The organism is Pedobacter sp. SYSU D00535, assembly GCF_017355855.1.
Taxonomy (GTDB): domain Bacteria; phylum Bacteroidota; class Bacteroidia; order Sphingobacteriales; family Sphingobacteriaceae; genus Desertivirga.
The window spans coordinates 115,344-173,014 of sequence record NZ_JAFEWD010000005.1 but is presented as its reverse complement, the minus strand read 5'-3'; the positions used below and the strand labels follow the sequence as shown (position 1 = coordinate 173,014).

At 44.8% G+C, this 57,671-nt stretch carries 37 protein-coding genes (2 of these 37 cut by a window edge); 13 read left to right on the top strand and 24 right to left on the bottom strand.

The annotated features are described in order from the left end of the window. From J4N23_RS12890 to leuS, 4 genes are all read right to left on the bottom strand, one after another. A protein-coding gene (locus J4N23_RS12890) for a TraB/GumN family protein (RefSeq protein WP_207427858.1) crosses the window boundary here: on the bottom strand, nucleotides 1-214 show its beginning. The gene continues 680 nt to the left of window position 1, outside the view; 214 of the gene's 894 nt are visible here — the first part of the coding sequence; the start codon lies at nucleotides 212-214; the stop codon falls past the left edge of the window. A 16-nt stretch (nucleotides 215-230) separates the two neighbouring features. Then, complete coding sequence (locus J4N23_RS12885) at nucleotides 231-1,157, bottom strand: cobalamin-binding protein (protein ID WP_207427857.1); 927 nt, start codon at nucleotides 1,155-1,157, stop codon at nucleotides 231-233. Nucleotides 1,158-1,271: 114 nt separating this feature from the next. Then, nucleotides 1,272-3,713, bottom strand: a complete 2,442-nt coding sequence (locus J4N23_RS12880; RefSeq protein WP_242689222.1) for an outer membrane beta-barrel family protein — start codon at nucleotides 3,711-3,713, stop codon at nucleotides 1,272-1,274. 188 nt (nucleotides 3,714-3,901) lie between these two features. Beyond that, a complete protein-coding gene (gene leuS, locus J4N23_RS12875) occupies nucleotides 3,902-6,697 on the bottom strand; it encodes a leucine--tRNA ligase (protein WP_207427855.1) in 2,796 nt (931 codons plus the stop codon). Nucleotides 6,698-6,902: 205 nt separating this feature from the next. On the opposite strand from leuS, the gene J4N23_RS12870 reads away from it, so the two are divergent. From J4N23_RS12870 to J4N23_RS12840, 7 genes are all read left to right on the top strand, one after another. Further along, entirely contained in the window at nucleotides 6,903-7,583 is a 681-nt protein-coding gene (locus tag J4N23_RS12870; protein WP_207427854.1) for a hypothetical protein, read from the top strand. Nucleotides 7,584-7,891: 308 nt separating this feature from the next. After that, nucleotides 7,892-8,770, top strand: a complete 879-nt coding sequence (locus J4N23_RS12865; RefSeq protein ID WP_207427853.1) for an ABC transporter permease — start codon at nucleotides 7,892-7,894, stop codon at nucleotides 8,768-8,770. Then, a complete protein-coding gene (locus tag J4N23_RS12860) occupies nucleotides 8,770-9,000 on the top strand; it encodes a DUF3098 domain-containing protein (protein WP_207427851.1) in 231 nt (76 codons plus the stop codon). Before J4N23_RS12865 ends, J4N23_RS12860 begins: the two co-directional genes overlap by 1 nt. A 6-nt stretch (nucleotides 9,001-9,006) precedes the next feature. After that, a complete protein-coding gene (locus J4N23_RS12855) occupies nucleotides 9,007-9,804 on the top strand; it encodes an undecaprenyl-diphosphate phosphatase (RefSeq protein ID WP_207427850.1) in 798 nt (265 codons plus the stop codon). Between the two features lie 38 nt (nucleotides 9,805-9,842). Continuing rightward, nucleotides 9,843-10,559, top strand: coding sequence for a tRNA pseudouridine(55) synthase TruB (gene truB, locus J4N23_RS12850; protein WP_242689221.1), 717 nt, complete (start codon nucleotides 9,843-9,845; stop codon nucleotides 10,557-10,559). A 26-nt stretch (nucleotides 10,560-10,585) separates the two neighbouring features. Continuing rightward, nucleotides 10,586-11,536, top strand: coding sequence for a bifunctional riboflavin kinase/FAD synthetase (locus tag J4N23_RS12845; RefSeq protein WP_207427849.1), 951 nt, complete (start codon nucleotides 10,586-10,588; stop codon nucleotides 11,534-11,536). Nucleotides 11,537-11,567: 31 nt separating this feature from the next. After that, nucleotides 11,568-12,659, top strand: a complete 1,092-nt coding sequence (locus J4N23_RS12840; protein ID WP_207427848.1) for a DUF2157 domain-containing protein — start codon at nucleotides 11,568-11,570, stop codon at nucleotides 12,657-12,659. Nucleotides 12,660-12,695: 36 nt separating this feature from the next. Here the strand turns inward: J4N23_RS12840 and J4N23_RS12835 are convergent, their stop codons facing one another. From J4N23_RS12835 to uvrA, 4 genes are all read right to left on the bottom strand, one after another. Further along, nucleotides 12,696-13,112 carry an OsmC family protein gene (locus J4N23_RS12835; protein WP_207427847.1) on the bottom strand — a complete coding sequence of 139 codons (417 nt, stop codon included), beginning with the start codon at nucleotides 13,110-13,112 and terminating at the stop codon, nucleotides 12,696-12,698. Next, entirely contained in the window at nucleotides 13,112-14,281 is a 1,170-nt protein-coding gene (locus J4N23_RS12830) for a PLP-dependent aspartate aminotransferase family protein (RefSeq protein WP_207427846.1), read from the bottom strand. The genes J4N23_RS12835 and J4N23_RS12830 overlap by 1 nt, the downstream gene beginning before the upstream one ends. A 70-nt stretch (nucleotides 14,282-14,351) precedes the next feature. Next, nucleotides 14,352-15,293 (bottom strand): sulfite exporter TauE/SafE family protein, encoded by a 942-nt coding sequence (locus tag J4N23_RS12825; protein WP_207427844.1) that lies wholly within the window; start codon nucleotides 15,291-15,293, stop codon nucleotides 14,352-14,354. A gap of 69 nt (nucleotides 15,294-15,362) precedes the next feature. Continuing rightward, the gene (gene uvrA, locus J4N23_RS12820) at nucleotides 15,363-18,161 is read right to left on the bottom strand and encodes an excinuclease ABC subunit UvrA (protein WP_207427842.1); all 2,799 of its coding nucleotides are present in this window, start codon (nucleotides 18,159-18,161) and stop codon (nucleotides 15,363-15,365) included. Nucleotides 18,162-18,433: 272 nt separating this feature from the next. On the opposite strand from uvrA, the gene J4N23_RS12815 reads away from it, so the two are divergent. The 5 genes from J4N23_RS12815 (at nucleotide 18,434) to recA (ending at nucleotide 22,344) form a co-directional block, all read left to right on the top strand. Beyond that, nucleotides 18,434-19,030 carry an RNA polymerase sigma factor gene (locus J4N23_RS12815; RefSeq protein WP_207427840.1) on the top strand — a complete coding sequence of 199 codons (597 nt, stop codon included), beginning with the start codon at nucleotides 18,434-18,436 and terminating at the stop codon, nucleotides 19,028-19,030. Nucleotides 19,031-19,112: 82 nt separating this feature from the next. Further along, entirely contained in the window at nucleotides 19,113-19,307 is a 195-nt protein-coding gene (locus J4N23_RS12810) for a hypothetical protein (RefSeq protein WP_207427839.1), read from the top strand. Nucleotides 19,308-19,525: 218 nt separating this feature from the next. Next, a complete protein-coding gene (locus J4N23_RS12805) occupies nucleotides 19,526-20,407 on the top strand; it encodes a hypothetical protein (RefSeq protein ID WP_207427838.1) in 882 nt (293 codons plus the stop codon). Between the two features lie 82 nt (nucleotides 20,408-20,489). Beyond that, entirely contained in the window at nucleotides 20,490-21,245 is a 756-nt protein-coding gene (gene nth, locus J4N23_RS12800; protein ID WP_207427837.1) for an endonuclease III, read from the top strand. 91 nt (nucleotides 21,246-21,336) lie between these two features. Further along, nucleotides 21,337-22,344, top strand: a complete 1,008-nt coding sequence (recA, locus tag J4N23_RS12795) for a recombinase RecA (RefSeq protein ID WP_207427836.1) — start codon at nucleotides 21,337-21,339, stop codon at nucleotides 22,342-22,344. Nucleotides 22,345-22,407: 63 nt separating this feature from the next. Here the strand turns inward: recA and J4N23_RS12790 are convergent, their stop codons facing one another. The 16 genes from J4N23_RS12790 to J4N23_RS12720 all read right to left on the bottom strand — a co-directional run bounded on the left by J4N23_RS12790 (nucleotide 22,408) and on the right by J4N23_RS12720 (nucleotide 55,072). After that, on the bottom strand, nucleotides 22,408-22,881 hold the full coding sequence (locus J4N23_RS12790; protein WP_207427835.1) for a hypothetical protein: 474 nt from the start codon (nucleotides 22,879-22,881) through the stop codon (nucleotides 22,408-22,410). Nucleotides 22,882-22,994: 113 nt separating this feature from the next. Continuing rightward, nucleotides 22,995-27,254, bottom strand: coding sequence for a hybrid sensor histidine kinase/response regulator (locus J4N23_RS12785; protein ID WP_207427834.1), 4,260 nt, complete (start codon nucleotides 27,252-27,254; stop codon nucleotides 22,995-22,997). Between the two features lie 251 nt (nucleotides 27,255-27,505). Then, the gene (locus J4N23_RS12780; RefSeq protein WP_207427832.1) at nucleotides 27,506-29,446 is read right to left on the bottom strand and encodes a sialate O-acetylesterase; all 1,941 of its coding nucleotides are present in this window, start codon (nucleotides 29,444-29,446) and stop codon (nucleotides 27,506-27,508) included. A gap of 61 nt (nucleotides 29,447-29,507) precedes the next feature. After that, nucleotides 29,508-31,034 (bottom strand): hypothetical protein, encoded by a 1,527-nt coding sequence (locus tag J4N23_RS12775; protein ID WP_207427830.1) that lies wholly within the window; start codon nucleotides 31,032-31,034, stop codon nucleotides 29,508-29,510. Between the two features lie 230 nt (nucleotides 31,035-31,264). After that, nucleotides 31,265-32,908, bottom strand: a complete 1,644-nt coding sequence (locus J4N23_RS12770; protein WP_207427828.1) for an endo-1,4-beta-xylanase — start codon at nucleotides 32,906-32,908, stop codon at nucleotides 31,265-31,267. 13 nt (nucleotides 32,909-32,921) lie between these two features. Continuing rightward, entirely contained in the window at nucleotides 32,922-33,893 is a 972-nt protein-coding gene (locus J4N23_RS12765; RefSeq protein ID WP_207427826.1) for a DUF5627 domain-containing protein, read from the bottom strand. A 29-nt stretch (nucleotides 33,894-33,922) separates the two neighbouring features. Beyond that, complete coding sequence (locus tag J4N23_RS12760; protein WP_207427824.1) at nucleotides 33,923-35,683, bottom strand: RagB/SusD family nutrient uptake outer membrane protein; 1,761 nt, start codon at nucleotides 35,681-35,683, stop codon at nucleotides 33,923-33,925. Between the two features lie 10 nt (nucleotides 35,684-35,693). Continuing rightward, a complete protein-coding gene (locus tag J4N23_RS12755; RefSeq protein ID WP_207427823.1) occupies nucleotides 35,694-38,546 on the bottom strand; it encodes a SusC/RagA family TonB-linked outer membrane protein in 2,853 nt (950 codons plus the stop codon). A 24-nt stretch (nucleotides 38,547-38,570) separates the two neighbouring features. Continuing rightward, the gene (locus J4N23_RS12750; RefSeq protein WP_242689220.1) at nucleotides 38,571-40,475 is read right to left on the bottom strand and encodes a RagB/SusD family nutrient uptake outer membrane protein; all 1,905 of its coding nucleotides are present in this window, start codon (nucleotides 40,473-40,475) and stop codon (nucleotides 38,571-38,573) included. A gap of 10 nt (nucleotides 40,476-40,485) precedes the next feature. After that, entirely contained in the window at nucleotides 40,486-43,656 is a 3,171-nt protein-coding gene (locus tag J4N23_RS12745) for a TonB-dependent receptor (RefSeq protein WP_207427822.1), read from the bottom strand. 236 nt (nucleotides 43,657-43,892) lie between these two features. Next, nucleotides 43,893-44,018, bottom strand: coding sequence for a hypothetical protein (locus J4N23_RS21110; protein ID WP_255534823.1), 126 nt, complete (start codon nucleotides 44,016-44,018; stop codon nucleotides 43,893-43,895). A 419-nt stretch (nucleotides 44,019-44,437) separates the two neighbouring features. Then, on the bottom strand, nucleotides 44,438-45,814 hold the full coding sequence (locus J4N23_RS12740; protein ID WP_207427821.1) for a glycoside hydrolase family 43 protein: 1,377 nt from the start codon (nucleotides 45,812-45,814) through the stop codon (nucleotides 44,438-44,440). Between the two features lie 188 nt (nucleotides 45,815-46,002). Beyond that, the gene (locus J4N23_RS12735) at nucleotides 46,003-47,634 is read right to left on the bottom strand and encodes a glycoside hydrolase 43 family protein (RefSeq protein ID WP_207427820.1); all 1,632 of its coding nucleotides are present in this window, start codon (nucleotides 47,632-47,634) and stop codon (nucleotides 46,003-46,005) included. Between the two features lie 71 nt (nucleotides 47,635-47,705). Then, on the bottom strand, nucleotides 47,706-48,998 hold the full coding sequence (locus J4N23_RS12730) for a glycosyl hydrolase family 8 (protein ID WP_242689219.1): 1,293 nt from the start codon (nucleotides 48,996-48,998) through the stop codon (nucleotides 47,706-47,708). 52 nt (nucleotides 48,999-49,050) lie between these two features. Next, complete coding sequence (locus J4N23_RS12725; RefSeq protein ID WP_207427818.1) at nucleotides 49,051-50,388, bottom strand: family 43 glycosylhydrolase; 1,338 nt, start codon at nucleotides 50,386-50,388, stop codon at nucleotides 49,051-49,053. A 478-nt stretch (nucleotides 50,389-50,866) separates the two neighbouring features. Next, nucleotides 50,867-55,072 carry a hybrid sensor histidine kinase/response regulator transcription factor gene (locus J4N23_RS12720; RefSeq protein WP_255534822.1) on the bottom strand — a complete coding sequence of 1,402 codons (4,206 nt, stop codon included), beginning with the start codon at nucleotides 55,070-55,072 and terminating at the stop codon, nucleotides 50,867-50,869. Between the two features lie 2,316 nt (nucleotides 55,073-57,388). Here J4N23_RS12720 and J4N23_RS12715 point away from each other — a divergent pair. Next, nucleotides 57,389-57,671: the 5' portion of a hypothetical protein gene (locus J4N23_RS12715; RefSeq protein ID WP_207427816.1), read on the top strand. The gene runs 89 nt beyond the window's last position; only the first 283 of its 372 coding nucleotides appear in the window; its start codon is at nucleotides 57,389-57,391; its stop codon lies off the right edge, out of view.

Genomic DNA, 57,671 nt, shown 5'->3' with positions numbered 1-57,671 from the left:
AGCGATCGAAAGCCTGCATCAGCGCAGGTAAGGAATCCGTAAAGTCTTTTCCAACTAAATGGTAGGTCCCAAACAAATAAGAAGGCGCTTTTAATCCCTTTCCGCTTACTTCCCAAAGCAGGGCATTTCCGGAAGCGGCTGGCTTACTCGTTGTCTGGGCCTGTATGCCTAACGTTGTTAGGAATGCAACGACAATGGCAATGGCTTTTTTCATGATCTTCTATTTTAACTTAGAGTGAGAACTTCAGCCAACTGTTACCTTCGTACCCAAAAATAAATTGTTTGGGCTGTATAATTTCCGCCAGCATTTCAACTGTATCTACGATCCTTGGTCCGGAGCGGTTGAAGTAGTGGTTACCATCTGCAATATAAAAGCGATTATTTTTAACTGCTTCCAGATCCTGCCATCCGGGAATTTCAAATAAAAGGTTTACTTCCTGCAAGGTCCGTTCAACAGAAAAACCACAGGCAGCGACAATAATAACCTCCGGGTTTGCAGCAAGGAGCTCCTCCGGTTTAATGTAGGGCGAATGCTTTCCATTCTGGGCCAATACTGGAATTCCCCCTGCTATCTCCACTAATTCAGGTGTCCAATTTCCAGCAATCATCAGTGGATTAAGCCACTCAATACACGCCACTTTCGGCCTGGCCTCCACAAACTTCAATTTATGTTGTATCAGCGTGATCCGTTCCTGCAAATCCTCCAACAGCGCTTCCCCCTTCTCCGGAACACCTAAGGCTTTGGAAATCAACGCAATTTCATTGAAAATATCCTGAAGCGTATTTGGATTTAGAGAGATGACGTTTGCCTCCTTATCGAGCAGGTTTCGCAAAGCACTTTCTACATCAGACAGACTTACAGCACAAACTTCGCACTGAGCTTGAGTGATCACAACATCTGGCTTTAGTTCAGCAATCCGGTTTTTGTTTACGGTGTAGATAGACAGCGCCTCTGTAAGGGATGCTTTGACCATATTGTCAATTTCCAGACTAGAACTGCCGGGCTCAAAACGAGCAGAAGAACAAACAGGAAGATGCTGAACGCTTTCAGGATAATCACATTCATGAGAACGGCCCACCAACTGATGCTCCAAACCCAGGGCACAAACTATTTCTGTAGCGGCAGGAAGTAGTGAAATTATTTTTTTATCAGACATTAATACACGATAAGTTGGCTGCAAATGTACAACTCTTCGATAGGGCAGCACAAATCCGGGCAATAAAAAAGCCGCTCCCTATGGGAACGGCTTATATCACTAAATCCTGTAATCTTACATTCCCTGTCCCTGACCGCCCTGACCGCCATCTTGCTTCAGGTCGTCATTATTTACTCCGCGCTTACGGCGTTGTTGCTGAGGGTTGAAATTCATTTTTCCAAATTGCCAGCTAAAGTTTACGCCCACAGAACGGAAGGGGATAGAGAAGTTGGAACTCTGAACCAGCCCATCTCCTCCAGTAAAGTTGCTATTAAAGTTTTTGCGCTCGTTGAACGGATCCACGATGTTCAATCCAATTTTTCCCTTCTTATTTAAAATTTCCTTATTTAAAGACAGCTGCCACATGTTAAAGGAAGCATTTCGCCCCTGAGAAGTACGACGCGGTGCGTTAACAATCGCAAATGTCTCCGCAAGCAAGCCTTTCGCTATGGTTACCGATCCACCCAGGAACGCATTGTACATCAGATAAGTTTCGTTGCTATTGGAAGCTGCGTTTGAATACAAACTGCTAACCGTAGGTTTATAAGTGAACAAGTTGATATTTCCCCGCATAGTTACCCCTTTTGCAGGTGTTACTTGTCCGAAAAAAGAACCGCCCAGGGAGCTGTTTTTACCAATATTTTCAAAAGTCGACAGCGACACCCTTCTTTCTTCACCATTAGGAAAAGCATAAACCTCCGAAGTAATGAAGTTTTCGATGATATCATCGGTATGTCTGAAATAAATCGACGCGTTTATTACGCTTGTTTTGATGAAGGTAGAGAAATTCAGTTCTACACTTTGTGATACTTCCGGTGCGAGATCAGGATTACCAACAGAGTGGAAGATATCGTTACTGATATTTCTGAACGGGTTTAAGTACTGCAGGCTCGGCCGCTGGATACGTTTGCTATAGCTTAACCTGAAGGTATTCGTTTTTATGCTCTTGGATACAGAAAAACTTGGGATGAAGTTGATGTATGGGTCAGGACGAAGGGGCTTCAGGCCTTGAGCCGTATTATTTACATCGCCCCGGATCAGTGTTCGTTCAATGCGTCCACCTGTCTGCATCCCCCAGTTATTTTTAAGCTGGAAGGTGAGCACGCTGTAGCCTGATAAGACGTCCTGGTCATAATCGTAAATATTAGAAAGGTCGTTATTGAAGACAAAATCATTCATGTTATTTCGCCTGAAGAAATTGGATGTACTTTCAATCCTGCGCGAGATCGATTTACCACCCAGTTCTAGCTTCACTTTAGCCGAGATAGGAAGCGAGTAATCAGCTTGAACGGTATACTCGTTGTTTACGCCGTCGTTATCTCCCAACTGATCTCTATCGGCTTGCAGACTATAAAAATTCTCAAAGTCGGCTTGAGAACGCATCCGGTTCCACTGCCCTGCAATACTTATTTCATGGCCTTGCTTTTTAAACTTGCGGACATAGTCTGCACTCCAATCAAACCCCGTGAATTGGTTTTCACTGTCATTGACAATGTCATAAGGGGCGAGATCACTACTTGTTGTCAGTGAGCCTCCGTTGGTATTGAAGCCACCCTGATTGTAACGAATCCCCGTAGAGAGACTGTTCGAAGCATTGATATCGTAGCTGATATTGCCAGAGGTCGAAAATCCGTATCTCCTGGTGTCACTGGTTCCCCGTTGTGTACTCCAAGAACTTTCATCCCTGCGATCGATATTAATTTTGCTTTCCTGAGGCCAGGTAAGATTTCCTCCAAAGTTTCCGGTTACGCTCAGTCTGTTTTTGTTTACATTCAGGTTGGCATTTCCGTTGTTCTGACGTGTTCCCAAGCCCCCGCTAAGTGAGCCGCTTACACCTGACATTTCCTTCCTCTTGGTAATGATGTTGATAATTCCGGCAGAACCTTCCGCATCGTACTTGGCAGAGGGACTTGTGATCACTTCCACATTTTTGATCTGATCTGCGGGAAGCATCTTCATCGCGTCGGCAACATTTCCAGCTACCGCTCCTGTTGGCTTTCCATTGATAAGCACCCTTACGTTCTGGCTTCCACGAAGGGAGACATTTCCGTCCTGATCTACCGAAACCATCGGTACTTTGCGGAGCACATCCCCTGCGTTTCCTCCTGTTACCGTAGCGTCTTTTTCGGCATTATAGACCACCTTATCTACTCTGTTTTCCAGAATGGGAACTTCCCCCGTTACCGAAACCTCTTTTAAAGCTGTAGCAGATGGCGATAGGACAATCCGACCCAAATTATTGTCCGGTTTTCCAGGTGTAGTCTCTACCGGATTAATCACCTTCGTTTGATAGCCCATAAAGCTCACAGTCACCTTATATTTTCCCGGAGCTACATTATCAATCCTAAATGCCCCTCGGCTGTCGGTCAGGGTTCCATTTGTATTCCGATTAGAGCTGGCTCTGGCTAAAGAGATGGTAACATAATCCAACGGTTTTTGAGTTAGCGAGTCAATCACCACACCTGAAATTCGTCCGGTAATTGATGGCGCTCCCCCTCCACCGGGGAGTTGAGCCATAGAACTTATAGCGGTAAAAAAAGACAGTGCTAGTAAAAATAAATATCGCATTATGAATAATTTCCTTATTAGTCGTGCAGACACCCCGTTTGTTACACGAGCTCCCAGACTATATTTTGTTAATATTAGGTTATAATAAAAAAGGCGCCGGTTTTAGATCAGCGCCTCTTGTTTGTTTATTTCGGGATTTAAACTACAATGTTTACAATTCGGCCTTTCACTACCACTACCTTTTTCGGGGTCTTCCCATCCAGATACCGTTGAACGTCGCTATTCTCGAGCACGAATCTTTCAATATCTGCGGGCTCCAGGGAAAGTGAGATGCTCAGATTCATCTTCATTTTACCGTTAATAGAAATTGGATAAGCGAACTCATCCTCTACCAGGTAGTCGGGATTGAATTTCGGATAGCTGGCATAAGAAAGTGTTCCTGGCTGGTTGCCTAACAAAGTCCACAGCTCCTCTGTAATGTGTGGTGCGTAAGGACCAAGAACAATCACCAGGTCCTCCAATACCTTGCGCTTATTACACTTTAGCTCGGTCAGTTCATTAACACAGATCATGAAGCTGGAAACCGAAGTATTGAAAGAGAACCGCTCGATATCATCTTCCACTTTCCTTATTATTTTATGAAGAGACTTCAATTCCGCCTTCGTCGGCTCCTCCTCTGATAGGTTCAGTTCAAACTTATCGTTGTGGAATAGCTTCCAAAACTTACGCAAAAACTTAAATACGCCTTCAATCCCATTCGTGTTCCAGGGTTTACTTTGCTCCAAAGGTCCAAGGAACATTTCGTACAAACGCAGTGTATCGGCACCGTAACGCTCAATAATGTCGTCGGGGTTTACTACGTTGAACTTAGACTTCGACATTTTTTCTACTTCCACCCCGCACACGTATTTTCCCGACTCCAGGATGAATTCTGCATTTGCAAATTCCGGCCGGAATTTCTTGAATTTCTCCAGGTCAAGTACGTCATTCTCCACAATGTTTACGTCAACGTGGATCGCGGATGTCTTGTATTCATCCTTCAGACCAAAGGAAACAAAGGTATTAGTCCCTTTTCCCTCTTCGTCGATAATCCGGTAAACGAAATTAGAACGGCCCTGAATCATACCCTGGTTGATCAGCTTCTTAAAAGGCTCTTCCTCCACCACATAACCCAGGTCCTTCAGGAACTTATTCCAGAAGCGGCTGTACAGTAGGTGCCCCGTAGCGTGTTCCGATCCTCCGATATACAGATCAACATCTTTCCAATACTCAATAGCCGACTGTGGCGCAAAGACGTCTTCCGCTCTCTCACTTTGCGATGCCATATACCGATACCAATACCAGCTGGAACCCGCCCAACCCGGCATAGTGCTTAGTTCATACTCGTATTCGTCCTGGTATTTCCAGTTCTCCGCCCGGCCAAGTGGCGGTTCACCAGACTCAGTTGGCAAGTACTTATCAATTTCCGGAAGGAGCAAAGGCAGCTCACTTTCTTCAATCAAATATGGCAGGCCATCCTTGAAATAAACCGGAACAGGCTCGCCCCAATATCGTTGTCTTCCGAAGATTGCATCACGGATTCTATATTGAATTTTTGCTTTACCTGCTCCCAATTCCTCCAACTTTTGAATGAGGACTGGTATAGCTTCCTGATAGGTCAGGCCGTCGATAAAATCAGAATTTACATATCTCCCTTCTTTGGTTGCATCTGCTTCTGCTTCTATATCTTTTTGAGCATCCAAAATCTGAATTACCGGCAAGTTGAAATGGCGTGCAAATAACCAGTCGCGCTGGTCGCCGGAAGGAACGGCCATCACCGCACCGGTACCATAACCTGCCAATACGTAGTCCGCAATCCAGACAGGTATTTTTTGCCCGTTTAAGGGATTTAAGGCATAACTTCCCGTAAAGGCACCAGAAACAGTTTTTGCATCAGCCATACGATCCAGCTCCGACTTCTTTTTTGTCTGAGCGATGTATGATTCTATTTCCTGCTTTTGCCCGGCAGTAGTCAGCGAAGCCACCAGTTCGTGTTCAGGAGCGATAACCAGGAAAGTAACACCAAAAATAGTATCGACGCGGGTAGTAAACACTTCAATCTCACCCTCGCCTTTTTCGAGAGGAAACTTAACACTGGCACCGGTACTCTTTCCGATCCAGTTTCGCTGCATTTCTTTCAAAGGCTCCGGCCAGTCGATCGTATCTAGCCCCTGAAGTAAGCGATCTGCGTAAGCAGTAATGCGCATACTCCACTGCATCATCTTTTTCTGCTCGACAGGATAACCACCCCGCTCGGATACACCGTCTTTTACCTCATCGTTTGCCAGAACAGTTCCCAGCGCAGCACACCAGTTCACCGTGCTTTCCTTTAAATAGGTCAGGCGATATTTCAACAGCTCTTCCTGTTGCTTTTGCTCGCTCATCTGCTTCCACTCTTCGGAGGTGAAATTCAACGTATCTTCATCGCATACAGCTTTAATACCGGCGCTTCCTGTTTTTTCGAATCTTTCGACCAGCGTCTCTATCCGTTCAGCCTTATCTGCTTCCAGGTTATACCACGAGCTGAACAGTTGCATAAAGATCCACTGCGTCCACTTATAATAAGATGGATCGCTGGTGCGCACCTCCCGGCTCCAATCAAAGGAAAATCCTATCTGATCAAGCTGACGACGGTAGGTATTGATATTCTGTTCGGTGGTAATTGCCGGATGCTGGCCGGTTTGAATGGCGTATTGTTCTGCGGGAAGACCAAATGAATCGTATCCCATCGGATGCAGGACATTAAATCCTTTCAGTCGTTTATATCTGGCAAATATATCTGAAGCAATATAGCCTAGTGGATGTCCGACATGCAAACCTGCCCCGGAAGGATAAGGAAACATATCTAGTACATAATACTTAGGCTTTTCGGATGAATTTTCAACTTTGTATGTTCGGTTCTCGGCCCAAAACTGCTGCCACTTTTTCTCTAAATCTCTGAACTGGTAATCCATGAATTTGAATGCTTGGGTTGCGAAAATACAAATTCTACCGGATTAGTACCCTTCCTAAAGCGTTCCATATAAAATCGAAAAATCATAAAACAATTCCTTCAAAATTAAATTATGCCTTTTACCGTATCGGCACTCGATCGATCAGGTCTCGTGGGGATGAAGATTAGTGTTGTGGGGCGATAGGAAATTGCAAATTTCTACTACCATGATAAAACCTCTGAAATTTTTCATTGCCATTGCTGCAATTGGCTCACTTGCCCTTAGCGGCTGCGAAAAAGACGAATCTGAAACAACAGGAACAGAAAGTATGTCTTTTAAAATTGCTGTCGACAACTCTGTCCCCGGCCTGCCGATGGTTTCGGTCCCTAACATCACCTGGACTACTGCCATGCTTGATATGGCACGCTTTGAATGTGAAATGAAAAGAGAAGGTGTTGTTCAGTACACACGGGAAGGCGGTCCGGTGAACAATCTGAACCTGCTGGACAGCGGAAGTCCTTTCATTGAAATTACCTTTCCTCGGCTAACAAAGTTCGACGAAGTAACAGCAGAGATTGAGATTGCCCCTTCTGCCACGAAAGATCCGCTGGTCTTAAAAGCAGAAGTTACCTCTCCTAATTCCGGAAATAAAATTCCCGTAGAGCTCTACTTTAACGATGCGGCGACATTAAAAGCGCACGTTTCCAATATTAATGTTGGAAGAAACACTTACATCGGAGTGATTATGTTCCAGGTCAATAAACTGCTGGGAGCGGCCGACCTGTCGAAATTAGCGACTGCTACCCGTACAAATGGCAAGATTATTATCAGTAAAACATCTAACGTAAGTTTATATAACGATGCGAAAGCAGCCCTAAATGGCTCGTACGATATCAAGATTGAATAAGAGCGGTTAAAATCAGTCACTTTAATAAAGGAGAGAGCTAAACAGCCTCTCCTTTATTTTTATACTATGCTGTAATTTGCTTACCGGCCCGAGTGGTGGACGTCCAAAGGGGGAACCCCAGGCAGTCCTGAATTTAATTATGGGAAAATGGCTTCATATTTCCAGGATTTAATGGGGTGCTCGAATTTCTCCTGCAAACCGCCCCCTTTTATTGGTGGGCCTTATTTAACTTTAATTAACACACATAAATCGAGTCTTTTTTACGTTTATAGGCTTAAATATTTATTTTCGCATATTAAATAGGCACTATGGAAGAATTTGAAGGAAGCACTTCTTCGAAAAAAACTAAACCCGTTTACATCTCTACGGTCATCAGCATTGCATTGGTTTTGTTAATGATAGGCTTGCTTGGATTGATTTTGGTTCACGCCAGAAACCTTTCGAAGTATGTAAAAGAGAACATCGTATTAAACATTATCATGAGCGATGGCACCAAAGAGGTAGACGTGTTAGCACTGCAGAAACAGCTAAACAACCATGGATATGTGTTAAAAACACAGTATGTGAGTAAAGAAATTGCGGCAAAAAATCTGCAGAAAGATTTGGGTGAAGATTTTCTGGAATTCCTGGGATATAATCCATTGCTGTCCTCTATCGATGTCTACCTGAAGGAAGAATATGCAAATAACGCAAGTATTCAGTCTTTCAGCAATCAGCTAACGAAAAACCCGATGGTGAAAGAGGTGATTTATCAACGCTCACTTATCGATATGGTGAATCAAAACATCAAGGTAATTGGACTAATAATTCTGGCCTTTGCTGCTACTTTACTTATCATCGCCGTAGCGCTCATAAATAATACTATCCGGCTGGCAATTTACTCGCAGCGATTTTTAATTAAGAGTATGCAATTGGTGGGAGCAACCAAAAACTTCATTAGAGCGCCCTTCATCGGTTATGGTGTGCTTCATGGTTTATTGGGCGGTCTCATCGCAATTATTCTGCTCCTTGGAACCTTGTACCTGGCTCAGCAACAGATTCCTGAACTGGTGATCCTGACCAGCTGGTTCGAATTCATCATCGTATTCCTGGGAGTTATTGGAATGGGAATTTTAATTTCAGGACTCAGCACTTACTTCGCGGTAAGCAAATATTTACGTTTAAAAATTTACGACCTATACAGATAATGGCAATAAGAAAAACTTCAACTGATACAGAACGTACACCTGTTCAGTTTGTATTTGGAAAATCAAACTACCGCTTGTTGCTCATCTGCATTGCAGTGGTAGTACTAGGCTTTATCCTGATGATGGGCGATACCGATATTTACAGCTTCCGAAAAATAGTACTGGCTCCAATTGTTGTTCTTTTAGGATTTACTATTGGTTTTTTTGCCATCTTAAAGAAAAAGGACTAATTAAGGATGAGTATTATTGAAGCCATCATCCTGGCGATTATAGAAGGGCTTACCGAATTTCTACCGGTTTCATCAACTGGTCACATGATCATCGCCTCCTCCCTGATGGGGATCCAGTCGAATGAGTTTGTGAAGTTCTTTACGGTCGCCATTCAACTGGGCGCAATTCTTTCAGTCATCGTCCTTTACTGGAAAAGATTCTTTCAAACGCTCGACTTTTATTTTAAGCTTTTTGTCGCGTTTATTCCCTCTATCATTGCCGGAGTTCTTTTCTCTGATAAAGTGGACGAGCTACTGGAAAGTCCGCAGACAGTTGCCATAGCTTTGCTCGTAGGCGGAATTGTTCTGGTTTACATTGACAAGTTTTTGGGGGATAAGGCGAAAATTGATAACGCTGAAGGTGTCTCCTACAAAAAGGCTTTCTCTATCGGTCTCTTTCAATGTTTAGCAATGATTCCCGGAACTTCCCGGTCTGCCTCTACCATCATTGGTGGAATGAGTGAAAAGCTTACGCGGACCACTGCCGCGGAATTTTCTTTCTTCCTCGCCATCCCGACCATGTTTGGGGCAACTGCTAAAAAGCTGTACGACTTCTATAGCGACGGTTATAGCATTTCAGGAGACGACATACAGGTCCTGATAATTGGAAATGTAGTAGCTTTTATTGTAGCGCTTCTTGCGATTCGCTCTTTTATAACTTTCCTGCAGAAAAAGGGATTCCAGATCTTTGGCTGGTACAGGATTATTGTAGGACTTATTCTTCTTGCCTTTATTTTTTCCGGACATAGCCTGGAAGTGATGTAAGGCTGTCTATTTATTTTATACTGATAGAAGTGGGTGATTTGAAATTTAAAGAGTTTGATTTTACTGGAGGGGAGCTACTGCTCGTTAACAAGCCCTACCATTGGACAAGCTTTGATGTGGTGAGTAAGCTTAGGAATTCATTCAAACCCCTGAAGCTGAAAGTAGGGCATGCAGGAACGCTGGACCCTTTGGCTACGGGGCTCCTGATCATCTGTACGGGCAAGCTCACGAAGAAGATAGACGAATATCAGGCCCAGGAGAAAGAATATACCGGCACGATGATTCTCGGTGCAACTACCCCTTCTTACGACCTGGAAACCGAAGTAGATGAGACCTATCCCACAGAACACCTGACGGAAGAAGTTATAAGAGCAAATTGCTGCAGGTTCCTGGGCGAGATTGAGCAATTTCCTCCTGCACATTCGGCGGTGAAAGTTGGAGGGGAACGCTTGTACCTCAAAGCCCGCCGCGGCGAAGCTGTAGAGATTAAAAGCCGGCAGGTAACCATCTCCGCGTTTGAAATAACCAGAATTGAATTGCCGGAAGTTGACTTCAGGGTTGTCTGCAGCAAGGGAACTTATATCCGTTCGCTCATCTTCGACTTCGGAAAAACGTTAAACTCGGGTGCTTACCTCTCTAAGCTGTGTCGAACCAGAAGCGGCGACTTTATGATAGAGCATGCATTTGAAGTTATGGAGCTGGTGAATCACATCAGAAGCCTCAAAGAAAAAGACAAAGAAGTTTCTGAAGGATAATCCACAAATAAGTTTGCCCTGGCAACATGAAAGTTTATCATCACATAGACGAGTTTCAAAAACTTGAGAATGCCGTAGTCACCATTGGAACTTTTGATGGAGTTCACTTCGGCCATAAAAAAATTATCAATCGTCTTACTGAGGTAGCGGCAGAAACGGGTGGAGAAAGCGTGATACTTACCTTCTTCCCGCATCCGCGGATGATCATCAACCCGCAGGACGCCAGCTTAAAACTCCTTACCACCATTACTGAAAAAGCTGAACTGCTGGAACAACTCCGCGTGGACCACCTTATCATCACACCCTTCACCCGCGACTTTTCCAACTTGTCAGCAGAAACGTACATCCAGCAGGTGCTGGTAGAAAAAATAGGCACTAAAAGGATCATTATAGGTTACGATCACCGGTTCGGGAAGGACCGCCAGGGCGATCTGAGCCATTTACAAAAGTACGCTGCAGAGTACGGTTTTGAGGTGGAGGAAATTCCCGAGCAAGACATCCATGAAGTAGCCGTAAGTTCAACTCAGATCCGGAATGCCCTGTCGAAGGGCGATGTGCAAACGGCGGCCGACTTCCTTGGCTACCCATTCTACCTGACAGGAAAAGTGATCAAAGGTGATCGTCTGGGTCGTCAGATGGGCTTTCCTACCGCGAACTTATTGATTGAAGAGACCTACAAGCTCATTCCTGCCGATGGCATCTACGCGGTAAAAGTAGAAGTGATAGACCCGAAAACACCGGGATCTAAATCTGATCTTTTGGACGCTATGGCTTATATCGGAACACGACCTACCATCAGCGGCATGACGCGAAACATTGAGGTTAATATCTTCAATTTCGATCAGGAAATCTACCGACAATACCTGAAAGTGTATTTCTATCACTTCATTCGAGAGGACAAACGTTTCGACTCCATCGACGAACTTAAGCACCAAATACAGCTGGATAAAGAAGCCGTACTGGACTTACTTAGATAAAAAGTGTAACTTGGGCGTTGACATTTAAGCCGTGGGTAAACTTAATCTGGATAAGCAGGAAGCCGAGTTCCTGAATCAAATTATTTCGCACTGGAAAAAGGAGGGACTGGTCGACGAACCCAAAGCACAGCAACTTCTTGATTCGTATGATATCAAACAGTTCGACTGGCGACGCTTAGCTCAGTATTCTTTTTGGATTGCCCTTGCTTGTGGCTTAATTGCCTTTGCTTCCCTGGTTATAGACGATGAAGTGCTTCGACTGCTCGAGAAGCTTTCCGACACGCCGGATATTTTAATCAGCATAATTTGTGCGGGCCTTGCCGGCTGGTTCTACTACCTGGGACAAAAAAGAAAGCAGACGAATCCGGAAAGGCTGTTTAGCAATGAAGCGACGATTTTTATCGGTGTCCTTTTCACGGCTAGCAGCATCGCATTTCTTGGCAAGGCGCTTGATAATGGGTCGGGCCATTTTTCAATTTTGTTCTTACTGTCGGTTTTTGTCTACGGAAGCTTGGCCTACAAGTTCAACTCGCAGCTAATCTGGGCCTTTGCGCTGATATCACTGGGTAGTTGGTTCGGTACCGAGACCGGGTATCAAACGAAATGGGGCGATTACTTTCTGCGGATGAACTATCCATTACGTTTCGTCTTTTTTGGAGCCTTCATTGCTTTAATTGGCCGTTTTCTCGGAACAAAACCGCGACTCGCTCAGTTCTCTACCCTCACCTACGTTATCGGCCTGTTCTACCTGTTTGTATCGCTTTGGCTGCTTTCGATATTCGGAAATTTCGGAAACCTGGAAGATTGGCTGCAGATTAAGCAAACGCAGATTTTCTACTATGGGATCATTTCAGCCCTGGTGTCTCTGGGCTTTATGCTTTACGGACTGAAGAAAAAGGACTCTGTTGCAAGAGAATTTGGGATTACGTTCCTCCTGATCAACATTTACACCCGCTACTTTGAATACTTCTGGGACATCACCGACAAAGCAATTTTCTTCGGCATATTAGCTATTTCATTTTGGCTGATTGGAAGAAAAGCAGAAAGGATCTGGAACCTGGAATTCCTCAAAAAGAAATCGGAGGAGAAAGAAGCGGAACGGGAGGTGGCAGGAAAGCCTTAAAAGCGCAGGTAGTACTACCACCTGCACTCTGAATAGTTAACTCTTTATGTTGACCTCGTAAGTTACTTCAACCCCTGCTGCTGCCAGCATATCATGAACTGAACAGTATTTCTTAACCGCCAGCTCCGCAGCTTTCTCAGCTTTAGTCTGATCGACATTACCACTGATATCAAAAGTCATATGGACCTTGGTAAACACTGCTGGCACCACGTCTGCCCGCTGCCCATCCACTGTTACATCGAAACCTGTAATTTCCTGGCGTTGCTTTTTCAAGATAGAGATTAAATCCAGGGAACTGCAAGAACCAAGTGCCATCAGCACCAGCTCCATCGGGCGAACTCCCAACCCTTGTCCTCCGATTTCCGGAGATCCGTCAATTTGCACCTTTACATCGCCCATGCCTGATGCTTCAAAGTGCACCGCATCATTAACTCTTTTTAATTCTATTTTCATTATTTCGAGTTTTCTAAAGCCTGTCTAACATCTTCAATAATATCTTCTGCATCCTCCAGTCCGACTGAAATCCGAATTGAACCGGGCTGAATTCCGATCAAACCTCTTTCCTCTTCACTTAGCTTCGAATGGGTGGTGGAAGCCGGGTGCGTAGCAATTGAACGAGAATCGCCCAGGTTGGACGTGAAAAGAATCATCTGCAAGGCATCTATAAATCGCTTAGCGCGATCAAAACCTCCCTTGATAATGAAGGTAACAATCCCACCTCCCTGCTTCATCTGCTTCTTAGCTAACTCGTACTGCGGGTGTGAAGGCAGATGCGGGTATCTTACCACTTCCACCTCCGGATGTTCCTCCAGCATCTGCGCAAGCTTCAGGGCATTATTGCAATGCCTGTCCATGCGAAGCGTGAGCGTTTCTAGGCTTTTGGATAGCAGCCAGGCATTAAAAGCCGACATTGCAGGACCTGTATGGCGGATAAAGAACATCAGCTCCTTTATGATTTCAGCCTTTCCGGCAACTACGCCTCCCAGAACACGTCCCTGCCCGTCCATGTATTTTGTTGCTGAATGTACCACCAGGTCGATACCGTATTGCAGCGGCTTTTGCAAATAAGGCGTTGCGAAGCAATTATCGATATTGATAAGGATATGGGGATACTTTTTCTTGAGACTACCCAACCACTCGAGGTCTACCAGCTCAAGGCCAGGGTTAGAGGGCGTCTCAAGAAAGATCATTTTTGTCTCAGGTCGAATCGCTGCTTCCCAACCATCGGGATCTGCTGCATCAACGTAAGTATGGGTAATTCCCCAACGAGGGAACAACTGATTGAGCAATTGGTGGGTAGAGCCAAAAACAGAACGGCACGCAATGATATGATCTCCACTCTTAAGCAGGCCGGCTAATGATGCAAATATGGCGGCCATACCTGATGAGAAAGCTAGTCCGGCTTCTGCGCCTTCCAGATCGCAAACCTTATTAATAAACTCGGTAGTATTTGGGTTGGAATAGCGGGAGTAGATGTTCCCTTCCTGTTCATCCGCAAAAATAGCGCGTCCCTGCTCCGCATCGTCAAAAATGAAGCTGGAAGTAAGGTATAATGGAACTGAATGCTCACGGTTGTGGGTGCGTTCAGTCTGATTTCGTATAAGTCTTGATTGCTCTTTCATTATCTGCCAAACTTACGGAACATTAGCGTAAGTTCTATGTCAAAAAGGGTTCGCCACAACGAGGCAAACATTATAAGAAACTCATTAAAAACTTGATGATATTTCGGGAACTGGCCAGAATTACGATGATTCCTACTGCTACCATAATTGATTTTGCTGAAATACGATTCGCCACTTTTGCGGCTATTGGTGACGCTACTGCGCTTCCGATAACCAGGCCTGCAACTGCGTCCCAGCGAAGGTAATCCAGCATCGTAATAAAAGTCAGTGAACTCATAAAAGCCACAAAAAAACGGGAAGCTTTCACTGCTCCGAGCGAAAACCGTGCATGCCGTCCCCCGGCAATAAGTGTCGATAAAACGATGGAACCCCAGCCGCCACCGCCTACGGCGTCTACAAAGCCCCCAAACAATCCCAATCCCCTTATATTTTTGATTTTTTCTGCAACTACCTTTTTCCTCCGCACAATCTGAAAAGCCTTCCGGAGAATAACAATGCCTAGGATCAGCGTATATAGGGAGACTACCGGTTTTGTATAATTACTATAATGCTCCAGAGAAGATAAAAGATAGGCGCCCGTCACCGAACCTATGATGCCGGGAATCACCAGCAGCCAGAATAGTTTTCGGTTTACATTTCCCATTTTGTAATGCATCACTCCGGCGATACCGTTACTCAGGATCTCGGAGAGGTGGACAGCAGTGCTGGCAGAAGCAGGAGGTACTCCCATGGATAAACTAAAGGCTGTCGAGGTAACTCCATAAGACATGCCAATAGCACCGTCAATCATCGCAAAAACGAATCCGGCAGCGAGGAAATAATAAAAAGAAAGGGGTATCTCGTCAAAATATTCTTTGAACTCCGGAACGTTATTCCACAGTAAGTCGATGGCTAACACCAGTATAAGCAGGGAAACTAAAGACAGCACCCATTTTACTTTGACCGTTGTTTTCGGTTTTTCAGCAATCACAGCCACCACCCGTACAGGCTCTTGTTCTTCCTTTATATTCATGCAAGCTCTATCCAGACTTCAAAGCTACAAAAATATAAAGTATATAGTATTGATAGGCTACTTTTTTGACTACTTCAGATGATCTTTAAGGAATTTACCCGTGTAGGATTTCTTCTGCTTCACTAAATCTTCCGGTACACCTTCGAACACCAGCTCCCCTCCTCTGTCACCTCCTTCAGGACCAATATCAATGACCCAGTCGGCACACTTTATTACATCCATATTGTGTTCAATGACGATGATTGTATTTCCCTGATCGAGTAAAGCATTGAAAGATTTAAGCAATTTCTTGATGTCGTGAAAATGCAGCCCTGTAGTTGGTTCGTCAAAAACGAACAGCGTTTTGCTGCTGTTATTTCCTTTTATCAGGAACGACGCCAGCTTTATTCGTTGAGCCTCACCACCTGAAAGGGTATTGGAAGATTGTCCAAGGTGCACATATCCCAGCCCTACATCTGCTAGCGGTTGAATTTTGCCTAAAATCTTAGGCTCCTCTTTGAAGAAATCCAGCGCTTCATCAATGGTAAGATCAAGAACTTCCGATACGCTCTTTTCTTTGTAGGTCACATCCAGCACATGCTGTTTAAAACGCCTACCAGCACAGGCTTCGCAAGGCAGGAAGATGTCGGCCATAAATTGCATCTCGATCTTCACCTCGCCTTCGCCCTGGCATACGTCGCATCGCCCTCCTTCCACGTTGAAAGAGAAAGCTGCAGGTTTTAATCCGGCTGCTTTCGCAGATGCCTGAGCGGCATACAGGTTGCGAATCTCGTCCCAGGCTTTCACATAGGTGACGGGATTAGACCGTGAAGAGCGCCCGATCGGATTTTGATCTACCAGCTCTACCTGCTGGATCTTATCATAATCGCCAACTAACTCATCATAAGCACCTGTTTGCTCTCCCGAATAGTTGCCGATTGCTTTCTGAATGGCGGGCTGCAATATTCTTTTCACCAGCGATGTCTTCCCTGAACCCGAAACGCCGGTTACACAAGTGAACACGTTCAGCGGGAACTTCACATCAATATTCTTCAGATTATTTTCTCTGGCTCCCTTTACTTCCACAAAGTCGTTCCACTTTCTTCTGCTTGCCGGGATCTCGATCCGCTCTTTCCCACTCAGATACTTTCCGGTAAGGCTGGCCTCATCCTTTATTATCTGTTGGTAATCACCTTCAAACATCAAGTTACCACCATGTGTCCCCGCGGCCGGGCCAATATCAATCAAATGGTCGGCTGACTTCATCACCTCTTCCTCGTGCTCCACCACCAACACGGTATTACCTACATCCCGTAAGGATTTTAAAACACCTATTAATCGGTGAGTATCACGAGGGTGCAAACCGATGCTGGGCTCGTCGAGCACGTAAACAGATCCCACCAAAGAGCTCCCGAGTGAAGTAGCCAGATTAATACGTTGAGATTCACCTCCTGACAAAGTGTTCGACAAGCGGTTCAGTGTAAGGTAGCTGAGGCCTACGTCGTTCAAAAACTTAATCCTGTTCGTTATTTCGGTTAATAAACGTTTAGCAATTTTTGACTCGTTAGCAGAAAGTTCGAGCGACTGAAAAAACTCCAGCCCATGGTCTAGCGGCATCAATACTATATCAGTAATTGATTTTCCTGCGATTTTAACATAAGAGGCGTCCTTTCTTAAACGGCTGCCTTTACAGTCGGGACAGGTAGTCTTGCCCCGGTAACGTGACAACATAACCCTGTACTGAATCTTATAGGTTTGTTCCTCCAGGTGCTTAAAAAAGGCGTCGAGTCCCCTGAAATACTTGTTACCTGTCCAGAGCAATTCCCGTTGCTTCTCTGTTAACTGATTGTACGAACGGTGAACCGGAAAGTCGAATTTGAGGGCACTCTTCAACAGCTCGTCGAGCCACTCCCGCATTTTTTCACCCCGCCAGGGAGCAATAGCTCCGTCGTACACCGACTTGCTTTTATCCGGAACCACCAGGTCCTCATCTATCCCAATTACCTTTCCATAGCCTTCACACCGACGGCACGCGCCGTAGGGATTGTTGAAGCTAAAAAAATTCGGACTGGGTTCCTCGAACCGGATATCGTCCAACTCGAAGCGATCGCAGAAGAAGTGCGTGTTGCCGTTTTCTTCCACAAAACAATCACCCTTGCCTTCGAAAAAGGCTGTCTGGGCTGAATCTGCAATACGGCTCAATGTCTCTTCTTCCTGGTTCACGCTGATCCTGTCGATCACAATTCGAACTGTGTCCGGATCGGCCAGCTTCTCATTTTTGAGCTCGCTATCCTCCAGCAGATCTTCGATCCGCGAAAGGGAACCTTTATAATAAACCCGCTGGAGACCTTTTTGCAAAAGAACTGCGAGTTCTTCCTTGATCGCCCGGTTGTTATGCGGGTGTAAGGGACAAAAAATCGTGACACTCGTATCCTCTGGCAACGACACTACAAAATTGACTACGTCGGTGACGTTATCCTTCTTCACCTCCCTACCCGATACAGGCGAAAACGTTCTCCCTATTCTGGAAAAAAGCAACTTCAGGTAATCGTAAATCTCGGTAGAGGTCCCCACCGTTGAACGCGGATTGCTCGTAATAACTTTTTGCTCAATAGCTATAGCCGGCGCGATTCCCTTGATGTAGTCTACATCCGGCTTGTTCATGCGGCCCATGAATTGCCGTGCATAAGAAGAAAGACTCTCCACGTATCTCCGCTGCCCCTCTGCATATAGCGTATCGAAGGCCAACGACGACTTACCCGAGCCTGACATACCAGTGATGACCACCAGCTTATTTTTCGGGATAGCAACATCAATGTTTTTTAGATTGTGGACACGTGCGCCTTTGATTAGTATATTTCGTTTGGGATCTTTGTCTTCTATACTCATGAAATCCGTAGTAAACTATTTTCTTTCTTCGTTAAACATTAATAGCAAAAAGCAGTCAAATGTTTATATGTTAATGAACGGCAAAAATACCATCAATAACGTAAAGATTTTCAAATAAATGTTTGCACATTTAATATTATATAATTAAATTTGATATACAGTAACACACACAACATACACATTATTAAACGAGGGGATAGCTTATAGGAAGAAACTCTACTTAACAAATTTTACTATTTTTTTTAAGGGGAAATTTAAAAAGAGGGAGTCCTATGTTATATAAAGAGAAAAACGATCAGGAGTTGGTGCACCTGTACATTGCAGGTAACGAGTCCGCGATAGAGGAACTGATCCGCAGACACAAATCTAAAATTTACACTTCAATCTATATGCTGGTTAAAGACGAGCACTTAGCTGAAGATATTTTCCAAGATACTTTTATAAAGGTAATCAACACATTAAAGGCAGGTAAGTACAACGAAGAAGGTAAGTTTTTACCATGGGTACTTCGTATCGGGCACAACCTGGTTATTGACCACTTCCGGAAGGATAAACGTACTCCGGTTATCACCAACGGCGACGGTTTCGACATCTTTGATGTACTTGGTTTCTACGACGAAAGTATTGAAGAAAAAATGGTGCGCGATCAAACACACAAAGATCTCAAGGCAATGATCCAATTACTGCCTTCAGAACAGAAAGAAGTACTGATTATGCGACACTACGGCGATATGAGCTTTAAAGAGATTGCAGATATCACCAACGTAAGTATTAACACCGCCCTTGGCCGCATGCGTTACGCATTAAACAACTTGCGTAAGATGATGGATTCAAAAGAGCACAGTCTGAAACTGCAAAGAACTTTCTAAAAAAAGTTCGGGGGAATAAAATAATTTCAAAAGCAACGCCGTTTATTTCATATATTTATTAACGATTTAAACGGCGTTGCTTATGTTTCAACTTTCTACTCACGACCTTAGCCAGATTTTTCTGGAAAATTCTATAGATGAACCATCCTGCAAACTTTCTGAAGATGACGAAGCTTTTTATTCATCCATTCAGGAAGAGCTGAACAAAGAAATCCGACAGCCGCATCCCTTAACCATCGAGCGCATCCTCACCTATTCCAAAAGACTTTCAGAGTAATTTTTTAGAAAACGAGCTGGCTGCAATAAAAAACTGTCGTCCCGTGTTCCGTTCATACGCCTGCAGGCCTTAACCGCCGGCCGGTATCCACTGCACCCGGGTTTAGCCTACACAGGTGGTACAAAAAAGAAACTCTTAAAATTCACATCTAACAGACTCATTTCTTCTGTTTTTAAAATTTTTTATTTTCGCTTTAAACTTAAACGAAAATAAAAGTCTTGAAAAAACTTAAAATCCTTATTCCCCTTTTTGCCGTCATTTTCGCCTCTTGCTCAAAAGACCGCGATACGCAGACTGATTTTTCCCGGGTAAAAATTGCATCTATCTCCGGAATTGGAGATTTTAATTACGAGGGGGACAAACTGGTGTCCATTGGAAATGAGATTTTTTTCTATACGGGCGCGGGCAGAATTGCCGGATCCAGGAGCCATCAAAAAGACAGCCTGGCTATTCGATTCGATCCTGCTAATCAATCCTCCACTTATATTTTTAATGAGAAACTCGAGAAAAGTTCTTATATCTGGGCAAATGATAAAGTGACTGGACGAATAATAGACACCCTATTTATCAAATCCTATCGGAAAGAATCATCTCAGTCTGGTGAACCAGTCCCTGGTACTATAACGACCTCGCTTCTGACAGGCATCCCTGCTGATCACTACTCCTACACCGACAAGCGATTAGATTCTATAGCTTCTTTCAGCTATGCTCCCAACCAACGCTCGGTAAAAAAACACTTCCTATACAACACGAGTGGTGACTTGACGAAAATAATCGAATATTCGTCTGCAGGCACCAGCCTTCCGTTTCCTCCTCTAATCACAAATAAAACCGAAATCGAAATATCGTACGACAATAAACCCAACCCCTTCTATTATCTTTATAAGAACACTGGAGTTATCCCGAATAAGCTCAGTAGCTTCATTGTTTCGCGGCATAACCCCGTTCGCCTCAAAATGACTACTTTCATTAACGGACAAACAAACATTGAGGTAATCAGGGACATTAGCTACGAGTACAACAGCGATGGACTACCCGTTAAAATAATCTATAGGACTCCGTTAATTGGAGAACAAAATCGGGTGATCACATATAAATAGCGCTCGATTTTCGTTTATTTTGGGAAGCTTAATGACTGCCGGTAACAGAAGGCGTCATCTTCTTGATAATTTTTAATTTCCCATGCTAAAAAAAGAGCGCTTCCACGCTTTCGTAGACTATTTTTCAAAAAATAGCCCCGATGCAAAAACGGAGCTTAACTATACAAACCCATACGAACTCCTGGTGGCGGTGATCTTATCCGCGCAATGCACGGATAAGCGGATCAACCAGATTACTCCGAAACTTTTCGAACGTTTTCCAGATGCTTTCGCCCTTGCAGCAGGGAGCGTGGAAGAAATTTTTCAATATATCCGCTCGGTAAGTTATCCCAACAATAAAGCAAAACACCTGGCAGGTATGGCCAAAATACTGGTTGAGGAATTTAATGGAGAGGTCCCCTCTTCTATGGAGGACCTGCAAAAGCTCCCCGGTGTTGGAAGAAAAACAGCAAATGTCATCACCTCTATTGTATTTGAAGCACCGGCCCTCGCCGTTGATACTCATGTATTCCGCGTGGCCAACCGGCTGGGGCTAACAAACAACGCAACAACGCCGCTGGCGGTAGAAAAACAATTAGTGAAATACCTGCCGGAAGAAACGATACGTCACTCCCATCACTGGCTTATCCTACATGGCCGATACATTTGTGTAGCCCGAAGTCCAAAGTGTGATAGTTGCCCAATCACGCATTTTTGCAAGTTCTTCTCCCAACAACAAACCGCTACCGCGCTGCGAAAAGCAGAGTCCCTAGAGCGAAAAAAGGCAAAGGAATTAAAGCAGCGTCAACAAGCTAAAAAACTTTCAACAGTCCTAAAAAAGTTCGAAGTAAAAGAATAATTTTATTGTTGAAATTCCGCTAAAATATTTTGATAAAATTTTTAGCATTTTTCTATTTATTGTATATCTTCGCAATAGTTTAACTAAAATAATGAGCAACGCAGACAAACTAAAAGCTTTACAGCTTACTCTTGATAAACTGGAGAAATCCTACGGTAAAGGCACGGTGATGAAGCTGGGAGACGCAGCCGTTGAGCCTATTGATGCTATTTCTACCGGCTCTATCGGTTTAGACATCGCATTGGGAATAGGTGGATTACCAAAAGGACGGGTTATTGAGATTTACGGACCTGAATCTTCCGGTAAAACGACTCTTGCCATTCATGCAATTGCTGAAGCGCAGAAAAAAGGCGGTATTGCAGCATTCATTGATGCAGAACACGCATTTGATAAATTTTATGCTAAAAAACTGGGCGTTGATATTGAAAACCTTTTAATATCCCAACCAGATAACGGAGAACAGGCACTGGAAATCGCAGACAACCTTATTCGTTCAGGAGCTATCGATATTATTGTAATTGACTCTGTTGCCGCTTTGGTACCTAAGGGTGAGATTGAAGGTGAAATGGGCGACTCCAAAATGGGCTTGCAGGCGCGTTTGATGTCGCAGGCCTTACGTAAGCTTACAGGTACGATCTCGAAAACAGGATGCTGCTGTATCTTTATCAACCAGTTGCGTGATAAGATCGGTGTTATGTTCGGTAATCCGGAGACAACAACTGGTGGTAATGCCTTGAAATTCTATGCATCTGTACGTTTAGACGTTCGTCGGATCTCTCAGATTAAAGATTCTGATGAAGTATCAGGAAACAGGGTAAAAGTGAAGATTGTTAAAAACAAGGTGGCCCCTCCTTTCCGTGTTGCTGAGTTTGATATCATGTTCGGTGAAGGAATTTCTAAGGCAGGTGAAATCATTGACCTGGGAGTTGATTTTGAAATCATCCGCAAATCCGGCTCCTGGTTTAGCTATGGCGATACCAAATTAGGACAGGGACGCGATGCCGTTAAGCAACTGATTCTCGACAACCCAGATCTTATGGACGAGCTTGAAGCTCGAATCAAAGAAACCGTTACAGGCGAAAAACTAGAAGAAGTTTAAATTCTATGAAATAAAAAAAGCTCCAGAGGAGCTTTTTTTATTTGGAATCAGTACCCAAAGGATTTAATTTTTACCCTTCTTCCCCTTCCCATTATTACCCTTTTCAACTTTCCCATTCAATTTTTTGTAATCATTCTGGTAATGATCACTTAGGTAACGATCCTGCTCGTACCTACCGCCTCGCGTATCAGTCCATGAAGAATTTCCGTTATTCAGCTTCTTCCGTTGTCCGGGCGGCATTCCATGAGGATGCTTTCCCTCCGAGCCTTGTTGCCTGAATCGATAATCCTGATCGTGCCGATTACGGTCGTCATGGTAAACCTTTACCTGTTCATTCCGCATTTCATAGTGTCCCGGAATAGTCCGACTTCCTACCCCCAGAATTCCTCCAACTCGTTGTTCCGGTATCCAAACCCGACGCTCGCGCGTTTCGTAGTGGTATTCGCCTCTTTCATCCCGATAGGTGCGGGATGATTGAGCATTAGTTGCCAGGATCCCAGATGCCACAACCAATAATGTCAACAAGAGCTTTTTCATGTGTGTGTGTGTGTGTGTGTGTAAGTTGGAATGGATACCGGCATGAAGGTTTAGTAAGAACAATAATAAAAAACCACTCCTGGGAGGGGAGTGGTTCAAATCCTTGGGATTGTTTAACCGGCTCTCTTTACACTATTCTTGTGGGACACCGCTTCCAAAACTTTCAGAAGCTCCTCCATCTTAATCGGTTTGGAAATATATTCGTCCATTCCAGCCGCAAAACAAGCTTCCTTGTCTTCCACCATGGCATTAGCTGTCATAGCAACAATAGTGGGCTGCAGCTCCAAATCCTTCCTGATCACCCTTGTAGCCTCAAGGCCATCCATTTCCGGCATTTGAACATCCATCAAAACTAAATCAAATGTCTTCTGCTTGAGAGCATCCACTGCTTCTCGTCCATTTACGGCTAGCTCCGGCTCATACCCCAATTTATTTAGCACACGGATAATCAATTTCTGATTGATCAGATTGTCTTCCGCAATAAGAATATTCAAGGGGTTGGAAGAGGCGAAGTTCTCTTGAAGGACATTCACGCGTGTCGGCTCTACTACCGCAGCCCTTTCGACGGCATGCAGGCATTGTTTAATTACCCGGGCCAATTGATGCTGTTTTACAGGTTTGGTAAGAATTGCGGCAAATAGATCCGGGTATTTCCGCCGACTTTCATCACCGACAGAACTCAAAAGCACTATTGGCAAGTTGCCGTGTTCTGCCTTAAGCTTACGACTAAACTCGACTCCGTCCATTTCAGGCATCTGCATGTCCGAAATTATTAAGTCAAATTCTGCGCCGGAAGATAATCTTTCCAGTGCTTCTTTACCGCTTGCTGCCGTTTCTACCTTGAATAACCATTGCTCCAATTGTATTTTTAAGATACGCAGGTTTGTTCCATTATCGTCTACTACCAAAATACGCTTGGTAGAGCTATTGATAAACAGATAATCATCTGTAGCGGGCTCTACCAGGCCACTTTTCCCAACCAGGATATCAAAAGAAAAGGTGGTGCCTTTGCCTTGTGCACTTGCCACGGATATTCTCCCGCCCATCAGTTGCACTAAACGTTCGCTTATGACCAGTCCTAGTCCGGTTCCACCAAAACGGCGGGTAGTCGACGAATCAACTTGTGAAAAGGCTTTGAATAATCTCGATATCTTTTCCTCTGGAATTCCGATACCGGTATCTCTTACTTCAAACTCAATAACTGCCTGGTCGCTACCAAAATCATTTTTAAATGTAACGCCCAGGAACACCTCCCCTTTCGCAGTAAACTTGATGGCATTCCCCACAAGGTTAATAAGCACCTGTCGAAGCCTGGTGCCGTCTCCTACAATGTGCGTCGGAATTCGGGGATCAATATAACTCACCAGATCTATGCCTGTCTCGGCTACTTTTCCTGCAAACAGATCGAGTACTTCCTCTATTGTATGGCGCAGATCAAAGTCATGAGGATCAAGCTCTAAGCTACCTGATTCAATTTTAGAGAAATCGAGAATATCATTGATCACACTTAAAAGCGCATCGCCGCTGTTCTTAATGGTCTCCGCGTACTCCCTTTGCTCAGCATCGAGCTTCGTTTCGCACAGCAAAGACGCCATTCCCAGGACGCCATTCATCGGCGTTCTGATCTCGTGACTCATTGTAGCCAAAAAAGTACTTTTAGCCTGATTCGCCTTTTCAGCCTCCTCACGGGCTTTAGTCGCTTCTTCAGTCTGCACCAGCAATTCCTCGGACTGAACCTGCAACTCCTCGTTCATATTCTGGAGGTGTTCTGCCTGATTAGCAATCTCCAGCGTGCGTTCGTGAACCTCCCTTTCAAGATAAGCTTGTTGACGCTTTAATGCTCTTACTCTAAATAGATAATAAGAACAGGCTCCACCCACCACAGCTGTAACCGCCAGAAGTGCAAACCACCAGGTCATCCAGAATGGAGGAGTGATAATTACTTTCACTGATGCACTGTTTCCGGTCCAGACGCCGTCATTATTAGCAGCCTTTACCTGGAAAACATATTCGCCGGGAGGAATATTTGTATAAGTAGCAAAACGCTTGGTGCCTACGTCGTTCCAATCTTTATCGAAACCGTCTAGCTTGTAGGCATATTGGTTTTTCTCCGGACTGGAATAGTTTAAGGCGGCGAACTCAAAACTGAACATGGACTGATCATAGGATAGTCTTACCTCCTTTGCTTCAGCAATATGGGCCTCCAGAGGAGAGCTATCCTCGCCAACGGCAACTGATTTATTGAAAAGTTGAAAGTCTGTTAAAACAACCGCTGGCGGAACAGTATTCGATTTTAATTTTTCCGGGTGAAAAATATTGATTCCGTTAATCCCACCGAAATACATGGTCCCGTCCGCACTTCTGTGAGCTGCCCCTGCATTAAACTCTTCGGCTTGAAGACCATCGGCGGTGGTGTATACTTTGAAAGTATTTTGTTTGACTTTAAAGCATACCAGCCCCTTGTTGGTACTTAGCCAGAGATTCCCCTGCCTATCTTCCAGGATAGCTTTGATTGTATTATCAGGTAGGCCCTGCTGTTCCGTCCAAATCCTGAATGTTTTGCTCTTCCGGTCCATAAGGTTTAAACCTCCCGAAGTGCCTACCCACAAATTACCCCGGCTATCCTCATAGATACTGTTGATGACATTATTACTGATGCTTCGCGGATTACTAGCGCTATGCTTGAATTGTATGAAGCCATCCAGCTTAGGGCTGTAAAGGTCAAGACCGTCTTCGGTTCCTACCCACACATTTTGCTCCCGGTCTTCACAGAGAGCGAATATTACATTATTACTAATTGGATTTTGCCTTTTGGTTCCGCTCTTAAACTTGGTGAACTTCCCGGACCGGGGATCGAATCTATTTAGGCCGCTGCCTCTGCTCCCGATCCAAACATACCCCTGTCTATCTTTCATAATACAAGAAATAACCTTTCCTGTCACTTTGGAAGAATCATTGCCCCCATTAGAATCCGTCGAATAATGTTTCGAAACCTTTCCACGAGCGTTCAAAAAATCCAGACCACTGTCCTTAATGTAGCCCGCCACCATCAAGCCATTTCCTGCATTGGCCACGGCAGCTACAAAGTCAGAAGCAATGGCACCTGCCGCAGTACTATCAGACTTTAGATAAGAAAAAAGGCCTGTCTTTGGATCGTAAATATTAATCCCTCCTCCATCCGTCCCTATCCAGATTCTCTTGTTGTCATCCTCCGCTATTGAAACCACAAACTTGCTGCTGAGGTAATTTTTGAAAGGAACCTGAGTAATGTGTGCAAACTTGCTTTCATTTGGACTATAAAAGCTTACACCGCCCGCTTGGGTTCCCAGCCACATATTTCCAATCTTATCTTTGTAGACAACCCTTACAGTGTGGTGATTAAGCGCAGCAGGGTTGAAAGGGTCAGGTTCGTAGGCTTTGGAAGTTAAGGTTACCGGATCGAATATGCACAGGCCCTTGTTTTCTGTTCCCAACCACAGTTTCCCTCGATCATCTTCGTTAATAGAAAGAATAAAGTTATCCGTTAGACCGTTGCTTCCCTCCTTATCGTACACGTAATTCGTAAAAATTTTCTCTTTGGCAGAATACTTGGCCAGGCCCACACGTGTGGTACTGAGCCAGACATTTCCTTTCGAATCCCTGAAAATATCACGAACCTTCTCTCCCGCGATGGATTGCGGATCATTAGGATTGTGCAGGATTGGCGAAAACGTTGCCGTCTTTATATTTAAACTATTAAGCGCCTGTCGAACTGTTACCCAAATGGTATGATCGTCGAGTTCGAAGACCTTATTGATCTGCCAGGAATTTTTGTCGCTTTTGTCGGGGAAATAACCCGTAAAATTCCTCTTTGCAGGATTATAACGGAGAAGTCCGGAATTGATGGTAGCAAGCCACAGTTGCTTCCGGCTATCCAGCATCAGATCACTTATAATTAGCGATTCCCCCGCGGCATCGTATCGTTTGAAACAGTTCTTTACCCGGTCATACTTATTTAAACCACCACTGGTTGCGACCCACATGTCCCCGTTTGCATCTTCAACAATATCATTTACGGTGTTATGACTCAAGCTGCTCCCATCGCCTGCGATATTCTTATACACCACCATCTTATACCCGTCGTATCTGTTTAGTCCATTACGGGTCCCAATCCACATAAAGCCCTTGCTATCCCTGAGAACACACTGCACCAAACTTTGAGACAGACCTTCTTTGAAGGAAAGGCTTTTGAACCGTATCTGATCTATTTGCGCAGTGGCTGTCTGAGTCAGCATCACTAATAGCACCAGGAACGGGAACGTTAAAAGTTTACTAAAATGAGAGAGCGTATGAGCGTATTGGATTGCACTAACAGAGGGTAACTTCCACTTCATACTTCGATAAGCTTAACCGGTTAATATTGGACACAAAAAAGGAGGGCATCCAATTAGGATTTAGTACGGCAGGAAGCAGGGAATAGTTATACGGACGGTGAACTTGTTACAATTAAAATGGATGCAGATTTGAACCTGATAACTAAGAAAGAAACTAAGAGCCTCTTTATCAACTAAAAAGACTCTTAATATTTTTGACTGACCTTTCAGCCTCAATGTAACAACAATTGTAGCGGAGCGGCCAACTTTAATTATTTGTCGGTTCTGAAAGGTGAAGCAGGCAACTTTTCTGCATTGTATAGATTTGGACCTACGGGATTATCTGCCCATGCATAACGGACATATTTAGGTTCAGGTATCTCTTCCGACCAGACCTCTACCTCACCCCCAACTATCCGTGCCTGTGCGGTTACAAATTTCTTATCAGCGCCAGCGATCTCAAATGGGGTCAATTCCTCTCCATCTATACTGATCAATCCACCTGCCAGGTTGCTGAAGCTTAGCAGGATTTTATTTGCTACTATCCTGGAGGATTGATAGAGTGGCCCGCTGTAAACGAGGGTCTTCTCTCCGTAATTAAACCGCCTTGCGATGAGGGCGAGGCGTTCTCCTACATCCTTCTTATTATCGGGATGGATGTCGTTCCATTCACCCAGGTCAATTGCTACTGCCATTCCTGTATTAGGGACGCTTAAGGTTTTAAGAGCGGCTTCGCGCATTACTGCCCAGCCACTTTCCGTAGGAAGGTAAGTAGCATCGCCGAAATTGGGCAACTGAACATAGTAGAAAGGCAAATCTGGTCTCGAGAACTTTGTTCTCCAATCGCTGATCAAAGCAGGTAATAATTTTTCATACTCCTGGGCTCTTCCTGCATTGCTTTCGCCTTGGTACCAGAGCACCCCCTTTAGCGCATAATCACGGAAAGGAGCAACCATAGCGTTGTAAAGTGCTGTTGGCTGGTTCTGCTCCGAGATCCCCCCTGAGCCGCCCCTTCCTTCCACCGGTCTGAACACCTGGGCCACCTTGTATTGCCAATCACCTTTCAGGTCTACTACTTCGTCTCCCACTTGCAAATAATAGGGCTTATCCGGAACGAAGCCTCCTTTTCCGGAATTATTCTGTACGCGTACCACCAGCAAGTTCTTCCCCGCTTTCAGAATCCCTGCCGGAACGCTGTACCTCCGTTGAGGATACATGTACGTGGTTAGGCCTACTTGCTTTCCATTTATGTATGCGATGTCAGCATCCACAATCCGTCCCATAAATAACTTAGCTGCTTTCCCTGCGAGGGACTCAGGTAGATAGATCTCCTTCCGAAACCACACAACCCCGTTCATATCCCTTATACCCTGATCTTCCCAATAGCCGGGAAGAGTGAAGCTTCGCCAGTTTTTAGGAGTATAAGCTGGATCAAACCATTTTACAGCTCCCGTCAGGCCTTTATCCACGTCGCCGGGACGAGCAGGGGCTGGGGGGGGCCGCCTGTTCATACTGTTGACGTAAGCGGTGTCTTTGTTCTTTTTGATCAGCGTCAACACTGCCGGAAACTCTTTCAAACCCTCTTCACTTGTCCAGGCTTCAATCGGGGTACCTCCTACGCTGGCATTGATGATACCAATTGGAACTCGATGGCGGGTATGAATGTCACGTGCAAAGAAATAAGCAACTGCAGAAAAATCATTTACATCTTTGGGATTAGCCCATTTCCATGCCCCCCCTTTCAAATCACTTTTCGGACCTGTTAGGCTCGTAGCTGTCGGCACCCAAAACTGCCGGATTTGAGGATAATTCGCTTTCGCGATATCTTCCGCATAGGTAACATTATGTATTCCCATTTGATGAACCATGTTCGATTGGCCGGAGCATAACCACACATCCCCAATCAGGATATCTCTTAGCAGGATCTCGTTTTTCCCCTGAAGACGCATCTGGTAGGGACCGCCGGCTTTCATTGCTGGCAACTTGGCTAACCATTTTCCATCGGGCCCTGCCGTAATATTTACGCTTTTCCCATTGAACCTAATTTTGATTTTTTCGTTTGGAGAAGCCCATCCCCAGATTTTTAACGGAGAATTGCGCTGCAGTACCATACTGTCACGAATCAAAGCAGGAAGACGGATTTGTGCAACAGAATCATGCAGAAGAAAAAAGAGAAAGAAAAAAGTAACTAATGCCGGTTTAAACTGATTCATACTTATCTAATATCGTAAAACTTGTCGTTTTCTTCGAATGTACCAAAAGCGGCCGCTGATCTTACTTCGAAAATTTAATTGAAATAATTGATTTTGCCGGTACACTAAGCACTCCGGACTTCTTGTCGGCAGCCAACGTTACAGCGCTCGCAACCATATTTTTAGTTTCAGAAGTTTCTACAGCAGATGCAGTAGATACAGCTTCCGGCAGCTTTATCTTTAAGGCTGGAACAGGAGTGCTACCGGTGTTCACAATCACAACGGTAAAATCATTATTCCCTTTATAAGCCGTTAAATGCACGTTGTTATTTTCCGCTACTTTGCCTATTGCAATGCGGGTTCTGCCTGTGGCATACTTGGCATAGTGAGATAGCACGTACCCACGCTTCAAGGTCTCTCCCATCACGGTGCCTTTATCCCCATCGCCTAACATGCTGTACGAACGCTTCAGATACCACCAGAAATAGGCATTGAAATTAGCGTCCATACAGTCGTTCAGTTCCTTGGCAAATACCAATGCCTGATCCCAGCCCATACCATCGTTCACTTCGTTCAGCAAATGTTCGGTCATCCAAACTTCTTTTCCTTTAGCCCTAGCCAGGGGATAATCTGCAAGTCCGCCGCCGTACAAATGCCCTCCCACAATATCTAAGTTTCCTACGGCCATAGGATCATTTAGTACCGGGTCGGTATACATTTTCTTGAAATTTACGGCTTCAGCAGCCAGGACTTTTGCTTTGATGTTTCCTGCATGATTTTTTACAAAGTCCAGTATCTGTTCAGGAGTCCACTCACAGCCATCGTATTCAGGGCTCCAGTCCGGTTCGTTCTGAATAGACACTGCTTCAATTGTAATCCCGCGATCCTTCATATAGTCGATGAAGTCATTGAGGTGTTTTACGTAATCGGCATATTTCTCGGGTAACAAGTATCCGTGCAAATTACTGTTCGTACTTTTTAAGGCAGGCGGCGGGGTCCAGGGACTTGCGAGTACCCTGGCTCCCAATGATTGCGCTTTGAGGGTAGTAGCCACATCCCGGCTCCAGTCATTTTTATTAGGCCAGATCATGATGCGCATCATGTTGTAACCCAAGCCGTCTGCCGAGTACATCTTCTCAACTTCATTTATGTTCAAAACAGGAGCGGCCCAAACGTTATTCATTCCGCCGAAACCGGTAATTTGCTGATAAGTTACTTCCTGACTTACGGCGATTTCCACGGGGGGCTTAGGGCTTTGCCTGATAATTAGCTTGCTTTTCTCTCCGGTTTCCTTGTTTGTAAGGAACACTTCCTGTACTCGTTCTTCTGCAGTAAGGTTAACTGAATAATCGAACGAAACCTTAGTAGTCCCTGTGTGCTCCAGGCTTCCTCCTTTAAGGAAGGAGAAGTTAGAAATGAAGCCGGACGGTGCCGCCAATTCCCATTCTGTATAAGACCAGGTGATATCAAAGGTGCCTTTCCCTGCTTCATTAGATAACGCAATCTCCGATTCTTTGAACCCCACAGAAGCAGGGTTATCAATATCGGCTTTCTTCTTACAGCTGAATAAGACCAGCATAAGAACTATTACAGAATAAATTTTTTTCATTTTTAGAGTTTATAGTGGTTCATCGATCCAGATCACCCAAGCCTCGTTTATCCGCCGGTAAATTCAGCAGCGTAACACGGGATTATTATAGGTAGTAGATTAGCAGAAGCCTTCTGTACAACTCAAATTGCAAGTTAAGTCGGTACTGGCTATAAAGGAAAAAGCACAAGATGTCCGCATAAAACATCTTGTGCTCGTAATACTAGTCTCCCAAAAGCATTTGTGAATACTTATTTTCCCGCCAATCCCTCTGTGACACCTACATAAGCAGGTTTCCTCAAATAATTATCACGAAAGAGACCAAGCGGTTCTACTTCTGCACCTGACGCGTCCACCAAATCACGGATAACAATTCCGTAGCGTTGAGCTGCAGGAATCAACTCAAGGTACTTTTGAATCACGTATTTGTACATCTCTGCTTGCTGGTTATAGGTCTCCGCCGTCGCATCTTTCTTTTTCACGCCAGCAGTGCCAATCGTCAATCCGGACACCCGGATTAGTTTACCTGTAGCCGCCAATGAAGTGAATAATTGATCGATCTCTGCTTTGTTCGAGTTGAGCGTGAGGTTTAAATCCACTCCAATGCCATCTACTGTTGCGCCCTTGTTCCCGAGATCGTTGATATAAGCCAATAAGCCGTTTAACTTTGCCGAATTGCCTAGTAACTTATCCTCATTTACGAAGAGTTTATCACCTGAATTGGCTCGCTGTCTGGCCAGTTGAAAGGCCCTTACCCCAAAGTCGTTGCCAAGATAATCTCTCCAGTAGAAGTCGCCGGCAGACAGGGTCTTTCCCACACCGGTTCTTAGCTGAGATGGATTTACGTCATCCATCGGTCTGTCGATGACCGTCCAGGCTTTAATGTAATGTTTAGAGGTGTCGACTACGCTGGAGATATATTTGCTCAGGGCTGCATCAATAAGCTGTGTCTTTTCCGCATTCGTTTTTGGAATATTGATGTCCTGCATTGAAATATTGTCAATAAAATAATCCGCTGCACCTGTTGCCGAACCAACCATCAAGGTAAAGGTGGTTAATTGCTTCTGCTGCTCAGTTAGGTTCATTGTAGCCAGGGGCAGCGTCATTTTCCCCCACACACCATTACTTATACCCGAATTTGCTGGGGTAGGGTAGTTCACAACCGTCCCACCGTTTATACTCACCCTCATTCCCTGACCAAATCGCCCCGTTGCATCAGTGATATACATATCCAGGGTGATAGAAACATAGTCGCCCAGCTTTCTTCCCTGCGGCAACGTAATGGGAAGCCTTGGAAAGGTCTGTGCTCCTTTCACATTCAGTACTTTGGAATTCTTCAATGTATTGTTTACAACAGTAGCGCTTCCTCCGTTAGACATGGGATAAGTAGTTCCCAGATTATCGGCATCAAAATTCACGACCACAGCTCTTGCAGCATCTCCCGAAATTACCAGGGGAGCAATTATACTGTTGAGATAGGTCGAGTTTTGATTCGTATGGCTTACCAAAGCGGGACCAAAAACTGAAACTTCAGACGCTTTAGCCGTACTGATCAAACCGCTGAGTGCAGTTAGGTCAGGGCTACCGTCCGCCCGAACTATTGAGCCATGGGTTAATCCTGTTGGGTTAATTTCATCGAAGTTGCGATTAACGATTCTATATAGAATGCCTCGAGTTATGTAGTCGGTTGCAGCAACAGACGCTCCCAGTTTGAATTGAGCGTGTGTTCCTCTATTTATATATGATTTTAAGGCATCAAAGGAATCAAGCTCTTCCTGTACAATCAAACTCTGCGGTTTGTCTACAAAAAAGTCTGATTCTTCACGAGGGTCACAGGCAACAAGTGCAGAAAAGGCAAACGCATATATGCCTAGTAGTTTATGTGATTTTTTCATGACTAGTCTTTTTTTATTTGGCTACAGGGGCAAAGGTCTCCATTACAACACCACGGTTTCTGAGAACCAGTGTATCGGTGGCGGTTATACGCATATCTGGATGGTCGATGGTGTATTGTAAATAAACCGCATCCCGGTCCTTTTGACCCCAGCTATTTTTCTCACCTTTCTTTACAAATTTTCCGCTACCGGTAGCGGTGAAAGTTCCGCCTGCAGCACTTATTGAGCAATTGTCACTATTATCGAAGGTTAATAAAAGATTAGTAGAAACGTTCGTTCCTGTACTATTCTGGAAGGTAAGGGGAAGCTCAACCACCTTCCTACCTTTCGTATTTAAGGCTTTTACTTCGTCTCGCTCGACGTACTGATTTCTTCTGGTCAATGTTTTGTTTAGACTGGTATTGCCATTCTTACCTTCAATAACATCTTTGCCCCTCCGCAGGTAAAATCCATGAAACTCATTTACGTACTTGACAGCATATAAAGTGAAGTGCTTGCCCTGAAGAATTGAATCGGCATTGGCTACGCTGACAGCTTTCAATGGAATTACGTAGTTTCTTCCATAGGCCAGGGGATCTGCAAAGAATGCGTCGGTAAGTTGCACTTCAACTCCGCCGATTAACTTCCCTTTCGGGATGATAATTCTATTGGAGGCCAGCTGGTAATAATTGGAAGGCATTGGAATAATTTCATTCTCCCCCGCTCTGAAACGCAAGTTCTGCGCTAACGAGTTATCAACCTGCACATCTATGGTTACATCTTTTTCTACTTCATAAACACCGCCCGTAGTAGCCACAATTTGAAATCTCCCCTGGTTATCCATAAACGTATCAAATTGATCTTCACCAAAAGTGATCGTCCTTACTGGATACTGATGGCCAAAGTACACCGCCTGATAGTCGTAGTCGGGGAAGGCCCATTCTTCATTTTTGCAGGAAGTAAAAACGAGGACAAGAAATAGTACTATGTAGTTAACTTTTTTCATTTTCTTAATTTTATTTACCGTTTCGGGAACTACCAATTATCATTCTGCTGCAACTCTGAAAACTTCAGCACTTCAAGATAAGGGACGGGACCATAAACCATGTGATTTTGGTATACCCTGTTATCTACGTTAACCACGTTATAGGTACCTCCCTGTATTAACATGCCTTTTGCTGGCTCTGTCAGGTTCTCTTTCCAGCGACGAAGGTCCCAAAACCGAAATCCCTCAAATGACAGTTCAAGACGGCGCTCGTTCCTTATTAGCTGACGCATGGCGTTCTTATCTCCCTTAATCGATTCAAGGTAAGGGTCGCCACCACCGATGCCGGCACGTTGCCTGATTGCCTTGATCACATCATAAGCAGAGTATGGGCGAGACCCGGTTCCTAAAGGTCCAAAAGCTTCATTAGCAGCCTCAGCGTAAGCGAGGTAGAATTCAGTATAGCGAAACCTTGGTTTGATATGACGTTGTCCGTTCCTACTATTCTGACTTAGGTTTACATCCTGACGCAACAGCTTTCTCATATAATAGCCGGTACGGGTAGAGGTTTCCACTCTGTTGATTGCATCGTCAGTATTTCCGTCGGCTGCAGTAATAATAGTTGAGGAATTCACTCCGGCAGTACTTCCGTTGTAGACAATAAAGTGTGCAAGGCGCGGATCTCTGTTCGCGTATGGCTGAGATGGATTATAATTTGCCTGCGGATGCCCTATGGGATAGCCATTGGACATAGGAAAAGCATCTACCAGATTTTGAGTAGGATTTAAAAGACCTCTTCCAAAAAGCGTTGGCGGAAAATGGTTTTCTTCCAGGTCCAGCGAATTCCCGGGCACTGAGTTTCGCCACAAAATTTCAGGAGGATTATTTCCATTTCCGATATTATCGAGCTGCCCATTGGTATTCAGATACCAGGTCACCCCTTGGGCAGTATTAGACAACCCGGCGACGCCGCCGTTGAGGTCAATAATTTCGGCCGCATATTCTGCCGCCTGCGCCCAGGTAGTACCACTGCCTTCGTAAGCCGGACTTGCAGCCAAAAGCGCCGCCTGAGCACGAATTGCTTTAGCTACCCGGCCACTTAACAAAAGCTTTGATCCATCTCCAAAAACCCGGTTATAATCTCCACTGTTTACCCCCAAGCCCTGGTATTTAGCAGGAACACTTGCAACGTCCCTGTAATCATCAGGCAGCAATCCTGTTGCTTTAGCTATATCGTCATTCAGTTGCTTCATGCACTCTTCGAAAGTCGCTCTAGGCCTGTTAAAAATGGAACCTTTGCTCGCAAGCTGATACTCCGTGAACAAGGGAACGCCGAGAAGACGACCACCAGACATGCCAGAATGCGCTCGTAATAAGTGGAACAAAAACAGGGCTCGCAAGCCATGGGCCTCTCCCTTGGCTCTGTCCTGAAACATCTTATTAATGCCTTCCGTCCTGCTATACGTTACGGTATCTGCAATCTCAAGTGCAAGATTGGTGTAGTTTATAGCAGCAAAGCAATTAGCCCAGGTTTCAAGCGGATTGAAGTTGGCTGCCCATTCGCCCGTAGACATCCTGTAGAAGTTATTCGTTTCGTTACTGGCAACGGCGTTGTCCGTTGCCATGTCACTGAAGTCCCATGAATCTGTAGGGATCCTGGCGTAAGCGCTAATTAAAATCCCCTGCGCAAATCTTGGTTCTTTATAGCTTTCCTCGATCTGCCTGATGTTCTCCACCTCAGGCTCGAACATGTCCTTACAACCAAAGCAAATAATGGTTAATGAAATAAGGAGCAATTTTATCTTATTCATATCTTCTTATTTAAAAATTTCCTTTTACACCGAAGTTGAAGAACCGGGTTTGAGGAGCTGTGCCAACATTAAGTTCAAGGATTTCACGGTTTTTGGCTACGCTAAGGAGATTCATTCCATTTGCATATATCTGGAGGCCGTTTAAGATTGATCTGTCATTGGGCGAAGTGACAGTATACGAGAGCTGCACTCTTGCCAGGTCAAATCTATTGGTGCTGTAAAGCCAGAAATCTGAAGTTCTGAAATTGTTACTGCCAGCCTGGGTAGTGAGTCTGGGATACGTAGCAGTTTCACGCGTTTCCGGAGTCCATCGGCCTCTTACTATCTCTGAATATTTATCTTCTCCATTTACCCAAAAGTAATTTGGATTGATACTGCTGAAATTACTACCCTTCAATGCGAGGCCTCCGTTTCTTAAGAGCCCAACAGCGAACAAACTAAAGCCTTTGTACTTTGCTGTAATATTAAACCCGAGTGTAAGCGGAGGGGTTGAACGACCCAGATAAACCTCATCATCAACATTGATCACTCCATCCTGATTCTGATCCTTATACTTAATGTCTCCAGGTTTTACTTCCCCAAAACCAGATCTAGGTGAATTGTTGATGTCATCCTGATCTTTGTAAAAGCCAAGGTTCTGCAATCCGAAGATGTTATTCAATGGACGACCTGTCCGGTACTGATAGATGTTATTATAAATCGGCTCGGCTAGCTGCAGAATTTCGGTATCAAAATAAGTTCCGCTCATGCCTAAACGCCAGTCTACCTGACCTAACTTCCTGCTGTAACTTAATCCCAGGTCAAATCCTGTTCTCAGTTCATCGTTATAGTTTTCCCAGGGCATGAAATTCGTGGCAGGGAATGGAGGTGCGAAATAACTGGGGTAAGCCGAAGCATTTTGGACAATCAGACCAGTCATTTTGCTGGAGAAATAGGTACCATTAAAGGCCAACGCCCTGTTGAACAAAGTCCCGTCAATGCCGAAAGTTATTTCTTCTCGCTTCGGAAACTTCAGGTTTGGATTAGCATCACGATCCTGCACAGCAGTATAGTTGGTATTTCCGTCTCTCCAGGTATAGTAAACCAGGTTATTACCGGTTTGGCGGAAAGATGACTCGTACAGGTAGAAGCCCTGGCTGTTACCTCCTGAAATATCGATATCTGTATGCATAACACCCGCAGAGGCTGTCAGCCTTAAATCGTTTACAAACCTGGCCGATTTCATAAACCCTTCATTGCTCAGTCGCCAGGCCAAAGAAAGCGTTGGAGAAAAAGCTCTTCGGTTACCCTCGGGGAGTTTTGCCGAATGAATAACAGAACCTGTAAAATCGGCATAATAGGTCTGCCTAAAGTTATATCCCAGATTCATCCCGAGGTTCGCGCTGCTCAGCCTGTGATAATCACCTGTTATTGATTGCTGGAAGCCGTTAGCCACAATCATGGCAGAAACGTTATGCTTACTCAAAAACTGGTTTTCATAAGCAAGCCTTGCATTTATCGCTGATGTTTGCCGGAACCAGGGTTCACTCACATCCTGATTTCCTGTACTGGCGTCATTGCCAAACTTTTGGGAAAAACTTACGAGTTCGGCGCCGGAATAGTTATTCCATACGGGATTATAAGTGGCATACTGACGACTGAAAGCCAGTCGGTACGACGTGGAATAATCCAGACCGAATGTAGTATGGAAGGACAAGCCTTTAAGCACCCCACTCAAATCTGCATTTACGCCAGTAGTGAATTGAAACTGCCTGCTAATGTTATTACCAGATCCTCCTGCATAAACCGCAGCAATGGGATTAGTCTGATCTAGAGAACTTCCTCCTAAGAGATATTTTCCGTCGATCAACTGCCCCGAGTTGACGTAGGTTTGCGAAGTCCAGTCGTTCTCTTCGATCATACTGATTGGAATAAGAGGTGAGAATCTGTTTGGTCTTAATGTAGCTGCTCCACCAAAATAATCGGCGTTTACATTGCTTTGGTTATTAAATGAGACAGAGGCGTCGATAAATGAGGAGATTTGCTTGATAATATCTACATCAACATTTCCTCTTACATTGAACCGTTGAGTGTTATTGTTTTGGCCTTCACCAAAATTCAATAAACTACCCTGACGGTAAAAACCCAGATTTGTATAATATCTGGCTCGCTCATTACCCCCGCTTACCTCCATCGTCGCGTCGTATCTGCTATACCCGCTTTTCAGATATTCCTCAGAATACATATCGACATTCGGGTATCTGTAGGGATTTGTACCGGCAGCATGGTTGTAGATCTGCTCGTTTGTATACAGTGCAGAGATGCCGTCGTTCTGTCGTGCTTCATTGTAGAGCGTCATATATTCAGCAGAACCGAGGTAATTGGGAAAACGCTTTACGGAGTGCAATCCTGCGTTTGCTCGTATTTGCACCTGCTGATTACCAGCCTGCCCTCTTTTTGTAGTGATTAACAATACCCCCTTGGCCGCCCGGCTCCCATAAAGTATCGACGCAGCGGCACTCTTAAGAACAGTGATTTCCTGTATTTCGGTCGGCAGCACATTACCAGCATCACGGGGAATTCCGTCAACAAGAACAAGGTATGCACCGTTTCCCCATATATTCCCATGAAAACCAGGAGCAAATGCTTCGAGATGATCGAGGCTATAAGTGGAGTAGCTCTTGTTCATCAGGTCTGCAATATTTACAGAAGACACCCCACCCAGCACATCTTTTTTATCGAGCTTTCGGAACGCTACCTGCACCTTTGTAGCGCTATCAGGGGCTACAGAGGGATTATATTGTACATCTGTTTGCGCCTGCGCCAAACAAGGTACCAAAGCAACCAGAGATAGTATCGTTTTACTTATTTTAGTGTATTTCATTTCTTCACATCTTATAATTGTTCGCTACCATCCCGGATTCTGATAAAACTCGGGATACATTGATACGTCAGCAACCTTCAGTGGCAACCAGTAGTGCTTTTCATCAAATTGTCTCTCCAAAATGACTTGCTCTCTGATGTTTTGAACCCGATTAGCTGTAGCGTCTGTTGTATTAGCAGGCTCGTCTAGCGGCTTAGGAGTACCTGCTCGAGTGAATTCTAAAGAAGTTTTGAGGGTATAAGGCTTCTCGATCAACAGCATCCAGCGGCGAAGATCATTGAACCGATGTCCCTCGAAGGACATTTCCACTGCCCTTTCACGGCGAATCTCGCCCAGGAAGTCTGTAACAGAACTAAGGAACTTCGTGTGTACGCCAACCATTCCTGCTCTTTGACGGATGGTGTTAACAGCGTCGACAGCGTTCTTACTGAAATTTGAAGATTGTCCTGTCACTGAATTGTGCCCCATTACAGCAGCTTCAGCATACATCAGGTAGACGTCAGCCAGCCTTAAGTAAGGAACATTGAAGTGCGGAGCACTACCGTAATTCCAAAGCGCATCATACTTGTTGTACCCCGGATAAAAAAACTTCTTCAGCGTATACCCGGTTCTGCTTCCGCTAACCGGATCCCGGTAGCTTCCGCCAGTGTAAAGGCTGGCATATCGCAGGTGTCCAAAGCCTGCAGGTATGGCTCCGTCAACGACTTTGACACCGTCGAAAACAATATCATTGTAAAATCTTGGATCACGGTCCTTCCAGGGATATTCCGGATTGTAGCCCGACTCCGGATCGGCCTGAGCAACGTTATCAGGAACCGGCAGGCCGTTTTTCATTCCATAATTCTTTACATAGTTAGCCGTGGGTACAAAAACGATATCCGGATCGCCTACAACCTTGGGAAGAAAGGCCTTCAGCACATGCCAGTTGGAAGCGTTTGCAGCCCAATAAGTAGAGCGGAAGATGGCCTCGGTACCACCGGGAAGGCGGAAGTTTTGACCTCTGGTGGTGAAGTTTTCAAGGTATCTGTTCCAAGGCATTAGAGCATACTGGGTTTGACCTTTTTCCACCAAATCAAGCAGTTCACCAAAGGCTTCGGCTGCCCTTTTGCAGTATTCAGGATGATAGGTTTTTGACTTTGTAGAAGCGTAATTCATTAAAGGGCTTCCCGCATACAACAAATTTTTTCCCAGATAGCCCAGCGCCATTATTTTGTTGATCCGTAATTCGTTTTTTCCAGAAGTTTTACTGCCGGCAACGGTTCTATCCCAATTGATGGGAAGCAAATCAGCTGCTCGTCTAAAATCAGCTGCAGCCTTCTCTGCACACTCCTGATAGCTTAAACGAGGCTGACGTAAGGGCTGATCACCAGGTAGTACGGCGTCAATATAAGGTAAACCACCAAAGTATTGCATCAACGAAAAATGGAACCAGGCTCTGAAAAACAATAACTGTCCCTCTATGAGCTTCTTCTCTTCTTCGGTGGCATCGGTAAGCAAACTCAAGTTAGCTAATCCAACATTCGCTTTACGGATTCCATACCAGGCCAGCGGCCATAAGCCTTTGGTAGCTGCGTCATTATTTGTATTAAGTGGACGATCAAGTACGGTACCTCCACTGAAATTTTGTTGCCAGAACCAAAAGTTTCCGCGGTCAAACTGGGTGACGATGTGGAACGTTTGAAAAGTAGATACGATCTCATCATCTCCCCAGTTAAGAGATACTGTATTTCCCGAATGTGCCATATTAGGCACGCATTGATAGAGTTCCTCTGTGTATCCCTGGAAATTGGTAAAATTTTTAAAGGCTATCTCTTCAGAGATAATAGATTCCGGAGTTCTCTCCAAGTAATCCTCGCATGAAGCAACGGTTAAGCACAAGGCAAACAAAGCAGCCCAGGCGTAAACCTTTTTAAATTCAAACCTCATCATAGTTTTTTGTTTAAAACGTAACATTTAAACCCAAATTGAACCTTCTCAAGGTGGGATAAGCTCCACCGGCGCCGTTATTATTTGTTGAGAAGTTTGACTCCCTGTCATCTGGCATCTTTGTCCACAGTAACAAGTTGTTACCGTTTGCAAATACCCGTAAACCGCTAAGGCCAAGACGCCTTATTTGTGAGGGCTGGAAGCGATAGGCGATTTCTGCATTTTTAAGTCGGAAGTAGGACCCATCATACTGATAGCGTGATCCCATGATGTATCCTGCACCTCGGGTGAATCGTGGTAATGGAGAATCAGCGTTCATGTTTTGCGGAGACCAGTAGGAACCTTCGTCATACACAAGATTCTGCCTTCCGTTCAAACTGGTGAATGGCACATTTCTATTCACATTATTTACTCCGTAGAATTGCAGGAATAAACTCAATCCTTTCCACTCCCCTCCAATGTTGAAATTGAAAGTGTTCTCTGGCGTATTAGAGTACCCGTAAGGTACCGAGTCGAAATTGTCAATCACTCCGTCAGCATTGTAGTCGAGGATGAAATACCCTCCGGGAAATCTGTTCAAATTCTCCGTGTCATGAGGAGTGCTGCCATACAGTTCATCCCAATTGTTGTAGTATCCTTGACTAACGTGGGATCGTGTTTGGCCTAAAGGAAATCCTGCCTGTTTGCGGTAATTCTCCATAAACTCCGGATCATCTCTGAACAGCACTTTCGATTTCGCATGAGTCATAGCAAAATCAGCCCACAAACGGATGTTATTCCAAGATCGGCTTACGCTCAGTTCGAACTCATAGCCCTGAGTGGTAACCCTTCCAATGTTAGCGGCTGGAGCGTTTGCCCCGAAATAACTTGGAACAGCCCTGCCGTTATACATCAAAACGTCTACCCGTTTATCTCTGAATACGTCCACATTACCACTCAAAAGCCCTCCCCAAAAAGTAAAATCTGCTCCTGCATTGTATTTGTAAACCGTTTCCCATCTAATATTAGGATTCCCTATTCCAGATTGGCTGTACCATGTGTAAGGACTAGCTGCGTTGAGATCGCCAACGCCATCCAGGAGGGATTGTCCTCCGTACGACCATTGGTCCATGAATAAAAACCGTTGATCTCCCGAATCATCACCTACCTCACCGTAGGATGCACGTAACTTAAATTGATCTACGAACTTCAGCGATTTCATAAAGTTCTCCTCCGACAGCACATAGCCAAGGCCTCCGGAAGAGAAAAATGCGAATCTATACCCGGGTCCAAATTTCTCAGATCCGTTATACGCCCCATTGTACTCCAACAAATACTTGTTTTTGAAATTATAAGTGGTACGGAACACCCAGTCTTCGCGATAGATAGGGATAATGCTTCCCCTCGCATCTTCCTGCCTGCTAAAAACCCCCATCAGGGTTAGATTATGATCCCTGGCAAAAGTCCGGGCGTAGTTAAGTTGCCCCTGGTAATAGAGCCTTCGTTGAGTTCCGTTTTGCCGCGAATTGTCTATTGAACCAACGCCAGATGTCCAGGCCAATGGTTCGAAGTAGTCAAAACGGCTATTAGTATCAAAATCGCGGGAGTAGGAAACTTGACCTGTTCGCGGGTCAATATAAAATTGTTGCGCATCATTGTTAAGATCATTGATACCTCTGTCAATCTCCCTAAAACGGTTATCAAGGGAAACAGTACCCCTAAAGTTTAAGCCATTCAGCAATTTATCCAGTTTTTGCTCCAGCACAAAATTGCTCATGATGGTGGCCGTTGTAATGTACTGCAATCCGCTGACAGCTAGGGCACGTATAGAGTTAGTACCCGCCCCACCAGGGCCTGCAAAACCATATAAGCCGTTAGAATATAGGGGCATAAAGGCATCCGGGGCATTCGTGTAAGCTGCCTGCCAGAAAGTATTATCGTTACCTCCCTGCCAGGGGGTTTTACGAATGCCATAAGTCCCGCCTAAATCCACTTTGAAGACAGTAGAGGGCGTTAGTTGAAAATCCAGGTTACTCCTTACGTTAATTCTGTTAAAGTCATAGCCTGGCTCATATCCACGGTTATTATCATAATCCCGCATCAGGTCACCTTCTTTCTGATAGTCCAGGCTGGCAAAGTATTTTGTAAACTTAGTACCGCCGCGTATACCCAAATTGGCATTGTAAGCCATCGCGTAATCTTTGAAGAGCGCGCTTTGCCAGTCGATATTGGGATAGCGCTCTGCCTCTTCCACGTTTGCAGGATTGCGGTATTTTAGACGTATCCCTTCGGGTATATAGCTGTTCCATTCACCTGGACTGGCACCGAGCTCTCTTTCAATGGCCATGTTCCGAATGCCTATTGCATCGTAGGCATCAAGCTTTCCTGGTAGTTGTGACGCTGTTTTGAACGTAGAACTGACCCTACCGGTAACTTCAGCACGTCCATCAACACCTCGTTTGGTGGTTACAATGATTACTCCATTTGCTCCACGGCTTCCGTATACTGCCGTCGCAGAAGCATCTTTTAATACCGAAATCGATTCTACTGATCCAACATCCATCTGGGCAAAGAATTCAGGACGCTCGACGCCGTCAACCAGGATTAAAGGCGCACTATTATTCCAGGAACTTTGGCCGCGAATAAGGATTTGTGGGTTTTCTTCTCCAGGCATACCAGAGCTCTGCGTGGTAATTAATCCGGGAAGATTACCCGTAAGTGCCGCAGCGACATTGGACACACCGCCGGTTCGTTCCAGTTCCCTTGCAGAAGTCTGAGTAACGGCGCCAATAACGGTTGCCTTTTTCTGAGTACCGTATCCAACTACCACTACTTCTTTGAGCTCGGAGACGTCGTCCTTCATGACGATCCGAACACTGCTCTTGCCTCGGATATCAACTTCCTGGGTAACCATCCCAATGTAAGCAACGACCAGGGTCTGGGCGGTCTCGGGAACATTTATCGAAAATTCGCCGTTTTCATTTGTTCCGGCACGTACTGTAGTACCTTTAACAGTTACCGTAGCCCCGATTACCGTGTTTTGTTGCGCGTCCAGAACCACGCCTTTCACGGCGCGGGTCTGAGCTCGCACTGTATGAAATAGTAGGAGAAATACGAAGCAAGCGGCACCTATTTTTTTTAGCCGACGCACCGGCTCGCGGTAGTTCTTCGATACGTCGCGATATACTATGACAGTATTTTCCATTATTTAATGCTTTTTAGAAAATAGAAAGTGAGTTTAGTTCTTTTTACTGCTTTATTTCGAAGCCACGTCCCGAAAATAAAAAGCCGGTTAAGGGAGATTCCCTCAAGAGAGTAGTTAGTCTGTTCATTACATTAGGTTTAATTTAGTTTGATTAGAAATTTGTCGCAGTGATACGTCCCCTGTGGGCATCACTTAGGTTTTGCATCCGAGTGAAATAATTAAGAACTCGCTAGCTTCTATCCGCTTCCATCTTTGGTCGCGAAAGTTGCAATACTGGTGGGGATTACTTCGAGATAATTACCTCTGGCTTGTAAAAGTCCTAGCATATAGTTTGAATTAGTTGTTTCGTAACTTGTAATCATTTCTTTTTAGACACCCTAATTGAGGTGCCCGGCTTCGTCCTGGTCAGCAATCAAAACCTTCGGAAATTGTTCCTCGTTGGGCGTTTTGATTATCTAAAGATCGCTTCGGCGCGTTTTTAGGGATGGCACATTTGTTCATAATGATATTCCATTTGTTCACTTAAAGACTCGGGAGCAGCACTTATCAAAGAAACGCCCTCTTTTATGCCAACGTTGACATTGCTGGTCCAAAAAAATTATCATATCATAATCCTGAGGTATTTTTGCAGTCCAAATTCTTTGAAAATTCTGAAGATAAGGGGGCTAACCTTTATAAATCCCTTCTTATCCTTCTGAAAATTCTCGAGAACGTTGGCACAGCCCGACTTTCTTTTGCTCTGAATGGAGTGTGAGCATGTTATGTCCATCGCCGAACCTGACTATTTGGAAAACATCCAGTAATCAAAATACATGATCCTTCCCGGTCTTTCTCCCTTGAAAATGAAGTACAGGTCGTGGACACCTGTCACTCTCTGAATATTAGTCGTTTCCAAAGCCCACCGATCATCTCCTCCTGTTAAAGGCACTTTAAAGGTTGTCAGAAGAGGTCCCTCTCTACTATCTATGCGTACTTCCATGCTTACACCAGAGTGATGGGTAGTTCCAATCCTAACGGTAAGTTTGGCGGCTCCTTGTTCACGAAAATCGACATCTCTTACCTTCAGGTAACTGCCGTTTTTCAGTGCGTTAACAAATACTCCCACTTCACTGCCCTGCGAAGCTTTTACGCCCTCTGAATAGGCGATGGTCTCCGCTTCGGTTTTTTTATAGGGATTGAGCGGTTCAAGTCCTTTCTCGATTCCCCCGGTCATTTTCATGGGCTTTATAGTACCGACTTTATTAAACTCAGCTTTCTCTACTGCAACCGAGCGGGTAAAGCCACCCCCTCCCGGTAAGGCCCCGTTGTGATAAAAGAAATAGGTCTTTCCGCGGTAGTCTACCAAGCCAGGATGATTGGTGAAGGCTCCCGGTTCTGTAGCCATGAGTGTGCCTCTGTTTTCCCAGGGACCGGTAGGGCTCTTACTTGTAGAGTAGCCGATGTGCTCCGGAAGAGGACCGCCGGCCCAGAGCAGGTAGTACATATTTTTACGTTTATACAGCCATGGACCCTCTTCATAAGCCGTAGGACGTTCGGGCACATCACCTGCTCGCTTACCAAAAGAAGCTTCGCTCATCGGTACCTTTACAATTTCTCCCGAGTATGAGATCATGTCCTCATTGAGCTTTACATAGTAGCAATAGGGATTCCCCCAGTACAGGTAAGCCTGGCCATCGTCGTCAATAAACACGGTAGGGTCGATGTCGCCCTTGCCCGATCGAACCAAAGGTTTTCCCAAGGGATCAATGAAAGGACCATAGGGGCTATCTGATACAGCCACTCCGATGGCAGGACCATTGGTTGCCTTAGCTGTTATTGGTGCATAGAGGTAAAACTTTCCGTCCCGCTCTACCACTTGTATCGCCCAGGCATCCCCTTTTGCCCAGTCGAATATTTTATAAGACGCGACCGCACCATGATCTGTCCAGTTCACCATATCGCTGGTGGTATACAGCTTCCAGTCATTCATCACAAACCAGGTCGACTGATCTTCATCGTGACTGGTGTATAGGTATAATTTATCCTTGTAAACCATTGGAGCAGGGTCTGCGGTATACGCAGTTTGCACAATGGGATTCTGGGCGTAGGCCGCTTGTAAAAAAAAGCAAATTATAAGGGCTTGCACCCAAAAAATTCGTTTAAGTTCTTTTGTCTTCATTTCTGGATGTCTGTCGGATAAAGTTAGTCCTGCATCTTATGCAGCTATCGCTTTTTGATACAATAAGAAATATAATCAAGTACATCAGAATTGCTGTCGTGACTGTTGAAGCTAATAATGGAAGCAACACTGACCTCTGGAATATTAAAACTACCTCGTGGATCGGCGTGAATAAGCATGGCAGGATATCAAGCCTTTCTCTCATATTTAAAAAAATCTACATCTATATAGCCACCCAAATGCTTTGTAGCATAATTAGAGATGGCAAACCTGGTACCCATAAAAAGCTTCATATAGTCGAAGCGCATTTTAAACTCACCACCTATAGATTTCCAGTTAATGTTGTCTGAGCTGTAGTGAAACGTGGCGAGATCCTTATTCAAGTTAAAATCGGCGTCGATACGCAGGTAAATAAAGTCTGAAGTCAACTCGATACGGTCTTTCTCCTCCGCTGCAACGGCCTTAATTGCCTTTGTCCGGTTGTCGAGGTCTACGACGTTAGTAGACATTACCAGGTATTTTTTGTCCCCATCCCTGATAATTGAAAGGAGACCTGCGTGCCCGTTAAACGCGCTAAAACCAGCGACATCGCCATCTTTCATCTTTGAAATGTCAATAGCTACCGTACCACTGCACTGCGGGCCTTCCATTCGTTGTGTAATGGTGTTGGGAGCAGCGTACAAATTGTCGACTACCCTGCTAGTTCTAAGGCGTAAGAAGCCGGGACGCTCGGTGAGACTCCAGGCATCAGTGACCGGATTATGGTTCCACTGCCAGGTAATGTTCAGTTTGTTACTCGAAAACTCGTCGCCCTCGACAATTCGTCTTCCGGGGTCAAAAGTTTTCAGTGGAATTCGACCGTTCAACGGCACCTTCCCATTTTTATCCCCCAGCATTGGCCAGGCATCTACCCAGCGGCAGGGCATTAGAAGAGGTACCCGGCCAACACCGCCACGATCCTGGAACACTAACCCATACCAGTTTCCTTTCTCATCATCGATAATGGTGCCCTGGCCCACATACGGAAAGCCAGCAAAATCATCTTCCAGAATTACCTTTTTTTCATAAGGGCCTGTGATCTTATCTGCGCGATAACAAACTTGTCGTCTTTTGCCGTTCTTTGGCCAGGAGATCATCAGCAAATAGTACCTTCCGTTATATTTAGTGACCTGACTCCCTTCCAACAAACCCGTTTCTTCGTTATCTCTTTCAAAGATCTTGATATCAACACCGCCTGGCTTTACATCGGAAAGATCGCTTTTCAACTCTCGCAGCGAACCCGTTCCCGAAAACACAAACACCCTCCCGTCCTCCTCGAAAAAGAGGGATGCATCATGAAAGTGCGGCGTTCTCGACACAAGCTCCCATTTCCCGGAAGGATCAGAAGTGGAATAAATGTATGCCCGGTAGGGTGCATCGTTCGGAGAAAACAATACGTAATATTTGCCCTTGTAATAACGAATAGAGGACGCCCACTGCCCCCGGCCGTAAACTGTGCCGTCGATCAAATCATATTTAGGAGTATCTTCCAGCCGATCAAATACATAGCTCGCAACTTCCCAGTGTACCAAATCCCTTGACTTCATAACGGGAGCACCGGGCATCAGGTGCATGGTAGTGCTGATCAGATAGTAGTCGCTACCCACCCGGGTAACAGAAAGATCAGGAACGTCGGCCCACATGATGGGGTTCGTATAAGCAGTCGTGGCCTTAACATTTGCCTCCCTGGTTGTATCGTGCGTCCGGTGGGTATTAATTTTTTTTGAGGTATTACACGCGGAGAACATTACAATTGCTGCAAGTACAACTATTCTCTTCATTGGATTAATTTTTAATGCTAACGCCCTCTTCGTGATCAGAGCTACAGCTTATGAGCACCCCCCTTCAATATTTACTTAAATCCCGGCGTTATGATCTGATACTTCCCACTCAAATGCATCAGACTGAACAAATACAATAAGCCATCATAATAGGGGTCGAAGTAGCCGTCTTCGTAGGGCTCAAGCTTCGCCTTCCAGAGCGCATGTACAAAGTCGAGGGTTTTACGGTCCCTGTTCATGAAAGAAGCGGTAGCAGCTGTGGATACCAGACCGATCGAATGCCTTAACTTCTTTACCGGACCAGCCTGAAGGATAAAGTCGGGCCGGGTGCCGTCCAGGTTAAACTGGTCTTCGAACGTATCAATTCCCTTAGAACGAAGGAAGCCCTGAAAACGGCGGGCGTAATCTTCCTGCCAGCTCTTGTCCTTCCCAAACCATACGTAGTCCATGGAGATGTTAAAGGGCACACGCCAGGAATCGTAACGAAAAGCGACGGGTGCCCAACGGGTATCACGGGGAGCGCCGCTGAATTCAGAATAGTCGGGATTAAGCCCCGTTACCGGATGACAAGCCCGGTGCAAGAAAGCCCTGGCAGTGTCAGCACAGTCACGGTAAAACTGTTCGTGTCCGTCCTTCGCATACAATGCCCAGATTTCAAAAAAAGCAGGCAAATGGTAGGATGGATCCGTCCACTTATAGTTGTCGCCTTCGGGCACGAAGGTAATCTGCTTATGCTCGGTATTAATAAGGTGGTAGATATTTCCGGTCCCATCTTTCTTCCACATCTCGTCCAATATTCCCCTGGCTTCTTTATAGTAGTCGATGCCTGTATCATTACCCCAGCGATTCGCGGCGAACAATAAACTGGTAACATAATATAACTCTCCATCTGAGGCCGAACCTTCAGAATTTTTCTTCATGGTTTTCGGATTGATGCTCCAGGCAAAATAGCCCTTCCTCGGCCCCTCCTGGTGCTGGAGATATTTTTTGGACCAACGCCAGATGCGATCGAAGACCTCCTTCTTGTTCAGTTGAACCGCTGCCATCATCCCATAAGACAACCCTTCGGTTCTCGCGTCCTTATTTTTAAGGTCGGATACGTAGGCCATCGAATCTCCCACTTCGAAATACACACGGTTTGGCCCTTCAAACACATCGTAATATGCACGGGCTACTTTCGCGTCTATAGCTGCCTGGCTGTATCCCGCTTGAAGAAATAAATTGGGGTAAACGCCTGTTTCAAAGGCGGCTTTGGCTGCCCGGCTGTTTGTAGTTTTATTTTGGCTGAATACTACCGGACGCATTCCTGTAAGAGCAAGCATGACCACCGCTGCTGAAAAAGTATAGATCATTTTAGGCTTCATCTGATTGATTTTTCTGTGTAAACATATTTAGTAAGCGCGCCCTGTTTTCCACTTACTTAAAAGCGATCCAGTCTACCTCAGCAACCCCTGCCCCCTTTTGTGTAATGTACAAATGCTGAATTCCTGTCGGAGCTCCGGAAAGCTTCGCTGTAATTGGTGTCCATGTCCGGGATGCCGGGACTGTTAGCTCCGCCAGGACCGGCCCGGCGGGAGAGTTTGACCGGATCTGCAATGTTCCTCCTTCGTCAGAAGTTACCATTAGCGCCACTGATTTAGCTTTTATCTTTCCGAAATCGACATTATTGTATTGCAGCCAGGCATCAGGAGAACTGAACTTCGCTTTCCATCCTTGAAAGCGGTCGGCAGTATCGACAAAACTTAGGGATACACCCTCATTACTTATCCCGCTATAGCGGTCTATTTGTATTTTTCCGAAGGCAGAGGTAAGCCCTACGCCTCTCAGTGTTGGAATTACCTTTCTGATAGTCCCGTCTTCATTAAACGATAAGCTGTCTGCCCGTATGGACCGGTTCTTATCGAAATCAGGAGAGAGATCATTGTGGTGGTAAAACAGATACCACTGGTTTTTAAAATTGATCACCGAGTGGTGGTTCGTCCAGCAACCGGTAGGCGACTCGTCCATAATCACCCCAGCATATTTGAAGGGCCCCAGCGGGTTATCGCCGATAGCGTATTCCAGTCGCTCGATTTTATTCTCCACATGTGGGTAGGTCATGTAATAGATGCCCTTACGTTCAAATACGTAGGGGCCTTCCTTTAGTCCTTTGGTAGGAAGTTCGCCGAGGATAAAAGGTTCCGAGGCCAGTTCAAGCATATTTTCTTTCAGCCGGGCTCCGTAAATATGTTCCTGCGACCAGTATAAATAAGCCTGCCCGTCCTTGTCGATAAACACATTCGGATCTATTCCTTTTACGTTCGCGATAGGTTCAGACTGAGGAACAAAAGGCCCTGTGGGCTTATCCGCTACAGCGACCCCAATGGTGAAGCCCTTTACTTTAGTTGTGTCTTTCGAAGTGCTTGGAAAGTAGAAGTAATACTTGCCGTTACGGTAAACACAGTCCGGAGCCCACATGCTATAGCTGTCTGGTTTTACCCAGGGAACCTTATTCTGGGTAATAATCACTCCGTGATCGGTCCAGTCTGTTAAGTTGGTAGAAGAGAACACACGATAATCTTCCATCACGAACCAGTTCGCCCTACCCTTTCCGGGAGCGGGCGGGATATCATGGGAAGGATATACATATACCCGGTCACCAAAAACCCGGGCGGAAGGATCTGCAGTAAACTGATCTGTAATAAATGGATTCTGGGCGAAGAGCTTACCGGCATACATTGCCAAAAGAAAACAGCACAACGTTGCCTTTCTCATATCGGATTTAAACAAAAGTTAATCAATTTTAAAAGTGTCACCACAAAGCCTTAGAGTATTCCTTGGTGTTTATTTTGGTTTATATCTTTTGGCGTTGGTTAAAATCAGTCTTCCCATACTGAATCCTAATCGTTAGCCTGAATAGAACAGCCCTGGTGGAAAGACTAGCCGTAAAAGTATAGGAGCAGCCAGGTTTAGGCTGCTCCTATTGTTAAAAAATCTGATATAAATGTTCAAATGCAGCAAATCATCTACTCAACATTCCCAGTGCGTTTCCTGGGATTGACAGCTAATGTTGTTTACTGTAAGTTGCAGGTGGGAAAGGGGTCGGGTCAAAACGATCGCCGTTGAAAAGGAGGCGTTTTGCTGTAAACGTCGGCACGACTTCTAAGATAACATGCGGGAAAAAGATAGCCGGGAATGCCCTGTCTATCTTAACCAGTACTTCCCGCCTATCCTTAAGTTTCAAAAAAAGCTGCTACGATTTGGCTTCCTTCAGCCGGCTTTCAGTTACCTTTCTTTTCAGGGCGATGTATTCGGAAGGCTGCATGTTGAATTTAGCCTTGAAGGATTTAGCGAAATAATTTGGAGTCGCAAAGCCCGCCATGTAAGCAATTTGGGCTACGTTCAGGTCGCTCTTCTCGAGCAACACCGCAGCCTTATCCAGCTTAACAGAACGGATGTATTCAACGGGCGACTGGCCAGTCAGTTCCAGTATCTTGTGATACAAAGATCCTCTGCTCATCCCAACGTGACGGCTTAAATCCTCGACCGATAGCTTTGGGTTGTTTATATTCTCTTCAATATACAATACCACTTTGTTCAGCAATTTGTCGCCATGCGATTCTATCACCATCTCCGGCGATTGGACTTTTATTTGTTTTGTATATGTATTTTTCAAGGTCGAATTCAGCACCAGCAAGTTCCTAATCTTGGCATTTAGAATTTCGAAGTTGAAAGGCTTGCTCATGTAATCATTTGCCCCGGTTTCGAGGCCTTTGATCTGCTCCTCCTCGCCCGTTAAGGCTGTCAGCAAGATGATCGGAATATGACTGGTACGCTTATCTGATTTTACCTTCCGGCAGAACTCAATTCCATCCATTACCGGCATGTTCACATCACTCACTATAATTTGGGGATGATTTGACAAGGCCTTCTGCCAGCCTTCCTTCCCGTTAGTCGCTTCATAAACCCTGTAAAAATTCTTCAGATTATCTTTCAGATAAAACCTGAAATCATCATTGTCCTCTACGAGTAAAATGGAAGGAACCTCCGCTCCGCCAATGGATTCTTGTGCATCTCGTCCTGCTATTCGTTCAGGTTCTTCATCATCCCCTGAAAAATGGTCAGCTGCGGCTCTCATGGAGATCTCCGCACTGACTGCTTCGGCAAATTCAATAGGAGATAAAGGAAGTTGAATAATAAAACTACTGCCCTTCTCGAGCTCACTTTCTACCCGGATTGTCCCCCCATGCATCTTTACAAACTCGCGGGTAATCGACAGACCGATGCCACTGCCCTGGTTTAAGATTGACGCTGTCGTGTCGTTCTGGAAGAACCGTTCAAAGATCTGTTTCTGCTTATCAAAGGGAATTCCAATTCCTGTATCTGTTACCTTAATGATCAGTGATGGACCTGCGTCCTCACCTGCTTCCGGCGCTTTCCCGAGCTCTACCTTTATGGTACCTCCTCCGGGAGTGAACTTGAACGCATTTGATAGTAAGTTGAACAAAATGCGTTCTATTTTGTCATGGTCGAAAGAAGTGAAATACTTTTCGATGTCACTCTCGAAGATCAGATGGATGTTTTTACGTTCGCTCAAGTCTCTGAAAGAATCGGATACCTCCCTTACGAAAGACACAAATTCACCCTCCGTTCGGTTTAACCTCAATTCGTGCTCTTCCATCTTCCTGAAGTCGAGCAACTGGTTCACCAGGTTCAACAGTCTTCGGGCATTTCTCTTTATCATAAAGAGCTGCCCCTTCCCCGTCTCGATCTTTCTATCGGACAGAAGCGTATCTACCGGTCCCATGATCAATGAGATGGGCGTGCGGAATTCGTGGCTAAGATTCGTAAGGAACTTAATTTTCAGCATATCCAATTCGTGCAGTCGCTCGGCTTCCTTACGTTCCTGCTCCAGCAACTGCTTCGCCTGAATTCTTTCCTGCTCCTGCTTAAACTTCCTCTTCAGTTTTTGAATACCTCTGTATCGTATATAGAACAATATCCCTGCGAACGCCAGAACATAAAAGATATAGGCATAGATTGTTAGCCAGAAAGGCGGCTTAACATGGATCCTTATCGCAGTGATCTTTCCGTAGGCCGTTCCATCTGCATTGCGTACCCTCACTTTAAATACATATTCTCCCGGATCGATATTGGTATACGAAGCTGTCCTGGTGGTTCCCACTTCGTTCCATGATTTGTCAAAACCTACCAGTTTGTACGAATACCGGTACTGCTGCGGGATGGTATAGCTCAGGGCAACAAATTCGAGGGAAAAATTCTGCTTATAGTCCAGGTAAAGATCTTTAGCTATGGAAATATGTTCTCGCAAGGCCGAGTCTTCTCCCGGAGCAATGCTCTTGTTATCTACTTTCAGTTCCCTGACAAGAACAGGCGGAATCTCTTTATTAATTTTAATGTTTTCCGGAAAGAAATAATTGAAGCCTTCCAGGCCACCAAAATAGAGTTCACCGCTGGACAGACGGATCCCGGAGCCATGACTAAAGTTACTGTTTAAAACGCCGTTGTATTTATCATAATTCCGGAACTTCTTTGTACGGCGATCAAAGCTGCTTATTCCTGCATTGGTACTGAGCCACAAAAGCCCCTGGTCATCTTCCAGAATTTTATATACTACGGCATTGGCCAGTCCCTCTTCTTCTGAAAATGAGATGAAACGTTTCGTTTTTTTGTCGAATAGATTTAGTCCTCCGCCAAGGGTACCCACCCATATATCATTATTTCTGTCGTTAAATATTGATAGCACTACGTTACCGGCCAGTTGACTGTTGCCACTGAAATAATGATTTACAGCATAAGTGACCGGATTGAACACCGTTAAGCCCGAGCCATGTGTTCCTATCCATATATTACCGTTTTTATCTTCTTGGATGGTCCGGATATAGGGGTTTATCCGAAAGTTAACAGGCTCTGCAAAAGGAGATCCCTCGTGATAATTACGAAAGCGTTGTGATTTTGGATCATAGACATTCACGCCGCCTCCGTTGGTTCCGATCCAGATATTTCCCTTTGAATCTTCTTCTAAACAAAAAATATTATTATTGGTAAGCGAACCACGTTGGGCTCCCTCAAGAAATTGCTGATGCTTACCTGTGGACGGGTTCAACAAAAACAAGCCCTCGTTGTACGTACCAATCCACAGACGCTCATCTCTGCTCATTTTTAGGGACAAAATGCTCAGATCTTTAGCAGGATTTCGTTGGGTTTGCAGGGTATAGTGACTAAAGAGCCCACTTCGTCTGTTAAACAGGTTTAACCCGCCCCCGTCAGTCCCGACGAAAACGTTTCCATTTGCAGCTTCTGCAAATGACGTAACCACCGGGGCTGAAAGGCCTTTTTCATCAAAGGGATTGCTGCGTTTAAGACTGAATAAGCTGAGCTTTTCATTGTACTTACTAATCCCCCCTTTGAATGTGCCCAGCCAGTAAACGCCCTGCTTGTCGATATAGACACTGCGAATTGCTTTGGCGCTTAAGCTGTGAATATCCCTGGGATTTGGCTTGTAAACAGAGATCTTGCCGGCCTTGGTATCGAAAACATTCAGTCCCTCTTCTGTCCCCAGCCATAGTTTGCCAGTTCTATCCGAAGCCACTACGTACACCTGGTTACTGCTTAAGCTATTCGCATCACCCGGAATGTCGCGAAAGTTCCGGAAACTTTTTCCATCGGGAAGTAACATACTCAGGCCTTGTTCAGTGGCAACCCAGAGCGTTCCTCCGGGATCCTCGGCTATACTATTCACCCGGTTACCCACCAGACTAGCGGGCTGTACGGGGGAATGCCGGTACTGAAAAAAAGAGTTCGTTTTTCTGTTATACAAAAATAAGCCGTCGTCCGAGCCTATCCACATCCTGCGTTTGCTATCCTCAAAGATTGAACTCACGTTCCTGGATGTTAGCCTGCCCCGACCCGGACGATCTAACGCAAATTTTGACACTGTCTTCGTTTTTAAATCGATCACACTCACTCCCGCATAGTTTGCTATCCAGACGCGTCCCAGGTAATCGCTGTGAATGGCTCTGATTACGTTGTTATTGGTGTCGAATCCCTTATAAGACTTTATATTTGAGAACTCATCTTTTTTCCTGTCGTAAACAACCAATGACCCGCCATTGGTACCAATCCAAAGATTGCCGAACCGGTCTTCGTGCAGCGAAATTACATTGTTTGCTGGTAAGCTCTTCGGATCTGTGTCACTGTGTTTGTAAACAGTGAAGCTGGTACCGTCGTACTTGTTTAATCCGTCTTCGGTGGCAAACCACATCAAACCGTATCGATCTTTTAAAATCGTATTTACAATATTCGACGACAGCCCATCTTTTGTTGTCAGGGAAGTGAAATCTATTTTTTGCTGTTGCTGCCCAAATGCATAATGGATTGCCCATAATATATATAAGCAACAGCAGAAAGATCGTTTAAATATCAAGACATTTAGCATAATGATTCGTCCGGTTCTTATAAGGTGTAGCCTGTTTTGAGAAAGCAGAGTATACTACTAAAAACTCACATACTAATCAAGACAAATATCCCAGGTTATTGCGTGACAATACCGAAGTTTAAGCCTTGAGATACTTGATTGAAATTGGTTATTAAGGGCGAAAATACATATAAAAGAACCGGACAACAGCAACAAATGTCTAATTTAATGCTTCATAAGTTCAAACGAAACTTGTAAAACAAAGGCACTCGGAAAAACGCCGCAGGATTTCCTGCAATATCATCTCGTTCTACACCTACAAATTAAGAAGCCAGTTTTTTAATATCCTCAATTTCTTATCTATCTGCGCTTTGAACATTTCTGTCCTATTTCTAAGGAAAAAGGCAAGTCTTCCTGCTTGTGCTTCTATACCCTTGGTATATAATACAAGGAGACAATCTATGTGTCTCTTTGAACATCCCTCCCTTAAATTGGTTATACGCCGCCCCCTCGAGGGGCGGTTTCTTTTTATATCAGGAGTGAAGAGATTATATAAAGCCGGGTAATTTGTGGGAACGACCGATGTTGGATGATACCTAATAAAAAAAGTCACTTCCATTTCTTGAAGCGACTTTCTCATTATGAAAAGAAGAGGCGATGACTAGACGCATCTTCCGAAACAAAAGAACAGAAAGAGGATGGAAATCTATTCTACGATTGGTTTAAAGGTGTGTTCAAATGTTCCGAATTCAAAGAAATCAGCGCAATCTATCATCTCGTCTAGCGCAAGCGTCCGCTTGTGCTATTGTATTTTCCCTATGGTTGGTATTATCACCATACCATTTTTTCTATTCATATTCATGCCCTATACCAGACATCACAAATGTTCCATATAACGCGTAAGCAAAGAATCAGAAACGTCTAAAAGGTAATAAGGGGCGGAGGAGTAAAGATACTCCTCAGGCAAGGAACAAAGTCCGGTTAGGGACAGATGCAGGTTAGAGGTATGGTGATAACACCAACCTCAGGTATAACAAGCCCTTCGAAGGAAGACGCAGAGTCCCTTCCTTTGCTATGGCTTCCGCATAGGAGACTCTGCGAGGAAGCAAGTAATATGAGTGCCTGATTAAAAGCGTATTATTCTTTGTTGTAACTACTTTTTCCCGCAGAGTCTCCTTTAGGGACTCTGCGGTTCTACTGCCTTCGTTCAGACTATCGAGCAAGGTGATTTTTTCCCTATGGTTGGTGTTATCACCATACCATTTTTTCTATTCATATTCATGCCCTATACCAGACATCACACATGTTCCATATAACGCGTAAGCAAAGAATCAGAAACGTCTAAAGGTAATAAGGGCGGCGGAGTAAAGACTCCTCAGGCAAGGAACAAAGTCCGATTAGGGACAGATCCAGGTTAGAGGTATGGTGATAACACCAACCTCAGGTATAACAAGCCCTTCGAAGGAAGACGCAGAGTCCCTTCCTTTGCTATGGCTTCCGCATAGGAGACTCTGCGAGGAAGCAAGTAATATGAGTGCCTGATTAAAAGCGTATTATTCTTTGTTGTAACTACTTTTTCCCGCAGAGTCTCCTTTAGGGACTCTGCGGTTCTACTGCCTTCGTTCAGATTATCGAGCAAGGTGATTTTTTCCCTATGGTTGGTGTTATCATCATACCATTTTTTCTATTCATATTCGTGCCCTATACCAGACATCACACATTTTCTGACGATGAACAGACTTCAACTAAGTTTATTACTCAGCTCAGGTATTCGGGGATGAAATAAAAACGCCTGCAAACGGGGAGAATGCAGGCGTTAACTAACCAATTATAACCTGTCTATCAGACGGATTTCTTATTCAAACGTTACACGTCATGTTCAAATATCCTGAATACACTAATTCCCCCTCGTCTAGCGCAAGCGTCCGCTTGTGCTATTTGCCTATGGTTTTACTATTGTATTTTCCCTATGGTTGGTGTTATCACCATACCATTTTTCCTATTCATACTCATGCCCGATACCAGACATCACATGTTCCATATAATGCGTAAGCAAAGAATCAGAAACAATAAGGGGCGGAGGAGTAAAGATACTCCTCAGGCAACGAACAAAGTCAGGCTCTTACTGGGTTATTATGTATGTAAGAAAATAAATTTCACAGGTATGGTGATAACACCAACTTCAGGTATAATAATGATGAAGAAATGTTTGAGCTAGCAATATCCGCAGGATTAACAGATTTCGACCTTGGGGCGAACACATAATCTTAAAAAACGATGTCGCTAAAATATAGCAAACAGGTACTTTTACTTGTAAATATCTGAAATGCCAAAAGCATGCAACATATAAGAAGACGTATCATAATTTCGACCTTTTTGACTTTAAGCAATGCTGTTTTCGGTCAGACAGTTGAAGAAGCATACACAATGCTGAACAGAAAACAAATAGACTCTTCCCTTGCAGCAGCTAAGAATATTATCAAACGCGATAGCTCAATCGCACAAGCTTATGAAATAGCGGGCAGAAGCTTATTTCGTAAATACCGCTTCGTTGAGGCGATTGGATATTTGGAAAAAGTTAACGCTTTCGAGAATGCGCCTTTGTCCTCCAAAGCCTGGA

Bases quoted from the DNA above. Each gene is read 5' to 3' on its own strand.
- J4N23_RS12885 (WP_207427857.1), bottom strand. From the start codon at position 1,157: ATGTCTGATAAAAAAATAATTTCACTACTTCCTGCCGCTACAGAAATA.
- J4N23_RS12880 (WP_242689222.1), bottom strand. From the start codon at position 3,713: ATGGCTCAACTCCCCGGTGGAGGGGGAGCGCCATCAATTACCGGACGA.
- leuS (WP_207427855.1), bottom strand. From the start codon at position 6,697: ATGGATTACCAGTTCAGAGATTTAGAGAAAAAGTGGCAGCAGTTTTGG.
- J4N23_RS12870 (WP_207427854.1), top strand. From the start codon at position 6,903: ATGATAAAACCTCTGAAATTTTTCATTGCCATTGCTGCAATTGGCTCA.
- J4N23_RS12865 (WP_207427853.1), top strand. From the start codon at position 7,892: ATGGAAGAATTTGAAGGAAGCACTTCTTCGAAAAAAACTAAACCCGTT.
- J4N23_RS12860 (WP_207427851.1), top strand. From the start codon at position 8,770: ATGGCAATAAGAAAAACTTCAACTGATACAGAACGTACACCTGTTCAG.
- J4N23_RS12855 (WP_207427850.1), top strand. From the start codon at position 9,007: ATGAGTATTATTGAAGCCATCATCCTGGCGATTATAGAAGGGCTTACC.
- J4N23_RS12845 (WP_207427849.1), top strand. From the start codon at position 10,586: ATGAAAGTTTATCATCACATAGACGAGTTTCAAAAACTTGAGAATGCC.
- J4N23_RS12835 (WP_207427847.1), bottom strand. From the start codon at position 13,112: ATGAAAATAGAATTAAAAAGAGTTAATGATGCGGTGCACTTTGAAGCA.
- J4N23_RS12830 (WP_207427846.1), bottom strand. From the start codon at position 14,281: ATGAAAGAGCAATCAAGACTTATACGAAATCAGACTGAACGCACCCAC.
- J4N23_RS12825 (WP_207427844.1), bottom strand. From the start codon at position 15,293: ATGAATATAAAGGAAGAACAAGAGCCTGTACGGGTGGTGGCTGTGATT.
- uvrA (WP_207427842.1), bottom strand. From the start codon at position 18,161: ATGAGTATAGAAGACAAAGATCCCAAACGAAATATACTAATCAAAGGC.
- J4N23_RS12815 (WP_207427840.1), top strand. From the start codon at position 18,434: ATGTTATATAAAGAGAAAAACGATCAGGAGTTGGTGCACCTGTACATT.
- J4N23_RS12810 (WP_207427839.1), top strand. From the start codon at position 19,113: ATGTTTCAACTTTCTACTCACGACCTTAGCCAGATTTTTCTGGAAAAT.
- nth (WP_207427837.1), top strand. From the start codon at position 20,490: ATGCTAAAAAAAGAGCGCTTCCACGCTTTCGTAGACTATTTTTCAAAA.
- recA (WP_207427836.1), top strand. From the start codon at position 21,337: ATGAGCAACGCAGACAAACTAAAAGCTTTACAGCTTACTCTTGATAAA.
- J4N23_RS12790 (WP_207427835.1), bottom strand. From the start codon at position 22,881: ATGAAAAAGCTCTTGTTGACATTATTGGTTGTGGCATCTGGGATCCTG.
- J4N23_RS12785 (WP_207427834.1), bottom strand. From the start codon at position 27,254: ATGAAGTGGAAGTTACCCTCTGTTAGTGCAATCCAATACGCTCATACG.
- J4N23_RS12780 (WP_207427832.1), bottom strand. From the start codon at position 29,446: ATGAATCAGTTTAAACCGGCATTAGTTACTTTTTTCTTTCTCTTTTTT.
- J4N23_RS12775 (WP_207427830.1), bottom strand. From the start codon at position 31,034: ATGAAAAAAATTTATTCTGTAATAGTTCTTATGCTGGTCTTATTCAGC.
- J4N23_RS12770 (WP_207427828.1), bottom strand. From the start codon at position 32,908: ATGAAAAAATCACATAAACTACTAGGCATATATGCGTTTGCCTTTTCT.
- J4N23_RS12765 (WP_207427826.1), bottom strand. From the start codon at position 33,893: ATGAAAAAAGTTAACTACATAGTACTATTTCTTGTCCTCGTTTTTACT.
- J4N23_RS12760 (WP_207427824.1), bottom strand. From the start codon at position 35,683: ATGAATAAGATAAAATTGCTCCTTATTTCATTAACCATTATTTGCTTT.
- J4N23_RS12755 (WP_207427823.1), bottom strand. From the start codon at position 38,546: ATGAAATACACTAAAATAAGTAAAACGATACTATCTCTGGTTGCTTTG.
- J4N23_RS12750 (WP_242689220.1), bottom strand. From the start codon at position 40,475: ATGATGAGGTTTGAATTTAAAAAGGTTTACGCCTGGGCTGCTTTGTTT.
- J4N23_RS12745 (WP_207427822.1), bottom strand. From the start codon at position 43,656: ATGGAAAATACTGTCATAGTATATCGCGACGTATCGAAGAACTACCGC.
- J4N23_RS21110 (WP_255534823.1), bottom strand. From the start codon at position 44,018: ATGATTACAAGTTACGAAACAACTAATTCAAACTATATGCTAGGACTT.
- J4N23_RS12740 (WP_207427821.1), bottom strand. From the start codon at position 45,814: ATGAAGACAAAAGAACTTAAACGAATTTTTTGGGTGCAAGCCCTTATA.
- J4N23_RS12735 (WP_207427820.1), bottom strand. From the start codon at position 47,634: ATGAAGAGAATAGTTGTACTTGCAGCAATTGTAATGTTCTCCGCGTGT.
- J4N23_RS12730 (WP_242689219.1), bottom strand. From the start codon at position 48,998: ATGAAGCCTAAAATGATCTATACTTTTTCAGCAGCGGTGGTCATGCTT.
- J4N23_RS12725 (WP_207427818.1), bottom strand. From the start codon at position 50,388: ATGAGAAAGGCAACGTTGTGCTGTTTTCTTTTGGCAATGTATGCCGGT.
- J4N23_RS12720 (WP_255534822.1), bottom strand. From the start codon at position 55,072: ATGCTAAATGTCTTGATATTTAAACGATCTTTCTGCTGTTGCTTATAT.